Source organism: Friedmanniella luteola, assembly GCF_900105065.1.
In the GTDB taxonomy this organism is placed as follows: domain Bacteria; phylum Actinomycetota; class Actinomycetes; order Propionibacteriales; family Propionibacteriaceae; genus Microlunatus; species Microlunatus luteolus.
Genome location: NZ_LT629749.1, coordinates 3,004,587 through 3,060,771, shown reverse-complemented (window position 1 = coordinate 3,060,771; position 56,185 = coordinate 3,004,587). Strand labels below are relative to the sequence as shown.

Annotated in this window: 55 protein-coding genes, 2 tRNA genes and 1 pseudogene (1 of these 58 running past the window's edge); 41 read left to right on the top strand and 17 right to left on the bottom strand. The window is 71.5% G+C overall.

Annotated features, from left to right (window positions below):
- Positions 1-102: 102 nt before the first annotated feature.
- The 5 genes from BLT72_RS14425 to BLT72_RS14405 all read left to right on the top strand — a co-directional run bounded on the left by BLT72_RS14425 (position 103) and on the right by BLT72_RS14405 (position 6,711).
- Positions 103-1,494 carry a glycine--tRNA ligase gene (locus BLT72_RS14425; RefSeq protein ID WP_091413731.1) on the top strand — a complete coding sequence of 464 codons (1,392 nt, stop codon included), beginning with the start codon at positions 103-105 and terminating at the stop codon, positions 1,492-1,494.
- Positions 1,488-2,672, top strand: a complete 1,185-nt coding sequence (gene dusB / locus BLT72_RS14420; RefSeq protein ID WP_091413729.1) for a tRNA dihydrouridine synthase DusB — start codon at positions 1,488-1,490, stop codon at positions 2,670-2,672. The genes BLT72_RS14425 and dusB overlap by 7 nt, the downstream gene beginning before the upstream one ends.
- Before the next feature lie 43 nt (positions 2,673-2,715).
- A complete protein-coding gene (locus BLT72_RS14415; RefSeq protein WP_091417506.1) occupies positions 2,716-3,801 on the top strand; it encodes an HD domain-containing protein in 1,086 nt (361 codons plus the stop codon).
- Positions 3,802-3,880: 79 nt separating this feature from the next.
- Complete coding sequence (locus BLT72_RS14410; protein ID WP_091413727.1) at positions 3,881-6,070, top strand: alpha-galactosidase; 2,190 nt, start codon at positions 3,881-3,883, stop codon at positions 6,068-6,070.
- Positions 6,071-6,225: 155 nt separating this feature from the next.
- Entirely contained in the window at positions 6,226-6,711 is a 486-nt protein-coding gene (locus BLT72_RS14405; RefSeq protein ID WP_091413726.1) for a cupin domain-containing protein, read from the top strand.
- A gap of 66 nt (positions 6,712-6,777) precedes the next feature.
- On the opposite strand, the gene BLT72_RS14400 is transcribed toward BLT72_RS14405, so the two are convergent.
- A complete protein-coding gene (locus BLT72_RS14400; protein WP_091413724.1) occupies positions 6,778-7,536 on the bottom strand; it encodes an ABC transporter permease in 759 nt (252 codons plus the stop codon).
- An 86-nt stretch (positions 7,537-7,622) separates the two neighbouring features.
- Between BLT72_RS14400 and BLT72_RS14395 the strand changes: the two genes are divergently transcribed.
- Together BLT72_RS14395 and BLT72_RS14390 are read left to right on the top strand one after the other, a co-directional pair.
- Positions 7,623-8,933, top strand: coding sequence for a nickel-dependent lactate racemase family protein (locus BLT72_RS14395; protein ID WP_197677044.1), 1,311 nt, complete (start codon positions 7,623-7,625; stop codon positions 8,931-8,933).
- On the top strand, positions 8,930-9,385 hold the full coding sequence (locus BLT72_RS14390) for a hypothetical protein (RefSeq protein ID WP_091413721.1): 456 nt from the start codon (positions 8,930-8,932) through the stop codon (positions 9,383-9,385). The genes BLT72_RS14395 and BLT72_RS14390 overlap by 4 nt, the downstream gene beginning before the upstream one ends.
- Before the next feature lie 809 nt (positions 9,386-10,194).
- Here the strand turns inward: BLT72_RS14390 and BLT72_RS23125 are convergent.
- On the bottom strand, positions 10,195-10,674 hold the full coding sequence (locus BLT72_RS23125) for a thiol-disulfide oxidoreductase DCC family protein (protein WP_091413717.1): 480 nt from the start codon (positions 10,672-10,674) through the stop codon (positions 10,195-10,197).
- Positions 10,675-10,728: 54 nt separating this feature from the next.
- Between BLT72_RS23125 and dnaG the strand changes: the two genes are divergently transcribed.
- The 4 genes from dnaG to BLT72_RS14360 all read left to right on the top strand — a co-directional run bounded on the left by dnaG (position 10,729) and on the right by BLT72_RS14360 (position 14,200).
- The gene (gene dnaG / locus BLT72_RS14375; RefSeq protein ID WP_091413715.1) at positions 10,729-12,618 is read left to right on the top strand and encodes a DNA primase; all 1,890 of its coding nucleotides are present in this window, start codon (positions 10,729-10,731) and stop codon (positions 12,616-12,618) included.
- 60 nt (positions 12,619-12,678) lie between these two features.
- Positions 12,679-13,521 (top strand): sigma-70 family RNA polymerase sigma factor, encoded by an 843-nt coding sequence (locus tag BLT72_RS14370; protein ID WP_091413713.1) that lies wholly within the window; start codon positions 12,679-12,681, stop codon positions 13,519-13,521.
- 32 nt (positions 13,522-13,553) lie between these two features.
- Positions 13,554-14,093, top strand: a complete 540-nt coding sequence (locus tag BLT72_RS14365; RefSeq protein ID WP_091413711.1) for a hypothetical protein — start codon at positions 13,554-13,556, stop codon at positions 14,091-14,093.
- 34 nt (positions 14,094-14,127) lie between these two features.
- A tRNA-Asn gene (locus BLT72_RS14360) sits at positions 14,128-14,200 on the top strand.
- Between the two features lie 217 nt (positions 14,201-14,417).
- Here the strand turns inward: BLT72_RS14360 and BLT72_RS14355 are convergent.
- Positions 14,418-15,845 (bottom strand): alpha,alpha-trehalose-phosphate synthase (UDP-forming), encoded by a 1,428-nt coding sequence (locus BLT72_RS14355; protein WP_091413709.1) that lies wholly within the window; start codon positions 15,843-15,845, stop codon positions 14,418-14,420.
- Positions 15,846-15,977: 132 nt separating this feature from the next.
- Between BLT72_RS14355 and otsB the strand changes: the two genes are divergently transcribed.
- Entirely contained in the window at positions 15,978-16,820 is an 843-nt protein-coding gene (otsB, locus tag BLT72_RS14350) for a trehalose-phosphatase (protein ID WP_091413707.1), read from the top strand.
- Positions 16,821-16,829: 9 nt separating this feature from the next.
- On the opposite strand, the gene BLT72_RS14345 is transcribed toward otsB, so the two are convergent.
- The gene (locus BLT72_RS14345) at positions 16,830-17,051 is read right to left on the bottom strand and encodes a hypothetical protein (RefSeq protein WP_091413706.1); all 222 of its coding nucleotides are present in this window, start codon (positions 17,049-17,051) and stop codon (positions 16,830-16,832) included.
- A gap of 99 nt (positions 17,052-17,150) precedes the next feature.
- On the opposite strand from BLT72_RS14345, the gene BLT72_RS14340 reads away from it, so the two are divergent.
- Positions 17,151-18,008 (top strand): phosphotransferase, encoded by an 858-nt coding sequence (locus BLT72_RS14340; protein ID WP_157720510.1) that lies wholly within the window; start codon positions 17,151-17,153, stop codon positions 18,006-18,008.
- Between the two features lie 4 nt (positions 18,009-18,012).
- Here the strand turns inward: BLT72_RS14340 and BLT72_RS14335 are convergent, their stop codons facing one another.
- The 3 genes from BLT72_RS14335 to BLT72_RS14325 are packed head-to-tail and all read right to left on the bottom strand — an operon-like array spanning position 18,013 to position 21,172.
- A complete protein-coding gene (locus tag BLT72_RS14335) occupies positions 18,013-18,906 on the bottom strand; it encodes a carbohydrate ABC transporter permease (protein ID WP_091413703.1) in 894 nt (297 codons plus the stop codon).
- Positions 18,906-19,841, bottom strand: a complete 936-nt coding sequence (locus tag BLT72_RS14330; protein WP_197677043.1) for a carbohydrate ABC transporter permease — start codon at positions 19,839-19,841, stop codon at positions 18,906-18,908. Before BLT72_RS14330 ends, BLT72_RS14335 begins: the two co-directional genes overlap by 1 nt.
- A complete protein-coding gene (locus BLT72_RS14325) occupies positions 19,838-21,172 on the bottom strand; it encodes an ABC transporter substrate-binding protein (protein WP_091413701.1) in 1,335 nt (444 codons plus the stop codon). The genes BLT72_RS14330 and BLT72_RS14325 overlap by 4 nt, the downstream gene beginning before the upstream one ends.
- Positions 21,173-21,509: 337 nt before the next feature.
- Here BLT72_RS14325 and BLT72_RS14320 point away from each other — a divergent pair, with 337 nt between their 5' ends.
- Complete coding sequence (locus tag BLT72_RS14320) at positions 21,510-21,866, top strand: PRC-barrel domain-containing protein (protein WP_091413699.1); 357 nt, start codon at positions 21,510-21,512, stop codon at positions 21,864-21,866.
- Positions 21,867-21,868: 2 nt separating this feature from the next.
- On the opposite strand, the gene BLT72_RS14315 is transcribed toward BLT72_RS14320, so the two are convergent.
- Together BLT72_RS14315 and BLT72_RS14310 are read right to left on the bottom strand one after the other, a co-directional pair.
- The gene (locus BLT72_RS14315) at positions 21,869-22,321 is read right to left on the bottom strand and encodes a group II truncated hemoglobin (RefSeq protein ID WP_091413697.1); all 453 of its coding nucleotides are present in this window, start codon (positions 22,319-22,321) and stop codon (positions 21,869-21,871) included.
- Positions 22,322-22,359: 38 nt separating this feature from the next.
- A complete protein-coding gene (locus BLT72_RS14310) occupies positions 22,360-22,887 on the bottom strand; it encodes a GNAT family N-acetyltransferase (RefSeq protein ID WP_197677042.1) in 528 nt (175 codons plus the stop codon).
- Between the two features lie 112 nt (positions 22,888-22,999).
- On the opposite strand from BLT72_RS14310, the gene BLT72_RS14305 reads away from it, so the two are divergent.
- The 15 genes from BLT72_RS14305 to BLT72_RS14235 all read left to right on the top strand — a co-directional run bounded on the left by BLT72_RS14305 (position 23,000) and on the right by BLT72_RS14235 (position 36,275).
- Positions 23,000-23,073 (top strand) — tRNA-Ile (locus tag BLT72_RS14305).
- A gap of 93 nt (positions 23,074-23,166) precedes the next feature.
- Positions 23,167-24,135: a tyrosine-type recombinase/integrase gene (locus BLT72_RS14300; RefSeq protein ID WP_091413693.1), complete on the top strand. Its 969-nt coding sequence runs from the start codon at positions 23,167-23,169 to the stop codon at positions 24,133-24,135.
- A 22-nt stretch (positions 24,136-24,157) separates the two neighbouring features.
- Entirely contained in the window at positions 24,158-24,445 is a 288-nt protein-coding gene (locus BLT72_RS14295; protein ID WP_091413691.1) for a hypothetical protein, read from the top strand.
- A 243-nt stretch (positions 24,446-24,688) separates the two neighbouring features.
- Positions 24,689-25,216, top strand: coding sequence for a hypothetical protein (locus BLT72_RS14290; RefSeq protein WP_157720509.1), 528 nt, complete (start codon positions 24,689-24,691; stop codon positions 25,214-25,216).
- A 455-nt stretch (positions 25,217-25,671) separates the two neighbouring features.
- Positions 25,672-26,133, top strand: a complete 462-nt coding sequence (locus BLT72_RS14285) for a hypothetical protein (RefSeq protein WP_091413688.1) — start codon at positions 25,672-25,674, stop codon at positions 26,131-26,133.
- 195 nt (positions 26,134-26,328) lie between these two features.
- Positions 26,329-26,877 carry an SAF domain-containing protein gene (locus BLT72_RS14280; RefSeq protein ID WP_197677041.1) on the top strand — a complete coding sequence of 183 codons (549 nt, stop codon included), beginning with the start codon at positions 26,329-26,331 and terminating at the stop codon, positions 26,875-26,877.
- A 3-nt stretch (positions 26,878-26,880) separates the two neighbouring features.
- Positions 26,881-27,669, top strand: coding sequence for a hypothetical protein (locus BLT72_RS23335; RefSeq protein ID WP_091413686.1), 789 nt, complete (start codon positions 26,881-26,883; stop codon positions 27,667-27,669).
- Between the two features lie 266 nt (positions 27,670-27,935).
- Positions 27,936-29,336: a TadA family conjugal transfer-associated ATPase gene (locus BLT72_RS14270; protein WP_231930065.1), complete on the top strand. Its 1,401-nt coding sequence runs from the start codon at positions 27,936-27,938 to the stop codon at positions 29,334-29,336.
- Positions 29,333-30,217, top strand: coding sequence for a type II secretion system F family protein (locus tag BLT72_RS14265; RefSeq protein WP_091413681.1), 885 nt, complete (start codon positions 29,333-29,335; stop codon positions 30,215-30,217). The genes BLT72_RS14270 and BLT72_RS14265 overlap by 4 nt, the downstream gene beginning before the upstream one ends.
- Positions 30,214-31,131 (top strand): type II secretion system F family protein, encoded by a 918-nt coding sequence (locus BLT72_RS14260; protein ID WP_091413678.1) that lies wholly within the window; start codon positions 30,214-30,216, stop codon positions 31,129-31,131. The genes BLT72_RS14265 and BLT72_RS14260 overlap by 4 nt, the downstream gene beginning before the upstream one ends.
- 135 nt (positions 31,132-31,266) lie before the next feature.
- Positions 31,267-31,473: a hypothetical protein gene (locus BLT72_RS14255; protein WP_091413676.1), complete on the top strand. Its 207-nt coding sequence runs from the start codon at positions 31,267-31,269 to the stop codon at positions 31,471-31,473.
- A 58-nt stretch (positions 31,474-31,531) separates the two neighbouring features.
- Positions 31,532-31,918 (top strand): TadE/TadG family type IV pilus assembly protein, encoded by a 387-nt coding sequence (locus tag BLT72_RS23330; protein WP_280949222.1) that lies wholly within the window; start codon positions 31,532-31,534, stop codon positions 31,916-31,918.
- A complete protein-coding gene (locus BLT72_RS14245; protein ID WP_091413672.1) occupies positions 31,915-32,394 on the top strand; it encodes a TadE/TadG family type IV pilus assembly protein in 480 nt (159 codons plus the stop codon). Before BLT72_RS23330 ends, BLT72_RS14245 begins: the two co-directional genes overlap by 4 nt.
- A 120-nt stretch (positions 32,395-32,514) precedes the next feature.
- Positions 32,515-32,901, top strand: a complete 387-nt coding sequence (locus tag BLT72_RS14240; RefSeq protein ID WP_172826082.1) for a pilus assembly protein — start codon at positions 32,515-32,517, stop codon at positions 32,899-32,901.
- A gap of 167 nt (positions 32,902-33,068) precedes the next feature.
- Positions 33,069-36,275, top strand: a complete 3,207-nt coding sequence (locus tag BLT72_RS14235) for a LysM peptidoglycan-binding domain-containing protein (RefSeq protein ID WP_172826081.1) — start codon at positions 33,069-33,071, stop codon at positions 36,273-36,275.
- Between the two features lie 755 nt (positions 36,276-37,030).
- Here BLT72_RS14235 and BLT72_RS23595 read toward each other — a convergent pair.
- Positions 37,031-37,156, bottom strand: a pseudogene (locus tag BLT72_RS23595) (DUF2188 domain-containing protein); the annotation flags it as partial.
- A gap of 265 nt (positions 37,157-37,421) precedes the next feature.
- Here BLT72_RS23595 and BLT72_RS22285 point away from each other — a divergent pair.
- Genes BLT72_RS22285 through BLT72_RS14215 form a run of 3 tightly spaced genes read left to right on the top strand, consistent with a single transcriptional unit; the run spans position 37,422 to position 39,152 of the window.
- Positions 37,422-37,943, top strand: a complete 522-nt coding sequence (locus BLT72_RS22285) for a hypothetical protein (RefSeq protein WP_157720508.1) — start codon at positions 37,422-37,424, stop codon at positions 37,941-37,943.
- A complete protein-coding gene (locus BLT72_RS14220) occupies positions 37,936-38,160 on the top strand; it encodes a hypothetical protein (RefSeq protein ID WP_091413666.1) in 225 nt (74 codons plus the stop codon). The genes BLT72_RS22285 and BLT72_RS14220 overlap by 8 nt, the downstream gene beginning before the upstream one ends.
- A gap of 47 nt (positions 38,161-38,207) precedes the next feature.
- The gene (locus tag BLT72_RS14215; protein ID WP_342587374.1) at positions 38,208-39,152 is read left to right on the top strand and encodes an ATP-dependent DNA ligase; all 945 of its coding nucleotides are present in this window, start codon (positions 38,208-38,210) and stop codon (positions 39,150-39,152) included.
- Here BLT72_RS14215 and BLT72_RS14210 read toward each other — a convergent pair.
- Positions 39,100-39,999: a DNA/RNA non-specific endonuclease gene (locus BLT72_RS14210; RefSeq protein ID WP_091413662.1), complete on the bottom strand. Its 900-nt coding sequence runs from the start codon at positions 39,997-39,999 to the stop codon at positions 39,100-39,102. The genes BLT72_RS14215 and BLT72_RS14210 overlap by 53 nt on opposite strands.
- Before the next feature lie 1,248 nt (positions 40,000-41,247).
- Here BLT72_RS14210 and BLT72_RS14200 point away from each other — a divergent pair.
- Positions 41,248-41,736 carry a hypothetical protein gene (locus BLT72_RS14200; RefSeq protein ID WP_091413660.1) on the top strand — a complete coding sequence of 163 codons (489 nt, stop codon included), beginning with the start codon at positions 41,248-41,250 and terminating at the stop codon, positions 41,734-41,736.
- Between the two features lie 280 nt (positions 41,737-42,016).
- Positions 42,017-42,415 carry a hypothetical protein gene (locus BLT72_RS14195; protein ID WP_091413658.1) on the top strand — a complete coding sequence of 133 codons (399 nt, stop codon included), beginning with the start codon at positions 42,017-42,019 and terminating at the stop codon, positions 42,413-42,415.
- Between the two features lie 344 nt (positions 42,416-42,759).
- Here BLT72_RS14195 and BLT72_RS14190 read toward each other — a convergent pair whose 3' ends face one another.
- On the bottom strand, positions 42,760-43,185 hold the full coding sequence (locus BLT72_RS14190; protein ID WP_197677040.1) for a DUF2269 domain-containing protein: 426 nt from the start codon (positions 43,183-43,185) through the stop codon (positions 42,760-42,762).
- Between the two features lie 404 nt (positions 43,186-43,589).
- Here BLT72_RS14190 and BLT72_RS14185 point away from each other — a divergent pair, with 404 nt between their 5' ends.
- Positions 43,590-44,180: a TetR/AcrR family transcriptional regulator gene (locus BLT72_RS14185; protein ID WP_091413656.1), complete on the top strand. Its 591-nt coding sequence runs from the start codon at positions 43,590-43,592 to the stop codon at positions 44,178-44,180.
- On the opposite strand, the gene BLT72_RS14180 is transcribed toward BLT72_RS14185, so the two are convergent.
- From BLT72_RS14180 to BLT72_RS14165, 4 genes are all read right to left on the bottom strand, one after another.
- Positions 44,177-46,378 (bottom strand): heavy metal translocating P-type ATPase, encoded by a 2,202-nt coding sequence (locus BLT72_RS14180; protein ID WP_245392079.1) that lies wholly within the window; start codon positions 46,376-46,378, stop codon positions 44,177-44,179. The genes BLT72_RS14185 and BLT72_RS14180 overlap by 4 nt on opposite strands.
- 36 nt (positions 46,379-46,414) lie before the next feature.
- Complete coding sequence (locus BLT72_RS23430) at positions 46,415-47,251, bottom strand: F510_1955 family glycosylhydrolase (RefSeq protein ID WP_091413655.1); 837 nt, start codon at positions 47,249-47,251, stop codon at positions 46,415-46,417.
- Positions 47,248-47,901, bottom strand: a complete 654-nt coding sequence (locus tag BLT72_RS14170) for a GNAT family N-acetyltransferase (protein WP_157720506.1) — start codon at positions 47,899-47,901, stop codon at positions 47,248-47,250. The genes BLT72_RS23430 and BLT72_RS14170 overlap by 4 nt, the downstream gene beginning before the upstream one ends.
- Before the next feature lie 310 nt (positions 47,902-48,211).
- A complete protein-coding gene (locus BLT72_RS14165; protein ID WP_231930063.1) occupies positions 48,212-48,886 on the bottom strand; it encodes a DUF305 domain-containing protein in 675 nt (224 codons plus the stop codon).
- An 870-nt stretch (positions 48,887-49,756) separates the two neighbouring features.
- On the opposite strand from BLT72_RS14165, the gene BLT72_RS14155 reads away from it, so the two are divergent.
- The 6 genes from BLT72_RS14155 (at position 49,757) to BLT72_RS14130 (ending at position 55,578) form a co-directional block, all read left to right on the top strand.
- Positions 49,757-50,056: a metal-sensitive transcriptional regulator gene (locus BLT72_RS14155; protein WP_091413649.1), complete on the top strand. Its 300-nt coding sequence runs from the start codon at positions 49,757-49,759 to the stop codon at positions 50,054-50,056.
- Positions 50,057-50,111: 55 nt separating this feature from the next.
- Positions 50,112-50,324, top strand: a complete 213-nt coding sequence (locus BLT72_RS14150; RefSeq protein ID WP_091413647.1) for a heavy-metal-associated domain-containing protein — start codon at positions 50,112-50,114, stop codon at positions 50,322-50,324.
- Between the two features lie 65 nt (positions 50,325-50,389).
- The gene (locus tag BLT72_RS14145; RefSeq protein ID WP_091413646.1) at positions 50,390-51,388 is read left to right on the top strand and encodes a hypothetical protein; all 999 of its coding nucleotides are present in this window, start codon (positions 50,390-50,392) and stop codon (positions 51,386-51,388) included.
- Positions 51,389-51,456: 68 nt separating this feature from the next.
- Positions 51,457-53,739 (top strand): heavy metal translocating P-type ATPase, encoded by a 2,283-nt coding sequence (locus tag BLT72_RS14140; RefSeq protein ID WP_091413644.1) that lies wholly within the window; start codon positions 51,457-51,459, stop codon positions 53,737-53,739.
- 387 nt (positions 53,740-54,126) lie between these two features.
- A complete protein-coding gene (locus tag BLT72_RS14135; RefSeq protein ID WP_197677038.1) occupies positions 54,127-54,861 on the top strand; it encodes a CHRD domain-containing protein in 735 nt (244 codons plus the stop codon).
- A 12-nt stretch (positions 54,862-54,873) separates the two neighbouring features.
- Positions 54,874-55,578 carry a class F sortase gene (locus BLT72_RS14130; RefSeq protein ID WP_091413642.1) on the top strand — a complete coding sequence of 235 codons (705 nt, stop codon included), beginning with the start codon at positions 54,874-54,876 and terminating at the stop codon, positions 55,576-55,578.
- 104 nt (positions 55,579-55,682) lie between these two features.
- On the opposite strand, the gene BLT72_RS14125 is transcribed toward BLT72_RS14130, so the two are convergent.
- A protein-coding gene (locus BLT72_RS14125; protein WP_091413641.1) for a cation diffusion facilitator family transporter crosses the window boundary here: on the bottom strand, positions 55,683-56,185 show its 3' portion. 604 nt of this gene lie beyond the right edge of the window; 503 of the gene's 1,107 nt are visible here — the last part of the coding sequence; its start codon lies off the right edge, out of view; its stop codon occupies positions 55,683-55,685.

The following is a 56,185-nucleotide window of genomic DNA, read 5'->3' as shown; positions in this document are numbered from 1 at the left end:
CGCCCGTTCGGTAGGCTGGGCGGTCGGTCTGCGTCTCGCGCCGACCGTCCGCACCATCCCAGCCGGGGGTGGTGTCCCGCAGCACACGCTTGGAGCAGCCCCGTGGCCCCCACCAGCCGTCTCGACAACGTCATCAACCTCTGCAAGCGGCGGGGGTTCGTCTTCCCGGCCGGTGAGATCTACGGCGGCACCCGCTCCGCCTGGGACTACGGGCCCCTGGGCGTCGAGCTCAAGGAGAACATCAAGCGGCAGTGGTGGAAGACGGTGGTCAACGGCCGTGACGACGTCGTCGGCCTCGACTCCTCGGTCATCCTGCCCCGCCAGGTGTGGGTGGCGTCCGGCCACGTCGGCGTCTTCACCGACCCGCTGGTCGAGTGCCTGCACTGCCACAAGCGCTTCCGCGAGGACCACCTGCAGGAGGAGTTCGCCGCCCGCAAGGGCCTCGACGACCCGGACGCCGTCGCGATGACCGACGTGCCCTGCCCCAACTGCGGCACCCGCGGCCAGTGGACCGAGCCCCGCGACTTCAACATGATGCTGAAGACCCACCTCGGCGTCATCGAGGACGAGTCCGGCCTGCACTACCTGCGCCCCGAGACCGCGCAGGGCATCTTCGTGAACTTCGCCAACGTCGTGCAGGTGACCCGGAAGAAGCCGCCGTTCGGCATCGGGCAGGTCGGCAAGTCGTTCCGCAACGAGATCACCCCCGGCAACTTCATCTTCCGGACCCGGGAGTTCGAGCAGATGGAGATGGAGTTCTTCGTCCCGCCGGGCAGCGATGAGGAGTGGCACCAGTACTGGATCGACGAGCGCACCCGCTGGTACACCGACCTGGGCATCGACGCCGACCACCTGCGCCACTTCGAGCACCCGCAGGAGAAGCTGTCGCACTACTCGAAGCGGACCGTCGACATCGAGTACAAGTTCGGCTTCGCCGGCAGCGAGTGGGGCGAGCTCGAGGGCATCGCCAACCGGACCGACTTCGACCTGAAGACCCACAGCGAGCACTCCGGCACCGACCTGTCCTACTTCGACCAGGCCTCCGGCGAGCGCTACCTGCCCTACGTGATCGAGCCCGCAGCCGGTCTGACCCGCTCGCTGATGGCGTTCCTGGTCGAGGCCTACACCGAGGACGAGGCCCCCAACACCAAGGGCGGCGTCGACAAGCGGACGGTGCTCAAGCTGGACCCGCGGCTCTCACCGGTCAAGGTCGCCGTGCTGCCGCTGTCCCGCAACGAGGCGCTTTCGCCCAAGGCCCGCGGGCTGGCCGCGGACCTGCGCAAGCACTGGAACGTCGATTTCGACGACGCCCAGGCGATCGGGCGCCGCTACCGCCGTCAGGACGAGATCGGCACGCCGTTCTGCGTCACCGTCGACTTCGACACCCTCGAGGACGACGCCGTCACCATCCGCGAGCGCGACACGATGGCGCAGGAGCGGGTCGCCCTCAGCCAGGTCGAGTCCTACCTCGGGGCCCGGCTCCTCGGATGCTGACCGCCACCGAGTTGTCAGCACCGGTGGTCGCCCCGACGACCACCGGGGCTGACAGGTCGCTGCAGGTGGGCCCGATCACCGTCCCGACGCCCGTGGTGCTGGCGCCGATGGCCGGCGTGACCAACGCCGCCTACCGGCAGCTCTGCCGCGAGCAGGGGGCCGGCCTCTACGTCTGCGAGATGATCACGTCGCGCGGTGTGGTGGCGCGCGACCGGAAGACCCTGCAGATGCTGCAGTTCGACCCGGGCGAGACGGTCCGCTCCGTCCAGCTGTACGGCGTCGACCCGGCGATCATGGCCCAGGCCACGGAGATCCTGGTCACCGAGCACGGGGTCGGCCACGTCGACCTCAACTTCGGCTGCCCCGTGCCCAAGGTGACGCGCAAGGGTGGCGGCGCCGCCCTGCCCTGGAAGCGGGACCGGCTGCGGATGATCCTGGACGCCACCGTCGCGGCGGGCGCCCGGCACGGCGTGCCGGTGACCATCAAGACCCGCATCGGCATCGACGCGGACCACCAGACCTTCCTCGACGCGGGCCGGATCGCCGAGCAGGCGGGCGTCGCCGCGATCGCGCTGCACGGCCGGACGGCGCAGCAGGCCTACTCCGGCGAGGCCGACTGGACCGCGATCGCCGCGCTCAAGGCGCACGTGTCGATCCCCGTGCTCGGCAACGGCGACATCTGGGAGGCCTCCGACGCGCTGGCCATGGTGGAGCAGACGGGCGCCGACGGCGTGGTCATCGGCCGCGGCTGCCTCGGCCGGCCGTGGCTGTTCCGCGACCTCGCCGACGCCTTCGCCGGCCGGGCCACCCGGACCCTGCCGACGCTCGGGGAGGTGGCGGCGATGATCCGCCGGCACGCCGAGCTGCTGGTCGGCCTGAGCGACGAGCAGCACGGCCTGACGGAGCTGCGGAAGCACATGGCCTGGTACCTCAAGGGCTTCCCCGTGGGCAGCGACACGCGCCGTGCCCTCGGTCTCATCGGATCCTTCGCCGACCTCGACGCCGGCCTCGCCCGGCTGGACCCCGACGCCCCGTTCCCGGTCAGCGAGCTCGGCAGCCCCCGCGGCCGCCAGGGCAGCCCGCGCGACAAGGTCGCGCTGCCCGAGCACTGGCTGGACGACACGTCCGGCGCCGACCTCGACATGGCCGACGCCGAGCAGGGCATCTCGGGTGGCTGACGCCGCCGAGCCGTCCGCCCGCGCGCAGGCCTGGGCCGAGACGATGACCGGCCAGCGGGACGGCGACCTGGTGCGGGCGCACGCCGGCTCGCGGGCCGAGGTGGGACCGGGCCCCGTGGTGCACCGCGAGCTGCGGGAGCAGCGGGAGCGCGAGCTGCTCCGGCCCGGCGCCACCCTCGCCGTCGGTGCCGGTCACCGCGCCGTGCCCGAGTCGCCCGACCCCGAGCGGACCTGCTTCGAGCGCGACCGGGACCGGATCGTCCACTCGACCGCGTTCCGCAGGCTGGCCGGCAAGACCCAGGTCGTCGTCCACCCCAGCGACCACCAGCGCACCCGGCTCACCCACGCGCTCGAGGTCGCGCAGGTGGCGGCCTCGATCGCCCGCGGCGCCGGCGTCAACGTGGCCCTGGCCGACGCCATCGCGCTCGGCCACGACTGCGGGCACGGCCCCGGCGGGCACGCCAGCGAGGACGCCTTCGACGCCTTCCTCGAGGAGGGCTACGACCACGGCCCCTGGGGCGCCGACGTCGTGCTGGCCGGGCAGAACCTGTGCGCCGAGACCCTCGACGGCATCCGCAACCACTCGTGGTCGCGGCCGGCCCCGCGGACGGTCGAGGGCGAGATCGTCAGCTGGGCGGACCGGATCGCCTACTGCGCCCACGATTTCGAGGACGCCGTCCACGCCGGCATCGTCGACCTCGCCGACCTGCCCGCCGCGGTCCACGCGGTGGCCGGGCGGACCCGCCGGGAGCAGCTGCGGACCTTCGTCCGCGCCGTCGTGCGCGGGGTGGCCGAGCACGGCGAGGTCGGGATGCCGGCCGCCGAGGCGGAGGCGCTGGCCGCGCTGCGCGCCTTCAACTACGAGCGGATCTACGTCCGGCCGGAGTCGCTGGCCCAGTCCCGGGCCGTCGTCGCCGTCCTGCACGCCCTCGTCGAGTTCTACGTCGAGCACCCGGAGGGGCTGCCGGACACGGTGGTGCCGGTGCAGGACGCCACCGGCACCGACGCGCTGCGCACCGCGGTCACCTACGTGGCCGGGATGACCGACCGCTACGCCTTCGCGATGGCCGAGCACCACCTCGGCTGGCCGCCCGAGCGGCTGCCGCGCGGCATCGACGACCCGCGCTGAGACCGGCCGCCCCGGCTCCCCGTCCCGCCGGCCCGGATCGGTAGCGTGAGCGGACCTCCACCGAACCGGAAGGGGCACCGTGGCCCACCCGCATGCCTTCGTCGTCCTCCGCCGCGACGGCGTCGCCGCCGTCCTCGACGTCACCGCCGGGCGGCTGCCCGCGCTCGTGCACTGGGGCGCCGACCTCGGCCCGCTCACCCTGGCCGAGGTCGACGCGCTGGTCCTCGGCGGTGTCCAGCAGGTCGACGCGAACCTCGTCGACGAGCCGCTGCGGGTCTCCGTGCTGCCGGAGCACTGGACGGGTTGGACCGGGCGACCCGGCGTCAGCGGCTCGCGCGGCGGCCCGGACTGGTCACCCCGTTTCGCCGCCGTCGCCCTGTCGGTCGACGGGCGGGAGGTCCCGGCCGAGGGCGACGAGCCCGTGCTGGTCGAGACCGGCTCCGGCGTGGTCCAGGTCCGGGCCGAGGACCCCGGAGCGGGTCTCGGCGTCGTCCTCGAGCTGGAGCTGACCGCCGGCGGCCTGCTCCGCAGCCGGGCCACGCTGACCAACACCGGCGAGGGCGACTACCAGCTGGACGACCTGGTGCTGGCCTACCCGCTGCCCGGGGTCGCCCGCGAGGTGCTGGACCTGGCCGGCCGCTGGGGCAAGGAGCGGACCCCGCAGCGCGCGCCGCTGCACGTCGGCACCCACCTGCGCGAGGGCCGCAAGGGCCGCACCGGGGCGGACGCGGCCACCGTGCTGCACGTCGGCACCCCCGGGTTCGGGTTCGCCGACGGCGAGATCTGGGCCGTGCACACGGCCTGGTCCGGCAACCACACCCACTACGCCGAGCGGCTGTTCACCGGCCAGCAGGTGGTCGGCGGCGGGGAGCTGCTGCTGCCCGGAGAGGTCCGGCTGGCGACGGGGGAGAGCTACACCTCGCCCTGGGTCTACGGCTCGCACGGCACCGGCCTGGACGCGGTGGCCCGGCGCTTCCACCGCTACCTGCGGTCCCGGCCGCAGCACCCCGGCGCCGAGCGGCCCGTGACCCTGAACGTCTGGGAGGCGGTCTACTTCGACCACGACCTCGAGCGGTTGCTGGACCTGGCGGAGCGGGCGGCGGCGCTCGGCGTCGAGCGGTACGTGCTCGACGACGGCTGGTTCGGCTCCCGCCGCGACGACCGCTCCGGCCTCGGCGACTGGGTCGTCTCGCCCGACGTCTGGCCCGAGGGCCTCCACCCGCTCGTCGACCGGGTCCGCGAGCTGGGCATGGAGTTCGGGCTCTGGTTCGAGCCCGAGATGGTCAACCTCGACTCCGACGTCGCCCGCGCGCACCCGGAGTGGGTGATGGCCACCGGCGGCCGGACGCCGGTGCCGTCGCGGAACCAGCAGGTGCTCAACCTGGGGATCCCCGAGGCGTACGCGCACGTCCGCGACCAGATGATGGCGATCCTCGGCGAGTACGCGATCGGGTACCTGAAGTGGGACCACAACCGCGACCTCGTCGACGCCGGCACCTCGCCGAGCGGTCGGGCCGGCGTGCACGAGCAGACGCTCGCCTTCTACCGCCTGGTCGACGAGCTCAAGGCCACCCATCCGGGGCTGGAGATCGAGTCCTGCTCCTCGGGCGGGGCGCGGGTGGACCTCGGCGTCCTGGAGCGCACCGACCGCGTGTGGGTCTCGGACTGCATCGACCCGCTCGAGCGGCAGGAGATGCACCGCTGGACGACGCAGCTGATCCCGCCGGAGATGATGGGCGCGCACGTCGCGTCCGGCCGGAACCACACGACGGGCCGGGTGCACGACCTCGACTTCCGCGCCGCCACCGCCGTCTTCGGGCACCTGGGCATCGAGTGGGACCTGGCCCGGGCGAGCGAGCAGGAGCTGGCCGAGCTCGGCGGCTGGGTCGCGTTCTTCAAGGAGCACCGCCGGCTGCTGCTGGGCGGGGACCTCGTCCGCGTCGACCACCCCGACGACGCGCTGGTCGCGCACGGCGTCGTCAGCCCCGACCGCGGCCGGGCGATCTTCGGCTTCCACGCCGTCGGCCGCTCCGAGGTGGTCAGCCTCGGCCGGCTGCGCTTCCCGGGCCTGGACCCGGCGCGGCGGTACCGCGTCGCGCCGGTCGGGGTGGGGGAGCCCAGCGGCCTGCGCGCTCCGGCCTGGTGGGACGCCGACGGCCCGCGCGCCGGCATCGTCGTCGGCGGGGCGGCGCTGGGGTCCACCGGGTTGATGTCCGCCGGGGTGCACCCCGACCACAGCGTGCTCTACCGCCTCGACGCCGTCGACTGAGGCCTGCCGGTCCTGCTGGGAGGGGTTCGAAGGGTCCGGGGATGAGGGACGTGCGCCCTCAGCCCGTTCTGCGGTGGCCGTCGCTCCTGGCGTGTCGTCCTCCCGCCGCTCCAGACTGGTCCGCGACCGAACTCGGGGAGAGCTGGAGGGGACCGATGCGGAAGCTGATGACGGCCACGGCCGGAGCCACCCTGCTGGTGGGGGTGCTGGCGGTCTCGACCGCCGTGGCGGCACCGGGGGGTGGGAGGGTCCAGCCTCCACCCGCCCCGACCGCCGGCCCGGTGGTGAGCGGGACGCTGGACGGCGGGACCCGCGCCCGGCAGGACGGCATCGTGCTGAAGACCCGGGACGACGCGACGGTCCGGACCTTCACGCTGACCTATCCGGCCGGCGCCGTCTCGGGCTGGCACCAGCACCCCGGGGTGGTGCTGGCCACCGTCGAGAGCGGGAACGTGGTCCAGCAGGTCGGCTGCCGCAGGAACGTCTGGGCGGCCGGCCAGTCCTTCACCGAGGTGGACCCGCACCAGGTGAGCAACCCGTCGCCGACCGAGCCGGCCGTGCTCCGGATCACCCAGATCGTGCCCGTCGGGGCCACGTTGCGCGAGGACGTCGCCCCGCCGCGCTGTCGTCACCACCGCTGAGTCGACGGCGACCCGGGCCCCGACCGCGCCCTGTGCCCGCGGACCCGCCCTGAGCTCGTCGCAGGGTCAGGGGATCAGCCGCCCGGCCAGGTCGGGCGGCAGCAGCCGGGCGGCGCGGATCAGCTGGTGCGCGACGACGACGGTGATGGTCTGGGCGGCGAGCAGGCCCACCAGCACCAGCAGCTGGGCCGCGCCCGCCTGCAGCGGGGTGCCGCCGCCGAGCAGCACCCCGACGAAGGCGCCGGGCAGCGTCACCAGCCCGACGGTCCGCGTCTGGTCGAGGCCGGGCACCAGGGCCTCCGGCAGCCGACGGCCGACCACCTCGGTGATCGCCTGCGGGCGGCGCAGCCCGATCGACAGCGCCGCCTCGTAGGTGCCCAGCTCCTCGCGGAGGGCGGCGAACGAGCGCCGGCCGGCCAGCGAGTGGGCCGACATGGACCCGCCGATGACGATCCCGGCCACCGGCACCAGGGAGGCGCCGTTCCAGGGCACGGCCCCCGACGCGAACACCACCGCCAGCACGGGCAGCACCCCCGCCGCCAGGGCCAGCGCCACCCACGGCCAGCGGCGCGGCGCCTCGACCCGGCGGGCCGAGGTGGCCGTCGCGACCCCGAACATCACCAGGGCGAAGACTGCCGACCAGACGAGGTGGCTGAGCACCGCCGTGATGACCAGCGCCACCAGTCCGAGCTGGACGACGGCGCGGACGGCCGCGGTGCCGATCGCCCGACCGGTCCGCAGGCCGCCGACGGTCGCGGCCGTCACCGCCATCAGGACGAGGACGACGAGCGCCACGAGCAGCGGCGCGCCGGGCTGCGCGGGCACGCGCTCATGATCGCAGCCGCCGTCGGGCGGCCCGTACGATGACCGGGTCGCGGGCCCGCCCGCGCGAGCGTCTGAAGGAGTCCCCGGTGACCAGCAGCCTGGCCGGCAGTGTCCGCGAGGTCACCCTCGCCTACGGGCGGGGCCGGTTGGACGTGACGCTGCCGCCCGGCTGCGAGCCGACGGTCATCCGGCAGCGCCCGCTGCCCCCGCTGGCCGACCCGGCGGCCGCCGTCGTCGACGCCCTGGACCACCCGGTCGGGTCCCCGCCGCTCGCCGCGCTGGCCCGTGGCCGGCGCAGCGTCTGCATCCTCATCTGCGACATCACCCGGCCGGTGCCGAACGGGCTGTTCCTCCGGCCGCTGGTCGAGCAGGTCACCGCCGCGGGTGTGCCGCTGGAGGCCGTCACCGTCCTCGTCGCCACCGGGCTGCACCGGCCGAACCTCGGCGCCGAGCTGGCCGAGCTGGTCGGCGACCCGTGGGTGCTCGAGCACGTGCGGGTCGAGAACCACGACGCCCGCGACGACGCCGCCCACCGCTCCCTCGGCGTCACCGCCACCCGGGGCACACCCGTCTCCCTGGACCGCCGCTTCGCCGACGCCGACCTCAAGATCGTCACCGGGCTGGTCGAACCGCACTTCATGGCCGGCTGGTCGGGCGGCCGCAAGGTCATCGCGCCCGGGGTCGCGCACCACACGACGATCCGGACGTTCCACTCCGCGCGCTTCATGGAGGACCCCCGCGCGGTCCAGTGCACGCTGGAGGGCAACCCGCTGCACGAGGAGCAGCTGGAGATCGTCCGGATGCTCGGCGAGGTCCACGGGCTGAGCGCCGTCGTCGACGAGGAGCGCCGGCTGGTGCACGTGGGTTTCGGTGAGGTGGTGGCCAGCCACCAGGCCGTCGTCGACGTCGTGGCCGCGTCGGTCCGGGTGCCGGTGGGGCGCCGGTTCGGCACGGTGCTGACGTCCGCCGCCGGCCACCCGCTCGACGCCACCTACTACCAGACGGTCAAGGGCATGGTCACCCCGCTCGACGTGCTGGCGCCCGGCGGCACGCTCATCATCGCGTCGGAGTGCTCGGAGGGGCTGGGCTCGCGCGCGTTCCGGGCGGCGCAGCAGCGGCTGGCCGCGGCGGGGCCGGACGCCTTCCTGGCCTCGATCACCGGCAAGGACCTCGCCGACGTCGACGAGTGGCAGACCGAGATGCAGCTGAAGCCGATGCGGCACGGCCGGGTCGAGCTCTACAGCACGGGCCTGCCCCGCGAGGACCGCGCGCTGACCGCGGTCGTCGTCGTCGACGACCTGACCGCCGCCGTCGCCGCCAGCATGGCGCGGACGGGCGACCGGTCCGTCGCCGTCATCCCGGACGGGCCCTACGTCATCCCGGTGGTGGGCGGGTGACGCCCACGGTCCGCCCGATCAGCCGGGCCGGGCTGGCGTGGCGGGTCGCGGTGGCCCTGCTCGGCCTCGGGCTGCTGGTCAACGGCTCCCTGCGGATGAGCGACGACGTGTGGCCCTTCGGGCCGATGTCGCAGTACGCCTTCTCCCCGCCGGCCGACGACACCATCGTCATCACCCGCGTCGAGGGCCGCCTGGCGGACGGCCGTCGGCTCGAGCTGCCCCTGCGGGTGAGCACGGCCGGGATCAGCCGCGCCGAGATCGAGGCGCGCACCCCCGCGATCGTCGCCGACCCGTCGCTGCTGCGGGGCGTCGTCGAGGGCTGGAGCAGCCGCCACCCCGCCGAGCCGGCCGTGCAGCAGGTCTGGCTGGTCCAGGACGTCACGGAGCTGTCGCGGGGCCGCCCGACCGGCTCCGGCCGCCGGGAGCTGGCCACCTGGACCGTGCCCCGGTGACCGTGCCGAGCCGCGTCGCCGGCTGGTTCGCGCCCCTCGTGCCCGACGCCCGGATCGCGGTGCTCCGGACGGTGGTCTACCTCTTCGTCCTCGTCGACATCCACCTCCTCGTCGCCGACCCGATCCCGCTGAGCCGCCAGCCGGACCTCTACCGGCCGCTGCTGCTCGAGCGGCTGTTCCTCCTGCCGCCGCCGAGCCCCGCGATCACGACGACGCTCTACGCGGTGCTGGTCGTCGGCTCGCTGGTGGCCGCCGCGAACCGGCTGCCGCGGCTGGCGGGCCTCGTCCTCGCGGCCGCCTTCACCTGGTGGACGGCGATCGGGATGAGCTACGGCAAGGTCGACCACGACCACCTGGCCTTCGTCGTCGCGCTCTGGCTGCTCCCCACCGTCGGGGTGGTGCGGGACCGCTGGCGGAGCAGCGACGCCTCCCGGCAGGCGGGCTGGGTGCTCAAGTCGGTGCAGATCGCGGTGATCAGCACCTACTTCCTGTCGGCGCTGACGAAGATCCGCAGCGGTGACTGGAGCCTCGCCTCCTGGCCCAACAGCTTCATCCTCACCTGGGCGATCGTCCGCCGCCCGCACGGCCTCGGCCAGTTCCTGCTGCCGTTCCCGGGGCTGCTCCGGACCATGCAGTGGTTCGCCTTCCTGGCCGAGCTGACGTCCCTCGTGGTGCTCTGGCTCCGCGGCCGGGCCCTGCTGCTGGCGGCGCTGTTCTGGCTGGGCTTCCACGTCTTCACGGCGGCGATCCTGTACATCCACTTCGCGCCGACGCTGGTCTGCTGGCTGGCCTTCGCCCCGCTGGAGCGGCTACCCGGCTGGTGGGACCGACGTCGCCTCGTGGTCGGGTGGCGCCGTCGGCGTGCGGTCCGCCGCGGGCAGGGCGCAGGCGGGGGTGCCACCGGGCATCGTGTCCCGGTTCCGGGCGACCAGCCGGTAGACGCGCGCCGCGACTGAGCGGACGCCCGGCAGGCCCATGGCCCGGCCGGCGACGCCGTAGGGGCCGCCCCGGAAGCGCAGCCAGGCCGCGAAGGCCGCCGCCCCGCCGATCACCCGGCCGTCGGGTTCCACCCACAGCACCTCGGTCTGCGCACGCTCGGGCGTGGCGCCCAGGGCGGCGAGGTCGGTGAACTGCCAGGGGACGAGGTGGGCGTCGGGGCCGCCCGGGCGGTGCAACCGCTCGGCGACCCAGCTGGCGCTGCTGGTGCAGAAGGCGCAGTCACCGTCGAAGACCAGCCAGGGACGGTCCCGGCCGACGGGAGCGGTGGACGGTCCGGGGGCGTCGTGCACAGGCCGAGACTACGCGGGCGCCGGCACCGTTCCCGGCGCGTAAACTCGGGGACCGTGGCGGGCCGGATCAACGACGACGACATCGCCACCGTCCGTGAACGAGCCCGGATCGACGAGGTCATCGGCTCCTACGTCGCCCTGCGGAACGCGGGCGGCGGGTCCCTGAAGGGCCTGTGCCCCTTCCACGACGAGAAGACCCCCAGCTTCCAGGTGACGCCGTCCCGCGGCTTCTACTACTGCTTCGGCTGCGGCGAGGGCGGCGACGTCATCACCTTCATGCAGAAGATCGACAACCTGAGCTTCGCGGAGTCGATCGAGCGGCTGGCCGACCGGGTGGGCATCCAGCTCCGCTACACCGAGGACTCCGGCCCCCGGCCCGAGCCCGGGCTGCGCTCGCGGCTGATGGAGGCCCACCGCGCTGCCGCGGAGTTCTTCGCCGAGCAGCTCGCCACCCCGGACGCCCTCGCGGGTCGGCAGTTCCTCGCCCAGCGGGGCTTCGACCGGGCGGCGGCCGAGCTGTTCGGGGTGGGCTTCGCCCCGCGCGGTGGCCGGGTGCTGGCCCAGCACCTGCGCGGCCGCGGCTTCAGCGACAAGGAGCTGGTCACCGGCGGGCTGGTCCGCGAGGCCGGGTACGACTTCTTCCAGAGCCGGCTGCTGTGGCCGATCCGCGACTCCGGGAAGCAGGTCATCGGGTTCGGGGCCCGCAAGCTGTTCGACGACGACCGGATGCCCGCCAAGTACCTCAACACCCCCGAGACGCCGCTCTACAAGAAGTCGCACGTGCTCTACGGGCTCGACCTGGCGCGCAAGCCGATCGGGCACAAGAGCCAGGCCGTCGTGGTGGAGGGCTACACCGACGTGATGGCCGCGCACCTGTCCGGCGTCGACACCGCCGTCGCCTCCTGCGGGACGGCCTTCGGCGACGACCACGCCCGGCTGCTCCGCCGGCTGATGGGCGACCACGACGCCTTCCACGGCGAGGTGATCTTCACCTTCGACGGTGACGCCGCCGGTCAGGCGGCTGCGCTCAAGGTGTTCAGCGGGGACCAGAACTTCCTCGCGCAGACCTACGTCGCCATCGAGCCGACCGGCCTCGACCCGTGCGACCTGCGGCTCCAGCACGGTGAGGCCGCGGTGCGCGAGCTGGTGGCCCGGCGGGTGCCGCTCTACCGGTTCGTGATGACCAACGTGCTGACCCAGCACGACCTGGACCGGGCCGACGGCCGGCTGGCCGCGCTGCGGGCGGCGGCGCCGCTGGTGGCGAGCATCCGCGACGCCTCCCTCGTCACCGGCTACGCCCGCGAGCTCGCGGGCCTGCTGGGGATGGACGTCGAGGAGGTCCGCGGTGAGGTGGTCCGGGCCGCCAACCGCTCCAGCCGTCGGGCGCCGGAGCCGTCGACCGCGCCCGCGTCCGACCCGGCGTCCGAGCAGCCCGAGCGCCGCCCGGCACCGGAAGCCCGGTTGCCGGACCCGCACGACCGGTTGCTGGCCCTCGAGCGGGCCACGACCAAGCTCCTGATCCAGGTCCCCGGGCTGTTCCCACCGGACTGGGACGGGCTCACCGTCGCCGACTTCACCCACCCCGCCTACGCCGCCGTGTTCACCGCCGTCGAGAAGGCGACCGCCGAGGGCGACGCGGCCGGGGACTGGGTCCACCGGATGACGGCGGCGGCCGAGCACGAGCAGCTGCGCTCGCTCATCGTCTCGCTGGCCGTCGAGCCGCTCCCGGTGCAGGGCGAGGTGACCTCCCGCTTCCTCGTGGCCCACACCGCCGGCCTGCAGCTGCTCACCGTGATGCGCGCGATCAGCGACCTGAAGTCGAAGCTGCAGCGGACCAACCCGGTCGAGGCGCAGCAGAAGTACAACCAGATGTTCTCCGAGCTCGTGGTGCTGGAGGCCCGGCGCAAGCAGCTCCAGGTGCGCAGCATCGGCGCCCTGGAGTAGCCGTCCCGCGGCCCTGTGGACAACCGCCGTCCTCGGGTGGGGGCGGCTCAGGCTGGGTCGATGACCGCCGCCCGTGCCGTGCTCGCCGAACCGCTGCTGACCGCGGAGGAGGTCCCGGTCCTGGCGCGGGCCATCGAGGCCGGGGTGCTGGCCGCCGAGGCCCGCCGGCAGGGCGGCTTCGCCGACGCGACCGACGAGGAGCTGCGCGCGGTCGAGGAGGCCGGACGTCAGGCCTGGCACCGGTTCGTCCGGGCGAACCTCAGGCTGGTCGCCCTGGTGGCCGGGCAGGCGGCCGCGCGCAGCCGGCTGCCCGAGGGCGACCTGTTCCAGGAGGGCTGCCTCGGCCTGATGGCGGCCGTGCAGCGCTACGACCACACCCGCGGCACGACGTTCGCCACCTACGCGCTGTTCTGGGTCCGCTCGGCGGTCGGCGCGGGCAGCGCCGGCCACCTCGGGGCGCTCAACCTGCCGGTCAGCCGGGCCGAGCAGCTGCGCGCCGCCCGTGGCGTCGAGGCGGGGCTGACGCAGCGGCTGGGCCGGACGCCGACGCCGGCCGAGCTCGCCGGCGCGCTGGGCCGCAGCACCGCCTGGACCCGGGCCCTGCTGGCGCACGCCTCCCCGGCCCCGATCGAGGACGTGGCCGCCGTGCTCGCCGCCCCACCACCCCCGGAGGCCGAGGCGCCGCTGCCGGAGGTCCGCACCCTGCTGGCCGGGCTGGACCCGCTGACCCGCCAGGTCCTCGAGCTGCGCTGCGGCTTCGGGGAAGGCCGGCCGCTCAGCCTGGCCGCCACCGGTCGGCGCCTCGACCTCTCGCCCGGCCAGGTCCGCCGCGTCGAGCAGCGGGGACTCGACGCGCTCCGGTCCGTCTGCCCGCAGGCGGCGGTCTGGCACCTGTCCGGGTGAGAGGTCCGGTCGGGACGAGGGAGGATGGGGTCATGCCCACCCCGACGAAGACCGCCTGGTGGTCGCGCTCCCGCGGGCTGCCGGCCGACGCCCACGCCTCGTGGTTGGCGTCGATGCGCGAGAGCCCCGGCCGGACGCCACGGATCCTCGCCTGGGCCGGTGAGGGGGAGCGGCTGGCGATCGGCAGCCCCGCGGTGCTGTCTACCGGGGGTGTCGCCGGGTGGCAGCACGTCGGCTGGCACGAGATCGAGCGGGGCGGCTGGAACGACGAGCTGCGCCGGCTGAGCTGGGTGCGGCTCGACGGCCGCCGCGGTGAGGTCGAGCTCGCCGAGCCCGGCCGGCTGCCCGAGCTGTTCCGCGAGCGGGTGGAGGCGACCATCGTCGTCCGCCAGTTCGTCCCGCTGGCGGGGGAGCGCGGCGTGACGATCAGCGCGCGCCGGCCGCTGGACGGCGGCGGACCGCTGCTCTGGCACACCAGCCTCACCCGGGGCCTGAGCTGGCAGACGGCCGGCGTGCAGGAGGCCGTCGACGACGCGCTGGCCGCGACGCGCTCCGAGTTCGACATGCGCTGACTGCCTGGTAATGTTCTGACTCGCGTCAGCGCGATCCCCTGTAGCTCAATTGGCAGAGCAGCCGGCTGTTAACCGGCAGGTTACTGGTTCGAGTCCAGTCGGGGGAGCTCCACCTCAGCACCGGCCGAGGCCCTCCGGGGTCCCGGCCGTTCGCGTCTCCCGCGGCCCCACCCTGGCCGGTCACTTCACACCCCTGCGGTGGTCCTCACACCCCGTGCAGAGGGCGCGCCGACCACCGCAGGGGTGTGAAGTGGGGGACCCGCCGCGGCCCCCGCCGCCCGTCGACCAGGCCGACCGCCGCCGACGGCCGACCTGGCGCAGGGATCAGGCGTGCGGGCCGGTCCGGCCCAGGTCGTCGAGGAAGGCGCTGGCCCAGTGGTCGATGTCGTGCTCGGCCACCTGGCGGCGCATGACCTTCATCCGCCGCGCCTTGTTGCGGGCCGAGTCGTTCATGGCCTCGATCAGCTTGTCCTTCATCCCGTTCACGTCGTACGGGTTGACCAGGTAGGCCTGTCGCAGCTCCCGCGCCGCCCCGGCGAACTCGCTGAGGACCAGGGCGCCGTCGTCGGCCTGCCGGCAGGCGACGTACTCCTTGGCGACGAGGTTCATGCCGTCGCGCAGCGGGGTGACCACCATGACGTCGGCGGCGCGGTAGAGCGCCGCCATCTCGTCCCGGGGGTAGGACGCGTGCAGGTAGGTGATGGGCGGCCGGCCGATCCGACCGATGTCGCCGTTGATCCGGCCGACCAGCCGGTCCATCTCGTCACGGAGCTGGCGGTACTCCTCGACGCGCTCCCGGGACGGCGTCGCCACCTGGACGAAGGCGACCTTCTCGACGTCGAGGGTGCCGTCCTCGATCAGCTCGCCGAACGCCTCCAACCGGGCCAGCAGGCCCTTGGTGTAGTCCAGCCGGTCGACGCCGAGGAACAGCACGTCCGGGTCGCCCAGGTCGTGCCGGATCTCCGCCGCCCGCGTCGCCACCGGCTCCGACGCCGCCAGGTCGTTCAGCTCCTTGGCGTCGATGGCGATCGGGTAGGAGCGGGCCAGCACGGTACGGCCGTCGGAGGTCCGGATCTCGTCCCGGTGGGTCTCCTGGCGCAGCCGCGCCCGCACCAGGCGGAGGAAGTTCTGCGCTCCGCCGGACACCTGGAAGCCGACGAGGTCGGCGCCCAGCAGGCCCTCGAGGATCTGGTCGCGCCACGGCAGCTGCTGGAACAGCTCGGTGGGCGGGAAGGGGATGTGCAGGAAGAAGCCGATCCGCAGGTCGGGGCGCAGCTTGCGCAGCATGGCCGGCACCAGCTGCAGCTGGTAGTCCTGCACCCAGACGACGGCCCCCTGCTCGGCGACCGCCGCGGTCCGGTCGGCGAAGCGCTGGTTGACCAGGACGTAGGCCTCCCACCACTCGCGGTGGAAACCGGGGGTGGCGATGACGTCGTGGTACAGCGGCCACAGGGTGCCGTTGGAGAAGCCCTCGTAGTAGTCCTCGATCTCCTGCGCCGCCAGCGGCACGGGGACCAGCTGCAGCCCGTCGTTGTCGAACGGCTCGAGCTCCTCGTCGGGAGCGCCGTGCCAGCCCACCCAGGCGCCGTCGTGGCGCCGCATCACGGGCTCGAAGGCGGTGACCAGGCCACCCGGCGAGGTGCGCCAGTCGACGCTCCCGTCCGGGTGCTCGATGCGGTCGACGGGCAGGCGGTTGGCGACGACCACGAAGGACGCGGTCGCCTTGGACTTGGCGGAGTCGGGGGTGCTCATGTCCTCAGTTCCATCGGTGCGGCGTCCTCCGACCCTAGCGGGTGGGACCCGGTGGCCGTCCCCGGCCGCGGCGAGGGACCACCCGGGGGAGTGGTCCGGAGAGGGTGGGGACGGGTCTGCCAGGCTGACCGCATGGACGTCGCCGAGCCGCTCACCGAAGCCGGCGCTGCCGGGCTCCGGGCGGTCACCCACGCACCCCGGAGCACCCTGGTGGCCCTCGACTTCGACGGCACCTTGGCCCCGATCATCGACGACCCCGAGCGGGCCGTCGTCCACCCGGACGCGGTGGCCGCGCTCGCCGAGCTCGGCGGCCTCGTCGGCACGATCGCGGTGGTCACCGGGCGGCCGGCGCGCACCGCGGTCCGGCTCGGCGGGTTCACCGACCACGCGGGTCTCGGGTCGATGGTCGTGCTCGGCCAGTACGGCGTCGAACGGTGGGACGCCGCGACCGGCGCCTTCGACGTGCCGCCCGAGCCCGCCGAGGTCACCGCGGCCGGCGAGGAGCTGCCCGCGCTGCTGGAGTCGCTCGGCCTCGGTGCCGCCCGGGTCGAGCACAAGGGCCGCGCCCTCGGGGTGCACACCCGCGAGCTCGAGGACCCCCAGCAGGCCTTCCGCACCCTCCTGACGCCGGTGCAGGCGCTGGCCGACCGGCACGGGCTGACCCTTGAGCCCGGCCGCAACGTCCTGGAGATCCGGGCGCCGGGCACCGACAAGGGGGATGCGGTCCGCCGCCTGGTCGCCGAGACCGGGGCGACGCAGGTGGTCTTCGCCGGCGACGACCTGGGGGACCTGCCGGCCTTCGAGGCGGTGGCCGCGCTGCGGGAGGACGGCCTGCCCGGTCTGCTCGTCGCCTCCGCGTCCCACGAGGAGGACGCCCTGAGCGACCGGGCCGACGTCGTCGTCGACGGACCCGCCGGCATCGCGGCCTGGCTGCGCGACCTCAGCGCGCGCATCCGCGCCGCCCAGGCCGGCTAGCCCGATCCGCTAGCGCCGGTTGCCCGCGTCGCTCTCGTTGGCCTGGACGGACTCCTGCTGGGTGCGCTCGGGGTCGTCGGTGCGGTCGTCGGACTCGGCGAGGATCTGCTCGGCCTGCGCGGTGGGGTCGTCGCTGCCCGCGGCGATCTCCTCCGGCAGCAGGTGCGCCCGCTCGGCGACGCGCTCGTCGTCCTGGACGTCGTCGCGGTCGGGGCCAGGGGTCTCGGTCATGGCGCCACGCTACGGGGCGGGGACGGCCGCTCGGGTGGCGGTCGGAGCGTCCTCCGCCCGGTAGGCTCCGCGCGTGCTCGACGTCCCCCCGACCCGCCGGTGACGGCGGACGTGCGCCCCGACGAGGGCGAGATCCTGCAGGAACGGCCCGACCGGCCGGTCGTCCGCATCGGCGACGTGGTGCGGCACCCCCGCCAGCCGTGGTCGGGCTCCGTGCACGCGCTGCTGGCGCACCTCGCCGAGGTCGGCTTCGCCGAGGCGCCCCGCCCCGGGCCGGTCGCGGAGGACCACGACGACGTCGGCTACATCGAAGGTGTCTCCGGCGACGCCGCGTGCCGGCTGGTGGCGACCGAGGAGGCCGTCGCCCAGGTGGCCCAGCTGCTCCGCCGCTACCACGACGCGGTCGTCGGCTGGCGTCCGGCGGTCCCGCCCACCTGGTTCGACGGGCAGGTCGGCACCGGGGACGGCGCCGAGCACCTGGTGTGCCACGGCGACGTCGGACCCTGGAACCTGATCTGGCGCGACGACCGGCTGGTCGGGCTGATCGACTGGGAGTACGCGACCATCGGCACCCGGCGCACCGACATCGCCTACGCGCTGCACTACCTGGTGCCGTTCCGCGACCGCAGCTACTGGCAGGGCGTCCTCGGGCTGCCCGCCAAGCCGCGCCGCCGGCACCGGATGGCTGTCTTCGCCGAGGCGTACGGGATCGCCGTCGACGACCAGCTGGTCGACGAGGTGCTCGCCTCGCAGCAGGCCGGGGTCGACCTGATGCGCACCCTCGCCGAGCAGGGCCGTCCCCGCCAGCAGCAGCTGGTCGCCGACGGGGAGCTGGACCGGGAGCACCGGGCGGTGCTGTGGGGTCAGGGCCACCGGCACAAGTTCCAGGCCAAACGGGCCCGCGAGGGCCGCCGTCTGCGCAGGGACGGCGACGTGCACCCGGGCGGGCTCCGCTAGGTCCTCAGCGGATGCCGGTGGTGGCGAGACCCTGGACGAAGAACCGCTGGAAGGCCAGGAACAGCACCACCAGGGGCGCGACGGCGATCAACGTCATCGCCATCAGCGCGCCGTAGTCGGTCTGGTACTGCCCCTGCAGGAACTGCAACCCGATCGGCAGGGTGTACAGGTCCGGGTCCTTGAGCGCGATCAACGGCCAGAGGAAGTCGTTCCACTGGTACATCAGCGCCAGCAGGGTCAGCACGGCCAGCAACGGCTTGCACAGCGGCAGCACGATGCTCCAGAAGATCCGCAGGCTGCCCGCACCGTCCAGCTTGGCCGCCTCCATCAGCTCGTTCGGGATGGCGAGCATGAACTGGCGGGCCAGGAAGATGCCGAAGGTCGCGGCCGCCCCGGGGATGATCACCGCCCAGAAGGTGCCGATCAGGCCGAGCCCGTTGACGATCCGGAACTGCGGCACCAGGATCGCCTGCGTCGGGATCATCATCGTGGCCAGCATGACCAGGAACAGCACGTTCTTGAGCGGGAACACCAGCTTCGCGAACGCGTAGCCCGCCAGCACGCTGACCACGACGGTGAGCACCGTGGTGATCCCGGTGATCACCACGGAGTTGCCGAACCACAGGCCGACCGGCCAGGCGTCCAGCACACGCGTGAAGTTGGCCAGGGAGAAGGTCCGCGGGACGACGCTGACGCTGGCGTCGAAGGTCTGCTGGCCCGAGAAGGCCGTGGTGAGCATGATCCACAGGGGGAACGCCATGACCACGGCCGTGACCGCGGCCAGCACGATGCGGACGACCAGACCCACCCTGGAACGGCCGCGACGGCCGGTCGGGACCGGTCGGCGGTCGACCTCGACGCGGGTGGGCGCCAGGGCGCGGGGTGCGGTGATGGCCATCAGGCGGTCTCGTCCCGGTTGCGGTTGGTACGCCACTGCACGATCGTGAAGATCAGCGTGAGGAAGAAGATCACGACGCCGATCGCGGCGCCGTAGCCCTGGTCGCGGGCCGGTCCGAAGGCGGTCTTGTAGGCGTAGGTGCCGAGCACCTCGGTCGCCACGCCCGGGCCGCCGTTGGTGAGCACGAAGACGGTGTCGAACACCTGGAACGAGTAGATGACGTTCATGATCAGCAGGAAGAACGTCGACGGTCCGAGCAGCGGGAACGTGATGAAGCGGAAGCTCTGCCACGCCGAGGCGCCCTCCACCGAGGCGGACTCGTAGAGCTCCTGCGGGACGGCCTGCAGACCGGCCAGGTAGATGATCATGGTGAAGCCGACGCGGATCCACAGCGTGATCAGGACGAGCGACGCGAAGGCGGGGACCCCGCTCGACTGCCAGGCCGCGTTGGGCAGGCCGAGCGAGGTGGCGAGGCCGTTGAAGACGCCGATGGTCTCGTTGAACAGGAAGGTGCCGATCAGGCCGACGGCCACCCCGGAGATCACCAGCGGCAGGTAGATGATCGTCCGGACGACCTTGCGGCCCGGCAGCACGGAGTTCATCAGCACGGCCAGCGCCAGCCCGACCGCCATGCTGAGCGGCACGGTGATGATCATGAACAGCGCGGTGTTGACCAGCGAGCGGTAGAACACCGGGTCGCTGAGCATCGTCGCGTAGTTCTCGAACCCCAACCAGGTGATGCGGCCGCTCAGCGGCGCGATCTTGGCGCTGGAGTACACGAACGCCGCCACCATCGGCACGATCAGGAAGCCGACGGCCAGCAGCAGGGCCGGAGCCAGGAACGCGACGGCGGACCGGTCCCAGCGCGGCCGCCGACGCCGGGTCCGCGCTCCGGCGGGGGGCGACGTCGCCGGCAGCGCCGAGACCGCTGTCACGGCGCGGCCTTCTCGATGGCGGCCGCGAGGGCCGCCGTGGTGTCGGCCGCCGAGGCGCCGCCGAGGAAGGCCTTCTCCAGCTCGGCCTGCAGGGCCGTGTTGATCTGGGCGAACTGGGGCACGGTGACCTGGCGGACCTGCTCGGGGGTGATGGTGGTGGCCTGCTCGACGAAGGTCTTCATCAGCTCGGGTCGGACCGCGAAGTCCAGCTCGCTGGTGGTCAGCGCGTTCAGGGTCGGCAGCTCCCCGGTCGCCTCGCAGAACGTCCGCTGCTGCTCCTCGGTCACGATGAACTCGAGGAAGCGGGCGGCGGCCTCGGTGTTCTTGCCGTCCTTGGCGGCGACGATGGCGTTGCCGCCCAGGTCGCTGGCCGCGTTGACGTCACGGGGCATCGGGAGGGCGCCGTACTCGAACTTGCCCTTGACGCCCGTCTCGATCCCGGGCAGGAGGAAGTCGCCCGCGAAGGCCATGGCCACCGTCCCCGCGATGAAGACGGAGTCGGGGTAGGTCGCGGACTTCACCGAGCTGTTGCGGGGCACCCACTCGTTGGTGAAGAAGCTCTGGGTGAACTCGACGGCCTTGCGACCCTGGTCGGAGTCGATGGCCGGGGAGCGGAGGTCCTCGCCGAGGGCGTTGCCGCCGGCCTGGAACAGCCAGTTGAGCCAGCGGTAGGCGCCCGCGCTCTGCCAGTCGTAGATGAAGGGGCTCTGCTTGCCCTTGACGATGGCGGCGAGCTTGCGGTTCGCCTCGACGAACTCCTCCCAGGTCCAGGCGTCGTCGAGGCCGGTCGGGATGTTGGTGATGCCGGCGGCCTCGAAGGAGTCCTTGCGGTAGAGGATCGCGGTGGTGTCGATCTGGTGCGGCACACCGTAGGGCTTGCCGTCGTAGACGACGCCCTGCCACAGGCCGGGCACGAACGCGTCGACCTTCGCCTGGTCGAAGGTGCCGGAGACGTCGAGGAGGACGTCCTGGCTCGTGTACTGGCCGATGTCGATGTAGGAGACCCGGAACAGGTCCGGCGGGTTGCCCGCCTGGAACCGGGAGTCCAGGTTGGTCTGGACGCTGGCGTAGGGGACCGTCTCGGTCTTGACGGTGATGCCGGGGTTGGCCGTCTGGAACGCCTTGATGACGGCGTCGAACGCCTTCTTCTCGGCGTCGCCGGACCAGTTGACGAAGGTCAGCTCCGCCTGCAGGGCTGCACCCGAGCCGGAGCTGGAGCTGCTGGGGGTGTCACTGGAGGACTTCCCCGTCAGGCCGGCGCAGGAGCTGAGTCCCGCCGCGGCACCGAGGCCGAGGCCGCCCATCAGGATCTGTCGACGGTTCAACGCCATGTCTGTTCCTCACTCGAGGTGCGCGGGGTGGGCCCCCGGCGCACAGTTCTCGCCGCTCAGCCCCCGTAGATGGCGTTCGCCGCTTCCCTGGACCTTCCCGCTGCGGGCGACCCGCGGATGCAGGGATCCGCAGAGCCTCTCCGGGTCGGGTCAACGAGCGAGCGCGCCGAGGACCGTGCCTTCTGGTCGTAGTGTCGCGGACCACAGGCGGGTTCGGAAGCAACCGGGGACAACCCGTGCCGCCGACGGGCCGCCCGGGATCCGGCGCGCCACCGCAGTAGAGTGCGAGCGCCCGTCCGGCGGACGTCGACGGGCTGCAGCGAGACGAGGAGAACTGGTGTTCGACGTGGACGACATCCGCGAGTGGCGCGGGCAGAGCGTGGTCGACCAGGAGGGCTCCAAGATCGGGAGCCTGGAGGGCGTCTACTTCGACACCTCGACCGACGAGGCGGTGTTCGCCACGGTCAAGGTGGGTCTGGTCGGCGGGGGCCGGCTCGTCTTCGTGCCGCTGATCGGTGCCCGGGTGGCGCCCAAGCACATCCGGGTGATGACGGACAAGAAGCTGGCCAAGGACGCGCCCTCGATCGACACCGACGGCGAGCTCGAGTCGGCGGCCGAGCCGGGCATCTACTCCTACTACGGCCTGGCCTACGAGCGCGGCGCCGGCGGCGAGCGCCGCCTCGGTCGCCGCTGACCTCACGCCGGGCTGAGCCCGTCCCAGGTCCAGCGCGGCACGGGGAGCTGGGGCGGGATGTCCGCCTCCTGCTCGTGGTCGAGGACGTCGGCGACGGCCCACTCCAGGTAGGCGCGGAGGGCGGCGCGCAGCTCCGGGTCGGCGGGCAGGCCCGCGTCGTCGGCCGCCGCCACGAAGCAGGCGACGAAGCGACGCCCCAGGTCGCTCATGTCACCGTGGCCGGCGTGCCGCCGCAGCACGGTGGCGTGGTCGCCGAGCCCGCCGGAGAACGTCGAGGGGCCGCCCAGCACCTCGGCCCAGTAGGCGCCCAGCCGTTCGACGTGCTCCGGGTCGAGGTCACCGTGGCTGAACGGGTGGTTCAGCTCGGGGTCGGCCAGGCAGCGCGCGTGGTGGGCCCGGGCCAGGGCGAGGAAGGCCGGCTGGCCGCCGGCACGCTCGTAGATCGACGCCGCCACCCCGCCACTCTGGCACCACCGGACCCCGGCCGCCAGGGTCAGCGAGGCTCCTCGGGAGGGTCGTGGTGGGCCCCGAGGTCGCACTGCGCCCAGGTGACGTCGTGCCAGCGGCCGTGCTTCCAGCCGACCCGGCGGAAGGTGCCCACCGTGGTGAAGCCGAGAGCGCGGTGCAGCGCGGCACTGGCCTCGTTCGGCTGGGTCATGCCGGCGGCCGCCGTCCGGTAGCCCCGTCCGGTGAGCCGGTCGAGCAGCGCGGTGTAGAGCGCCCGGCCGCCGCCGGCGCCCCGCTGGTCCGGCGCCAGGTAGACGCTCACCTCGCAGGCCCACCGGTAGGCCGGCCGGGCCTTGAACGGGCCGCCGTAGGCGTAGCCGACCACCACGTCGGCGCGCTCGAGCACCAACCACGCGTGCCGGGCCTGGGCCGCCGCGATCCGGCCGGCCATCTCGGGGACGGTGGGCGGCACCAGCTCGAACGTGGTCGAGGAGTCCAGGACGTAGGGGGCGTAGACGGCCGCGCACGCCGCCGCGTCGCCGGGTGTCGCGTCCCGCACCGTCCCACCGTCCACGGCGACGAGGGTAGACCGCACGGCTCCGCCCCCGGTCGACGTGGGTGGTGCGCCGCCCGCCGGCGCGGACCCGCATGCTCCGCCGCCGGGCCGGTAGGGTGAGCCGTCGCGAGGGGCGGTAGCTCAGCCGGTCAGAGCAGGGGACTCATAATCCCTGGGTCGTGGGTTCGAGCCCCACCCGCCCCACAAGTAGCCTCTCACTAGGTCTTATAGTCGTCAAGCGCGGATCCGGACCGGAGCACGACGCTCCAACACCAAGGGATTCGCTACATTAGGTGGATGACGACCAGGTCTGCTCGTGCGGCGAAACCGGGTCCGGAGGTCGCGGCGGACCCCGATGCGCTCCCCGTTCTGCTCGGTGACTGGCAGGTGCATCTGCGGGCGCGGAACATCAGCCCGGCCACCATCGACTCCTACCTGCGGGTGGGCCGGGCCTTCTGCGCCTTCCTGGTGGCGAACGGCATGCCTGTCCGCGCTCGTCACGTGAGCCGGGACCACGTGGAGAGCTACCTGGCCGCGATGTTCGAGCGCCGGGCGCACAACCGCGAGGGCACGGTTCGTCCCGCGACCGTGGCCAAGCACTACCGATCGTTGCAGCAGCTGTTCCGGTGGCTCGTCGACGACGGTGAGATCGACCGCTCACCGATGGAGCGAATGCGGCCGCCCGCCGTCCCCGAGCAGCCCGTTCCCATCGTCCCCGACGCGCACCTGGAGGCTCTTCTCGCCACCTGCAAGGGCAACACGTTCGAGAACCGGCGGGACCTGGCGATCATCCGGCTCTTCCTCGACACCGGCATGCGGGCCGGTGAGCTCGCCGGCCTGACGGTGGACGACCTCGACCAGGAAGAATCCACGGCCTACGTCCTGGGCAAGGGCGGGCGTCACCGGGCCTGTCCCTACGGAGCGAAGACCGCCGACGCCCTGCGTCGCTACATCCGGGCCCGCCGAGCGCACCCGTACGAGAACCTGCGAGCGCTGTGGCTCGGGCGGGTCGGGCCGATGACCGACAACGCGATCCGGCAGATGATCGACCGCCGCACTGACGACGCAGGGATACCGCACATCAACCCGCACCGGTTCCGGCACACCTTCGCCCACAAGTGGCTCGCTGATGGCGGCCAGGAGAACGACCTGATGCGGCTCGCCGGCTGGCGCTCCCGGGAGATGGTGGGTCGCTACGGCGCCAGTGCCGCCGACGAGCGGGCGCGTGCTGAGCACCGCCGGCGGGCCATCGGTGATCGGCTGTAGGTGAGCGCTGCCTTACGACGGCATGACTGCAATCAGCGACGGCTCCGAGCTCACACCGGCTCAACGTGTCCTGCGAGCGAAGCTCGCCGCTCATGCCAGCTGGGCCAACACGGCTGACCGGACGGCGCGTACACGGCCGGCGGCCGACGCCTTCATGGCCCGGTTCGAGCGGGAGGTGGACCCGGACGGTCGCCTCGATCCCGTCGAGCGGCTCCAGCGGGCCGTATCGGCCAAGAAGGCGTACTTCCAACGCCTCGCCCTGGCATCGTCGCGCGCACGCGGCCAGGGACGTGACCGGCCGAAATCTTGAGGTTGCCGCCGCCTCGCGAGCCTCGAATATCGACGGGACCTGCCGCCGGTCGGGCATTCGCGTGCCCCGGAGTTATCCACAGGACTCACGACCATGCGCAGCTCTCGGTCTAGATTCGTCAGAATTCTTCTCGTAGTGTCGACCACTCGCGGGACGGTGCTGACTTAGGTAAGCATGGCGGAGCTTCGGGGGAAGCCGATGAGCAGACTCAGGCGGTGGCAGCAGCCGCTTCTCTGGGCGCTCATGCCCGGCTTGCTGGTCCTGGCCGCCTGCACGGGCGGCCCTGGTGAGACGCAACTTCCGCCAGCGACGGCGACGCCGAGTCTGCTCTCGCCCAGTCCGACACCAACGCCTACCTCGCCGTCGCCGGCCGACCCATCGGAGGCCGCCGCCCAAGCGGCCGTGGTGCGCTTCTGGAAGGTCCTTGATCGGCTCTCTGCCGACCCCAAGTCCGATCTGACCGAGATCTTCACCGTGGCGCGGGGTGAGGTCGCGGATCAGTACATCCAAAACATCACCGAGTACCGGGCCGACCGTGTGCGCCAGGTTGGGTCAGTGGCGGTCGAGAACCTCTCCGCCGACCGGCTCTCGAAGGGGAGCCGGTACCGGGTCAATGCATGCCTCGACGTCAGTGGCGCCAACATTGTCGACGAGGACGGAAAGTCCACTGTGTCGGACAAGCGGTCCCCGCGCATCCGATACGGGTACGAGGTCCTTCGTGACTCCGGCAAGTGGTACGTGGTGGACGAGCAGGCAGGCAAGACGTGCTGAGGCGATGGCTGGGCCTGCTGGTCAGCTCCGTCCTGCTGGCGCTCCCCGCCTCTGCGGCGTCTGCCGATCCGCCGGTTACCTGCGAATCGGGCGCAGCGCTGAACGCGGTCACTGGACGCTGTGTCGTCTCGGTCTCAGCTCCGGCAGCGCCACCGGCCAACCCGTCTGGACGCCGGCCTGCCTCTTACTCGTCAGAGTCGGCGTCGCCCGCATGCACCTCGCCCTTTTCTGGCGAGGAGATCCCTTGTAGGACGAGCGACGGCTGGTGGTCTCGGGGTTGGCGGTGTTACGTGAAGGCGTTGAGTCCCCAGCCGCCGCGGAGCGCCGCGGTGTGGCAGGGCCACGAGGATGGTGCGGTCTATAGCTGTCTGAGTCCTGGCCTTATCGGTACGGGCTTGTCGCAGCGTTGGTCGTTGACGCCGCCGGCGGGTCCGGCTGCTCCGCCGGATCCGCGGGTGTTGGCGCAGCGGGCGGTGGCGGCGATGCGGCTGCGTGCGGTGGATGTGGGGATCGTGCCGGAGCCGGCGCCTGGGCGGGTGGGCTTGGTTGGCTTGCCAACTTGGATGTGGGTCGATGCGCCGTCGGCGAGTTCGTGGGGGCCGGTGACCCGGTCGGTGTCGGCGGGCGGGTTTTCGGTGACGGCGACGGGCCGGGTGGACCGGGTGGTGTGGGCGATGGGGGACGGGTCGACGGTGGTGTGCCGGACGCCGGGGACGCCGTACGCGGACGGTTTCGGGAAGCGGTCGAGCCCGGACTGCGGCCACCGATTCACCCGGCAGGGCGTGTACACGGTGCGGGCGACCTCGTACTGGGTGGTGGCGTGGTCGGGGATCGGGCAGTCGGGAGAGATTCCGCTGCAGTTCACCCGGTCGGCGGTGATCACGATGGGGGAGGCGCAGGTCCTCACCACCGGTTAGGCCAAGCAGCAGCAGCACCGCAAGAGACGACGACTCGGGGGAGTGCGCATGTCGGTGACGGATGAGGCCAGGACCACGACCGGACGCGGCCGCGCCCGCTCGAGCCAAGCGCCGGCTGACGGCGGTGCGGGGCTGGTGGTCTCGCCGCCGAAGCTGCGGCGGCGTCCGCTGGTCGCTGTCGCGTCGGCTCTGGCGGTGGCAGTGGGGGCGCTGGTGTCGGCCTACGCGTACACCTCGACCAGCAACGCCGATGAGGTGTTGGCGGTGACGTCGACGGTTCACCGCGGTGAGGTGATCGACCGCACCGATGTGACGGCGGTGCGGGTCGGGGTCGACCCGGCCCTCCGCACGGTCGGAGCCGACCAGCTGGACCGGGTGGTGGGTCAGCGGGCCGCGACGGATCTGCCGGCGGGCGGGCTGGTCACCGACGAAGCCATCGCCGCAGCGGTGGTGCCGGGCCGGGACCTGTCGGTGGTGGGGGTGGGACTGCCGCCGGCGTTGTTGCCGGGGGAGCCGTTGCGGGCGGGCGACCGGGTGCGGGTGGTGGCCACACCGGGCGACCAGGGCGAGGTGACGGCGAAGGAGCCGCGGACGATCGCCGCGACGGTGGTCGGGGTGCACGGCAGCGAGGACACCGGGCAGCTGGTGGTGGATGTGCAGGTGCCCTTTGATGACGCCGCTGAGCTGGCGGCCCGGGCAGCGACCGGCAAGGTTGCGCTGGTGCTGGACTCGCGGGAGCGCTGAGTCGTGGCGGTGGTGGTGTTGGTGTCGGCGGCCGGGTCCCCGGGGGTGACCACATCGGCGTTGGGGTTGGCGCTGGGATGGCCGCGGCCGGTGGTGGTGGTGGAGGCGGACCCGACGGGCGGGTCGGCGGTGCTGGCCGGCTACTTCCGCGGCGCAACGGCCCCGGCGGGCGGCCTGTTGGATCTCGCTTCAGCGGAGCGGGAGGGCCGACTGGCCGAGGCGCTGCCCTCGGTGCTGGTACCCGTACCGGACTCGACGGTGCAGCTGTTGCCGGGCGTGCGCGCGCACGGTCAGGCGCGGAGCCTGGCCGGACTGTGGCACCCGCTGGCAGGGGTGCTGTCGGGGTTGGAGGCGTTGGGGCAGGACGTGATTGTCGACGGCGGCCGTCTCGGCTTGGAGGGGTGGCCGGAGCCGCTGCTTGCTGGAGCTGATCTGGTCTTGCTGGCTGTGCGGTCGGACCTGGTGTCGTTGGCGGCGGCCCGGTCCTGGGCCGACACCCTCAGGACTGGGCATGAGCATGCCGGCGGGGCGGGGGTGGGGTTATTGCTGGTGGGGGCGGGCCGCCCCTACAGCGGGCGGGAGATCTCAGCGGTGCTGCAGCTGCCGGTGACCGCTGGGCTGGCGTGGGACGAGGGGTCGGCGGCGGTGCTCAGTCGCGGCGCCGTCCCGGCGCGCCGATTCGACCGGTTGCCCCTGCCCCGAAGTCTGTCCACGGCGCGGGCGGCCGTCGAAGCCCAGGTGGCAGCGGGCCGGGCCGCCCTCGAATCGATGCCTGTGGAGGTGCAGCGATGACCGACACCCTTGCTCGTGAAGACACTCCGGAGCGGGGCGACGACCGCCGAGACCAGCAAGACCCAGACCAGCAGAATCAAGGCCACCAGGTGCGGCCGGCGCCGGCTGAACTTCCGTTGTTCGCCACCCCAGCCTCAGCTGCCTCGCCACCCCTGACAGCAGATTGTTCGGTCCAACGACCGGGCCGGGTCCGGTCGGCTTTCAGCTTCCGCCCTGAAGCGGCAGCCCTCACCCCGCCACCTCACCCGGCGGTCGGGGTGCGGCCCGTGACCCAGCTGCCGTCGTGGGCGGCGCCGCACGCCGCTGTCGATACGGCTTCCGGTCCGGGTGGGGTGGATTGGTCGATGGTGGCGGTGTTGCGGGCCCAGGCGTCGGAGCGGTTGTCGGCGGCGTTAGGGGAGGACCGGACGCGTCTGGACCGGTCGGCGCAACAGGAGCTGGGCCGGGCGATCATTCTGGAGCTGCTGCAGGCCGAAGCCGGGGATCGGCTGTCCGCCGGGGAGCCGGCCTGGCCGCTGGCAGTGCAGGACCGGTTGGGGGAGGCGGTGTTCCATGCCCTGTTTGGGCTGGGCCGGCTACAGCCGTTGGTGGACGACGACCGGATCGAGAACATCATCATCACCGGCCATGACCGGGTGTGGCTGGAGCGCACGGACGGCCGCACCGTGGCGGGGGAGCCGGTCGCCGACTCCGACGCTGAGCTGGTCGACTTCCTGGTCTTCTTGGCGTCGCGGTCGGAGGTGAACGCTCGTCCGTTCTCCCCGGCGGTGCCGCGGCTGCATCTGCGGTTGGACGGCGGCGCCCGGCTGGCGGCGTCGGCCTGGGTGACACCACGTCCGTCGGTGGTGATCCGCCGCCACCGGCTGCAGTCGGTGACGTTGGCTGATCTGGTCCACCGCGGAACCTTGTCTGCAGTGGCCGCCTCGTTCTTGGCGGCGGCAGTGAAGGCGCGTCTGTCCATCGTGGTGGCGGGCCCGCAGGGCGCGGGGAAGACGACGTTAGTGCGGGCGTTGTGTGCGGAGATTCCGCCGTGGGAAGCGATCGGCACCTTTGAGACCGAGTACGAGCTGCACCTGCACGAGATGTCGGACCGGCATCCGATCGTGCACGCGTGGGAGGCGCGGCCGGGGTCGGGCGAACGCGGCCCGGACGGCCGCCAGGCCGGGGAGTTCACCCTGGATGAGGCGCTGTATGACTCGTTCCGGTTCAACCTGTCCCGCCAGATCGTCGGCGAGGTGAGGGGCCGGGAAATCCTGGCGATGATCAAGGCGATGGAGTCCGGTGCCGGGTCGATCTCCACCACCCACGCCCGCCACGGCGAGGCCGCGTTGCGGAAGCTGGTCACCTGCGCCATGGAGGCCGGTGCGCATGTCACCCACGACTACGCCACCCGGGCGGTCGCGGAGAACATCGACCTGGTCGTTCAGCTGCACCTGAGTACCCAGCCCACCGGTAGCGGCGGGTTCCGACGGGACCGGTGGCTGGCCGAGATCCTGGCTGTCACTCCGGGGGAACGCGACCGGGGGTACGCCACCACCCACGTGTTCCGGCCCGCTGCCGGCCAACCCGCTGTCGCGGGGGTGCTGCCGGATGAGTACCGGAGCCTCGAGCAGTACGGCTTCGACCTGCCCACCTTCTACGCCGAGGCCGGCGGGGGAACGCTGTGACGCCGCTGCTCGCCGCGGTCGGGGGCGCGGTGACCGTGGCCGGCCTGCTTGGCCTGGTCGCCGGTCTCCGCCGCACCCCCGAACGACCACCCCCACCCCACCGGCGGCGGGCCGGACCGGTCCAGCGGTGGCGGCGGGTCAGCCCGCGCACCCGCTGGCTGCTGGTCGTGGGCCTGGCCGCTGGTGTGCTGGTCGCCTTGTTGACGGGGTGGTTGGTGGCGGTGGTGTTGGTGCCGGCGGCGGTGGCCGGGTTGCCGGTGCTGCTGTCGGCGCCGCCGGCGGGGGCGAGGATCGCCCGGTTGGAGGCGATGGAGGAGTGGACCCGCTCGTTGGCGGGGGTGCTGACGGTCGGGATCGGGTTGGAGGAGGCCCTGCTCGCGACGTTGCGGTCGACGCCGGAGCCGATCCGGGCGGAGGTGGCCCGGCTGGTGGCCCGGTTGCGGGCCCGCTGGTCGACCGAGGAGGCGCTGCGGCTGTTCGCCGACGAGCTCGACGACACCACCGGTGACCTGATCGCCGCCAACCTGATCTTGGGGGCTCGCCGTCGGGGGTTCGGGTTGGCGTCGGTGCTGGAGAGCCTCGCCGAGTCCGTCGCGGCGGACGTCCGGGCCCGGCGGGCGATCGAGGCCGACCGGGCCAAACCTCGGGCGACCGCCCGCTGGGTCACCGCTATCACCGTCGTCGTCCTTGCCGTGTTGGCGGTCACCGGCACCTACGTCCGCCCCTACGCCACCCCGCTCGGCCAGCTGCTGCTCATCACCCTCCTCGGCGCCTACGTCGGGGTGCTGGTGTGGATGCGGCGGATGGCCACCGGCCACCCGCTGCCCCGGTTCCTCGGCGCCCACGCCCACAGCTCGGCCGGCTGGGGGGTGGCGCGGTGACCGGCCTGCAGCTCGCCTTGGTCGGCGGAGCGCTGCTCGGCCTCGGTGTCGCGCTGCTCCTGGCCCGGCTGGTCCCGGCCCACCCCGACCTCCGCGACACCCTCGACCGGCTCTCACCCACCCCCACCCGAACCCCAACCGACGTAGCCGCGGCTGCTGCAGGTTCGGGGGCGGTGTTGGGGCAGGAGCGGCTGGGGGTGTGGGCGCTGGGTGCGTTCCCGCCGGCGGTGTGGGTGCGTACCCCGGTCCGGGAGCTGGCGGTGCTGCGGATCCCGGTCGCCCGCTTCTACGGGGAGAAGGTGCTGTTCGCCCTCATCGGGCTGACCATCCCGGCGTTGCTGTCCGGGCTGTTCGTGCTGCTGGGTTTCCGGGTGCCGTTCGGGGTGCCGGTGGCAGGGACGGTGTTGTTGGCGGTCGGAATGTTCTTCCTGCCTGACTACAACGTCCGCGACGACGCCTTGAAGGCGCGGGCGGAGTTCGCTCGGGCGCTCGGCGCCTACGTCGACCTGGTGGCGCTGGAACGGAACAGCGGCTCCGGCGCCCGACAGGCGATGGAGGTGGCCGCCGACATCGGCGACTCCTGGGTGTTCCGCCGGCTGGGGGAGGAGCTGGCCCGCAGCCGCTGGTCCGGCCAGGCGCCGTGGGAGGCCCTGCACACCCTCGCCGACGAGCTGGGACTGCCCGAACTCGCCGATCTCGCGGACATCATGCGCCTGTCGGGGGAGGAGGGCGCCCAGGTGTACGCGAACCTCCGCGCCCGCTCCGCCAGCATGCGCTCGGCCATGCTCAACGCCGAACTGACCAAGGCCAACGAGATCGGCGAACGCATGTCGTTCCCGATGAGCATCCTCGGCGTCATCTTCCTCGCCCTCCTCGTCACCCCCGCCCTGCTCCGCCTCCTCGGCGGAACCTGATCTGCCATCCATCGCGCAAGCCAAAGTGCGGGCCCACGACCACCCGCATCCCGTCCGACCCCTTCAGGAGATCAGAAAGTCCCACACCTCGCCGGCCCGCACCGGGACCGGTGCCCCAACCCGAAAGGCTCCGTCATGCAGCACCTGTTCGTGACCCTGCACCTGCTCGGCCTGCGGCTGCAGGACCACCTCGACGCGCCGCTCGCCCGTGCGCGCGCTGAGGGGGAACGCGGCTCCATCACCATCGAGCAGGTGGCGTGGTCGGTCGGCATCATCGCGATCGTCGCCATCGCTGTCGCCGCCATCCGCGCCTACGTCGTCGCCCAGGTCGGCAAGCTCTAGACCCGGCAGCCAACACATGCCTCGGCCACGATCATCACCTCTCCGGCAGCGCCGTCCCGTGCGGCTGCGGGGGGAGCGGGGTTCGGCGTCGCTGCAGCTGGCGGTGCTGCTGCCGGTGCTGTTCGGGGTGATGTTCCTCGGCCTGCAGGCGTCCCTGATCTACCACGCCCGCACCGTCGCGATCGCCGCCGCCGCCCAGGGCGCGCGCGCGGCCGCCCTCGAGGGCGGCACCCCCGGTGACGGGGCCTTGGCCGCCGCCGACTTCGTCGCCCAGGCCGGCGGCAACGACGTCCTCGAGAACGCGGCGGTCACCGCCGGCCGCTCCGGCGGTGCAGCGACCGTCACCGTGACGGTGACCGGGACCGCCCTGACCGTGCTGCCCGGCTGGCACCCCCAGGTCCGGCAGAGCGCCACCCTGCCCGCCGAGAGGATCACCACCGGATGAACCCGCATTCCAACCTGCAAGTTCTCCGTCGGCCCGCCCGACGGCGGCGGTGGCGGCTGCAGGTTGAGCGCGGCTCGGCGGCGATCGAGACGGTGCTGATCGTGCCGGCGTTCCTGCTGTTCGTGCTGCTCATCATCTACGCCGGCCGGGTCGCGGTCACCCGCCAAGCCGTCCAAGCCGCCGCCGCGGAAGCCGCCCGATCCGCCTCCCTCGCCCGCAACCCAGGCCAGGCGCAGTCGGCCGGCGCCGGCGGAGCCGCTAGCAGCCTCCACAACCAGCACCTCAGCTGCCGGTCCCAGCAGGTCCGCGTGGACGCCTCAGGTTTCGCCGCCCCAGTCGGCACCCCGGCCAAGGTGACCGCCACCGTCATCTGCGCCGTCGACCTCTCCAACCTGACCCTGCCCGGGCTGCCCGGCACCCGCACCATCACCGCCACCATGACCTCCCCGATCGACACCTACCGGGAACGGGGCTGACCGATGACCCAAGCACCCAACCAGGGATGGCCGCGGCGGCGGTACGCGGACCGACCGTCCAGGGGCCGGCGATGGGGGAGTAGGCGGTGCAACCGGCGGGATGACCGGGGGTCGGTCAGCTTGTTCGCCGTCACGGCGGCGGCAGGCATGGTGATTTTGGCCGGGCTCGCGGTTGATCTTGGCGGTCAGGTCTATGCCCGGCAGCACGTCGTCGACGTCGCCCGGCAGGCCGCCCGCGCAGCAGGACAGCAGTTGCAACCCGCGCCTGCGATCCGGGGCGACGCTCTCCGCACCGACCCACAGCGCGCAGCCGCCGCCGCCCGGAGCTACCTTGCCGCCGCCGACGTCTCCGGCGCCGTCAGTCTGCACGGCGGAACCGCGGTCACCGTCACTACCACCGCCAGCTATTCCACCGTCTTCCTCAGCATCATCGGCATCAACGAGCTCCAGGTCACCGGCCGGGCCGAGGCCCGCACCGTCCGCGCCGTCCAGGGCGTCGAACGATGACCCGACCCACGCCCCCACGGCGGGACCCCACACCGCCGACGCCGACATCGCCCAGGCCGGCGGAAGGCCGGGGCCCAGCGGCGCGGCTGGTTGGGCTGGCCGCCACGCTGGCCCTGCTCGCTGGGGTCGCCGGTGTACCGGCGCTGCTCGCCCTGGTCGGCACCGACGTGATCCCGGACCAAGTCCCGTCGCCGGCCCAGATCTGGACTGCCGCCACCACCCGCGACGACGGCACCCTCGCCCTCGCCAGCCTCACCCTGGCCGCCTGGGCCGCCTGGCTGCTGTTCGCCGTCCTGGTCGTTATCGAGGTGGTGGCCCAGCTGCGGGGACGGGCAGCGCCCCGGGTGCCAGGCTTCCGGCTGCCCCAGGTCGGGGCCCGAGAGCTGGTCAGCGCCGCCCTGCTGCTGTTCCTCGCCGCACCGCTAGCCTCCCAGCCAGCGCCCGTCGCCTTCGCCCAACCCACCAGCTCGAACCCCGACCCCGCCGACAACTCGCACAGCTCACCCCCACAGCACCCGCCGGCTCACCACCGCGCGGACCAAGCCCGGTCCGCAGTCAACGGCGCCGCCCCGCTGCACACCGTGCGGCGGGGCGAGTCGCTGTGGTCTATCGCCGCTGACCGCCTCGGCTCCGGCCTCCGCTACACCGAGATCGTCGCACTCAACACCGACACCCTGCACGGCCGGCCCGGCTTCCTCACCCCCGGCCAGACCCTCAAGCTCCCCGCCCACCCACCGTCAGCGACCAACGTTCGAGGAGAGCGGGTGCGAGTCCAGCGGGGGGACACCCTGTCCGACATCGCCGAAGAGCAGCTCGGCGACGCCGACCGCTACCCCGAGATCTTCCGCGCCTCGACCCCAATCCGGCAGCCCGACGGCCGCCACCTCACCGACCCCGACATCATCGACGTCGGCTGGACCCTCACCATCCCCACCACAGCCAAACAGCCGCACCCCGACCAGCCCAAGAGGGCCGATTCTGACAGGGCCGATCCCGATAGGGCCGATCAAGCAGGTATCCCGACAGACCCGCGAGCCGGCCGCGACGCCTCGCCACGAAGCAGTCAAGCCGAAGCCGCCCCCGCCAGCCCGCGTGCACCGAGTACGCGTCCCTCCTCTTCTTCAGCGACACCGCAGCCGTCGACCACACCAGCCAGCTCGCCCCCGCCGCCGACCGCCTCTGCCGGGCCGACCCACGCTGACGAGAGCCGACAGCCCGAGGAGCCGGCGACGGCCGCGTTGCCGGCGTGGGCGTTGACCGGGCTGACCGGCGCCGGCGCCCTCCTGGCTGCCTCCCTGCTGGTGGCCCTGCGCCGCCGCCGCGCCTGCCAGTTCCGGGCGCGCCGACCCGGCCGCACCATCGCCGTCCCACCCCCATTGCTGGCTCCGGTCGAGAAGACCCTTGTACTGACCGGCGACCAGACGGTCCCGACCCTCGACCTCGTCGACCAGGCGCTGCGGCGGCTCGCCGCGGCCCGGGCCGCCGCCCGCCAGCCGATGCCCGACCTGGCCGCGGTCGAGCTGACCCCCGGTGCGCTCACCCTGCACCTCGCAGAGCCGGCGCCGCCGACGTCGCCATGGCAGGCCTGCGACGACCAGCCCAGCTGGCGACTGCCCGCGAGCACCGACCTCGACACGGTCGGGCCGACCGTGCTCGACCAACCCGCCCCCTACCCCCTCCTGGTCACGATCGGCGCCAGCGACGACGGCGCGGTCTGGCTGCTCAACTGCGAGCAGGCCGGTGTCCTCGCAATCACCGGCGACCCCCTCTACAGCCACGACCTGGCCCGCTACCTGGCCGCCGAGATCGCCTGCAACCCGTGGTCTGAGCAAGCCCGCCTGGACTGCCTCGGCATCGCCCAGGAGGTGAAGGGCATGAACCCCGAACGGGTCCACGCCCACCCCGCCGACAGCATCCAGCACCTGCTTGCCAACGCCACCGCCGACGCCGCCGGACTGCTCGACCGCAGCCACGAGTCAGCCCTCGACGTCCCAACCGGCCGCGCTCACCAGGTTGACGCCGACGCCTGGCCCGCCCGGATGCTGCTCCTCGAGCTGCCCAAGCTGTCCGAGCATCCGCCCTTCACCCAGCTACTTGAGCTCGTCGCCGACCACCCCGCCCGGACCGGCACCGCAGTCGTCCTCACCGGCCAGACCGAGCTGCCAGCCTCCGCCCGTACGCTGGCCGTCACCGGGCAGGGACGGCTCACCGTCCCGCACCTCGGCCTCGACCTGATCGTCGTCGGCCTCACCACCGATGAAGCCGAAGGCTGCGCCGCACTCCTGGCCCAGGCCGACACCACCGACGACCAACCCGTCCCCGCACCCGCGGTCGACAAGGACGAGGAGGGCTGGCGGGGGTGGGCCGACGCCGCCGGCGCGATCCGCGCAGAGCACACCCTGCCCCGCACCGCCCCGCCCACCGAACCGGCGACAACCCTCCTGGACGGCGACGACCAGAAGTACCTCGAAGCCGCAACCACCACGATCAACGACCTGGCCGCCATCGCCCCCCAGGTACCGGTCCGGGTTCGTGCCATCGTCGAGGATGCCGACCCCACCCTCGACGCCGACCTCACGGCTTGGCGGGAGAAGGACTGCGACCTGCCACGGCTCACCCTTCTCGGCCCTGTCTGGGCCCGCACCCACGGGACAGCGCTGGCGAAACGGCGCCCCTACTACACCGAGCTCCTCGCCTACCTCGCCACCCGCCCGCGCGGCGCCACCCCTGACGAGGTTGCCGACGCCATCGGCATCAGCGGCCCCCGCGTTCGCACCGACATCAAGATCCTCCGCGACTGGCTCGGCACCAACCCGCGCACCGGCCGCCAACACCTACCCGACGCCCGCGACAGCGACGCCGCCCGCACCCGCGGCATCCCCACCTACCAAGTCGACGGCCTACTACTGGATGCCGACTTGTTCCGCCGCCTCCGCGTCCGCGGCGAAACCCGCGGACCTGACGGCATCAACGACCTCCGCGCCGCCCTCACCCTCGTCACCGGCCGACCCTTCGACCAGCTCCGACCCGGCGGCTGGACCTGGATGATCGATGGTGACCGCCTCGACCAACACCTCCTCTGCGCCATCGTCGACGTCGCTCACCTCCTCACCACCCACGCCCTCAAGACCGGAAACCTTCCAGTCGCCCGAGCGGCCGCCGAAACGGCGATTCTCGCCGCCCCCTACGAGGAGATCCCGCTCCTCGACCTCGCCGCCGTCGCCGCCGCCGAAGGTCACCCGGACCAGGCCAACCAGATCCTCCACGACCGCGTCTACAACCGGTCCGACGACGGTGCAGCCCCCACCGAACTACCCGCCCGCACAAGCGCGGTCCTCCACAACCATCCGCTGACCAGGAAGCGGGCCAGCTGAGCCACGTATGGGCAGCTCCGGTCCGGGTGGCTTTGAGCCTTGTTCCGGGCCACCTCACCACCGGGGTGCGGCGACCTGGTCGACAGCGGCCACTGCTACCGGACTCCCGCGAGCAGGCCTACTCGGTCGGGGCAGTCGCGGCGGTGACCGACGCCTCAGGCGTCTCGGTTGGATCGCGTCGACCATCTGGCCATCCTCGACGACCTGAGCCCGGCAGTCCCCGACGTGTTGGTGGGCCGGGGTCGACCCTGCAGGTCCGGGTGTGTTAGAAGTAGCGAGCGTGCCGGAGGCGACTCGATCCGGCTCGCCGCGACGGGACGGGCAGCTCGCTTCGGTGATGGGCGGCGGCCGCGTTCGAGGCCGTAGCTGCGGCAAGGGTGTCGGCGAAGTAATAGGACAGGCGTTCTAATAGCAGGGTGGGCCAGCGGCGGAAGGACCGGCGGTTCGCCACCCCACGGACCACCCGTCACGTCTGGGTGCAACCTGACCGGCCCGGTGTCGCGCCGGCGCAGGGGTACGTGCTGGAATGGTGCCGCCACTCCTACCACTGGACCGCCCTCGTGCTGGTGTCCAGTGTTGATGAGGAGGGCCGGCCGACGGCAATCCAGCAGTGGATGCCCGCCGAACGCCTGACTCCTGTCCGGTCAGACCCGAACAACGGCGGCCGCGTCCGTTCCCTCAGCTGACGGCGCCAAGGTGAGCGGTGTGGAGAGTGAGCTCCGCGGGCGCTCCGAGTGCGCTGGCGGTTGGAGGTCTCAGCCTGGGATGTTGCGTGGGTTGTGGCCGTAGGTGTTGCGTTCCCCGATGCGGCCGTCGAGGTTGCAGATGTTGTGCTCTACCTGCCCGGCCCGGCCGTAGTCGCGGCCTGCCGCTTGGGCCTCAGCCTTGTTCGGTTAGCCGCTGCCCAGGGCCTCGTCGGTGCCTTCGACCTCGTGGTGCCAGGCCCACCCTCCTGGAACGTCGCCGCATCAACCCCCTGCACAAGCTCCTTCTACGACAAAGGGTCCTCGGCCGCGGCCGCGGCCGCTGCCCGGCAACCGCTTGGAAAAAACCGCCAAGGACTGCGGGTGAGTTCAGGAGCAGCCCCCCGCCGACTGGTGTTGGGGCAAGGTGGCCTCTGTGACAGTTCGGGGTCGCTGGCAGCTAGTGCTGCTCGACGCCCTGGCTGACGCCGAGCTAGTGGGGGTTGCGGCAGCACTGGACCGGCATCTCGGCCGTCGCGCCACCCGGGTCGAGCTGACCGCGGCCCGAAGAACCGCTGCCGGGCTCGCCGCCGACGGTCAGCTGACGCTGCATCAGGTGCGGGTGCACCCGGGACAGCAGGCGGGTGGGGGAGTCTTCCTGGTTGCCGCGCGACCTGGCGTCGACCTGGACGAGGGGCGGTTGCAGCAGGCGGCGCTCGGCCGCACACCGCCCGCTCAGGACCCGGCAGCCGCGGAGCGGGAACGCCGGACCGTCGCTCACCACCTGGCCCGAGCTGTCGCTGGCCTGCGCGAAGTCGCAGCCGAGGCCCGCGCCGTAGACGTCGACCACCTGCCGCCCGAGCAGGCGGCCCGTCTGGCCGACCAGCTGACCGCGGAGTTCTCTGAGGTCAGGACCCTGCAGCAGCGGCTCCGCCGCCGCGGACAACACGAGGCGGCACGGCCGGAGGTGTCTCGGGATGAATGACCCGGACGCTCCGCCGAGAGTCACCGACGCCCAGCTGCTCCAGCTACGCAGCTGGGGCGCCAGCCACCGCCAGATCGCCGCCATGCTCGGCCTGCGACGCAACACCGTTAGTGTCCGGCTCAGCCGCCTCGACCGCAACCAAGCTCAGCAACCCGACTGCAACAGCCCCCAGCGCGACGACCGCGATGGCGAGGAGCAGGCGGTGGCCGGTGGCTGAGCAGTTCCCGCCCTCACGTGTCCCGGTTGAGGTAGCGCTCCCGGCCGGTGCGGGAGGTGCCGGAGCCGGCGGCGCTTCCCGGTGGGTGTGTGTATGAGATGAAGTTCGACGGCTGGCGCGGTGTCCTGCTCGTCAACGAGACCGCCGTGGAGCTGTGGTCACGGCACGGCACGAACCTGAGTGACCGGTTCCCCGACCTGATCGCTATCGGGGGTGAGCAGCTGGAAGCGGGCATCTACGACGGCGAGATTGTCGTGTGGCGAGACGGTGCGTGCGACTGGGACGCGTTGCTGCAGCGCAGCGGCTCCCCGACCCGGGTCGCCGACCAGGCCCGCCGGTTGCCGGCATCGTTCGTCGTGTTCGACCTTCTCGCCCTGCACGGCCAGGATGTCCGGCCGCTGTCCTGGACCGACCGGCCCCCCCTGCTCGAGCTGACCGCGACCGAGTGGCGACCGCCGCTGCAACTCGCCCCACACACCCTCGACCGCACCGAAGCCCTCACCTGGATGGACGGCAGCCTCGCCGCCACCGGCATCGAAGGCGTAGTGGTGAAGGGCGCCGGCAGCCCGTACCGGGCGGGAGACCGGCAGTGGCTCAAGGTCCGCACCTACGAGACGTCCGAGGTGATCGTCGGCGCGGTCACCGGCACCCTCGACCAGCCCACCTCAATCATCGTTGGCCGCTACACCGCGACCGGCGAGCTCGTGATCGTCGGCCGGACCGGCCCACCCACCACCGACCAAGCCGCCGTCCTCGCCGCAGCACTTACCCCGACCGAGGACCATCCGTGGCCGGCTCGGATCGGCGCCGGTCACTTCGGCGGCAGCCCAGTCGACCTGCTCAGGGTCGAGCTCACTGTGGTCGAGGTCGCCGGTGACGCTGCACAGCAGGCCGGACGGTGGCGGCACCAGCTCCGACTGATCCGGCTCCGCCCCGACCTCACCACAGCACAGGTCGACCGGCATCACCCACCTGCAGGATCTGGTCGCTGAGCGTTCTGAGGTGACGCCACCGGCTCTGGCCGGTGACGGTGTGTGCTGGGGCGGGGAGCCGGTCGGCGGTAGGGAGGGGTCCGAGGTCGAGCCCGGTCAACGCGGCCAGGTCGACGATCGGCACCTGATAGGTGAGGTAGGCGCCAAGCGGCGGCGGCCCGGTGTACGTGGCCGGTTGACGGTCGCTGAGATCGATTCTGTCCAGCTGCGGCGACTGGTCCAGCAGGTATCCGGTGGCCGCCAGCACCTGCTGGTCACCGTCAGTCCCAGTGTCGCTGGTGGTGGCGGTGGTGGTCCAGGCGGCGATCTTCCAGAACCGGCGGGGGATGCGGATGCCGCGGTAGGGCGGGTCGTCGGCGTCGAGGACCGGCGCGGTGAACACCGACAGCCGCTGCTCTTGCGCGCGCGCGTGGTCGAGGAGGTAGTCCTCCAGGCCGGCCCACAACAGCTCGCCCTGGTTGAACAGGGCGGCCTGGGGGGCGGCGTTGACGTAGGCGAAGGAGTCGAGGTTCGCCTGCCGGGCGGTGTCCTGATCACCCCAGACGGGGTCTCGGCGGCGGACCAGGTGGCCGCGGTCCAGGTCGTTGCCGGCGTACACCTCCGGCCCGCACTGCAGATCGGCCGGCACCCGGGGATCAAGGTGCCAGTCATCACCCCGATCCACCTCGACCAGCCGAGCACCGTCGATATTCACCCCCGTCACTACCGCCAGCCGACGGCTCAGCTCAAGGACCACCGAGAAGTGAGTGAACGGCAACAGACGCACCGACTCCACTCCATCAGACGGAGCAGGGAGCGGAACCGATGTCGGCAGGAAGTCCGAGTCGTACCCCTCAACAGCAGCCATGCCTCCAGCCAAGCACGGGCTGCCGACATCAGCCTCGGGCACGCAAAGTCAGACGGGGGCCCACCGGTCAGCGCTTCTCCAGTCCCTGCGCGAGCATCACGGTGATGCGGTGGGCCGGGGACGTAGGTGAGCTCGAGAGGCCTCCGTAGGTGGCTACGCCGCGTAGCGGGCGGCAGCCGTGCCTCGCGGCGATCCGCAGGGGCTTCGTAGATCTCGTCAACGGAGAAGGCAACGCGCTGCCCGCCAATCGTGTTGGACCGTGTGGGCTCTGCCTCGAACCCGCCGGGGTGAAGACATTGGAACCTCTCGAGCCGTCCGTTGCTGCGGGAAGTAAAGCCTGACGATGCTGGCGTGGTTGCCGTTCAGGCCGACGGCCGGCCGATCTACGAGGCCGCGCTTACGTTCCTCGGCGGCGTTCGCAGCGGCCCAGCAAGCGGCGGCCGACCTCGACGACGCTGCCTCAATCGAGGCGCCGACCGCGGAGCTCCGACGCCCTCTACGTCGCCGTCTTCGGCCGCCTTGCGCTACGACAGCCGCACCCTGGTCTACGCCGACCGACGCACTCGGGGAGGGCTAACAACCAAAGAGGACCACGCTGGCCTATGAGCTGGCGTGGCTGCTGGGCGCCCCACTCGTGGACCTCGAGTTGGGAGGGTGGCAGCGCCTCCCGTACATGGGGCTACCGCAACGAGGACCGGACGAGCTCCTCGCTGTTGGCGGCGTTCGAGAGGGGCACGCCGCCGCGGTTGCTGCGTGGGTTCAACAAGCCTGACCTTGTGCCGGGGCACCCGGACCTGGAGCTGAACCAGCCAGCCGTGACGACACCGCGGACGCATCGTCGAAGTGGGCGGGGGAGCGGGGCCGGGACTGGGTCGTGGTCGACACCCACCCGGGTGCCACCGAGTCCTCAACGGCGCCCTCTCCATCGCCCATGTGGTGGTCACCCCAGTGCTGTTGCGCTGCTCCGACCTCGACGGCACCGAGCACATGGTCCGTGAGCTCACCGACTACCCGGTGGTACTGATCCCGAACTTCGTCCCCCCAGTCGCACCAGCAGCCGAAGTCCGCCGGCTCGGCCGGATCGTCGACGGCACCCCGTCCGGTCGGCCCGCTGATCCCCGCCGCCCTGGCCGTCGGCACCCGGAAGAAGCGGATGGCCATCGCCTCCGACGACCCACCGGCGAAAGCCCTGCAGCCGGTCGCTGCTGCGCTGCGGCAGGTGGCTGCGTTCGTGCAGGAGTACACGGCATGACTGACGGACTGTCCCAGCTCGCCGCCCGCGGCCGCCGCACCCGGGAGATCCCCCCACCGCGGAACCCAGCCCGCTCCGCACCCGTCCAGCTCACCTCCGTCCCCGAGCTGACAACTCAGGAGGAACCGACCGCAGCCCCAGCGCCGGCGGTCGAGGCACCCACAGCCGAGCAGGCGGAGGCAGCTGAGACGACAGAGGCAGCCCGGCCGGCGACCAGGCGCGGCCTGAAGCCGGCACCCGAGCCGAAGGCAAGGGCGAAGGCTGAGCTAAAGGTGGTGACGGTCTACCTCGAGCAAGACGATGACGACTTCCTCGAGACCATCACTCACACCGGCCGCACCTCCCAGCCGAAGACAGCCGTCTCCCGCAGCGCCGTCGTCCGCCTCGCCCTGGAATGTCTCCACACCCAGATGAGCCCCGAACAGATCGTCGACGAGCTTCGACCCCGCGGCGACACCCCCGGCACCGGCCGCAAACACCGCTAACCCCACACCACCGAGGCCTCGTTGGGGCCCAGGGCCTGGTGGCTGGTTTCAGCGGCTAGGGTCGGGTTGGCCCCGCGCTGACCAGGATTGAACAGCGGGCCGGGCCCCTTAAGGCCGCTCCGTGCCGCTACGCGGTGGACTCCGTCCAGCCTTGACCGACCCCGCTGCTCACACTCGCCAGCTAAGGGGGGCCGGCAGGGGACTGGGCCACCCCAGGCAGGCCCCAGGCCGGACTCGGTCCCCGGGGCTGCGGTCAGGCCGGGTCTCTACGGTGGTCCAGGTGTACGCGAAGACCCTGATCCCTGGCCAGCATCCGGTGCCAGCGCTGATGGCCACCACTGACGATGCCGACGTGCTGGTTCCGCAGCTTCTCGACCGCGGATGGGCACTCTTCGGCGAACCACCGCCGACTGCGGCGGCAGGCCAGCTGGTGGTCAGGTCAGACCGGCTGCAGCTGATCATCGACGACCAGGCCCTGCTCGACGACCTCAACCCGTACGCCCCTGACGGTTGGTGGGCCGCCGTCGACGCGCTGGAGGGCCGCTGCGTAGTCGTCATCGCCCGTGATGGGGACGTCGACCTGGCCCACCACAACGCCGGCGAGCAAATTGCTGCCCTGGTGGGCTCCGGCCGAGCGGTGTTCGCCGCGCTGCCGGTGGTCACCGTCCTAGCGACTTAATAGAACACGCGTTCTAATTGGACAGTGGGGCAGCGGGGGAAGGACCGGCGCTACGCCACACCACGTTCCACACGCCATGTCTGGGTGCAGCCGGACCAGGCCGGCGTAGCGCCAGTCCAGGGCTACGTGCTCGAGTGGCGCCGTCACTCGTATCGCTGGGCAGCGCTCGTCCTCACCTCGGGAGTTGACGAAGATGGTCGACCTACCGCGACCCAGCAATGGGTGTCGGCCGAACGCTTGACCCCGGTCCGGTCAGATCCGAACAACGGCGGCCGCGCGCGTTTCCTCGGCCAATGACGGCACGACGGCGTGCCGTCAGGTGAGCCGAAGGGGTCGGGGTGGGCTCAGCTGGTTGTCGGCCGGCGGCGCCAGCCCCAGCCAGTGATGCCTTTGGGCTTGTAGATAGCCAGGATGGTGGCTGCCAGCAGGACGATCAGGGCAAGGGCTGAGTGCAGCGCGGGGGAGGCGTTCCGTACGGCGGACAGGGGAGTGGCGGGGTTGGCCGCCGCCTCAGCCACCAGACGGAACGTCTGGAGATAGAGCACCAGGACCGCGGTGGACACAGCGGTGATGAGGAGCTTGATCAGCACCCAGTAGTGCTGAACCAGCCCCCAGCCAGTCCCGAGGCTGCTGATCACACCGGTCGTCAGCGACAAGACGGCGAGGGGCACCAGGACGTAGGTGCCGGTGGGTTGCAGCACGATGTACGCCCCGCGCACCGTTGCCGGGTCGCTGCTGGTCAAGGCGAGCACAGCCAGGGCTAGGAACATGATGACTGCGCCTAGCCAGCCCACCGAGGTTGTCACATGGGAGGTCACGACCAGCTTCCGCAACCACGGCCTCATGGTCACGAGTGAGTGGTCGCTGCCTGATTGGCGACGGTCGCGGTGTAGGTCGGCATCGGTCCTGACCCGAGGTGACGCCCGGGGCCATGTCCGCCGGTCAGCAGTCCGGCGACCACCAGGACAGCGGTTAAGGCCACGGCAAGAACGATCAGAGTCTTCACCCAGCGCGGCATCCCAGGTCTGGCTGCTGTGGGACGGTCGCGGTCTGGTGGGCCGGTAGCGCGGCTCGGCTGCTGGTCCGGTCCATCGATCATCAGTCCTCCTTTTCGAGACAGTGTGTCACGCCATAGCCAATGCGTCGCGGCCGTTGCAGTGCGTACTATGAGCCGGTGCCCAAGTTGTGGTCAGAGACTGTCGAAACGCACCGCGTTGAGGTCCGTGACGCGGTGCTGGACGCAGCTGCGTCCCTTGTTGCTGATGACGGCCTGCTGTCGCTGACGATGTCGCGCGTAGCTGAGACGGCCGGGATCGGTCGAGCAACTTTGTACAAGTACTTCCCCGACATCGAGGCGGTACTGCTGGCCTGGCACGAGCGTCAGGTGAGCCACCACCTCGAACAGCTCCATCGGGCGCGCGATGGGGCAAGGGGACCGACCGAGGAGCTGACCGGGGTGCTGCGGGCCTATGCATTGGTGTGTCAGCAGGCCGGGGAGCACCACCACAGTGAGCTCGCGATGGTGCTGCACCGCCCCGAGAGTCTGGGCGCTGCTCACGGCCAGCAACAGAGCCTGCTGCGTGAAGTTCTAGCGTCAGCCAACGACGCAGGCCTCCTCCGGACCGATATCGGTCCGGAGGAGCTCCTCACCTTCTGCCAGCACGCTCTGGCTGGTGCAGCCGACCTCCACGGTCAGCCAGCGGTTAACCGCCTCGTCGAGCTGACTCTGGCCGGCCTTCGACCGCCGCAGCCCACTGGGGTCTAGCGCCCAGACAGGACCGCCTTGGTGCTGGCCTCGGGGCTGAGGTCGAGCCGACGGAGCAGCTGAGCATTGGCAGCGACCACGACGGTGCTGGCCGACATCAGCAGGGCCCCCACGGCCATCGGCAGCACGAACCCGACCGGCGCGAGGATGCCAGCGGCGAGGGGAACCGAGATGAGGTTGTAGCCGGCGGCCCAGCCGAGGTTCTGCCGCATCTTGCGGTAGCTGGCCCGAGACAGCTCGATGACCGACAGGACCGAGCGGGGGTCGTCGCTGGCCAGCACGACACCGGCGGAGGCAATGGCGACGTCGGTGCCAGCGCCGATCGCAATCCCGACGTCGGCCTGCGCGAGTGCCGGGGCGTCGTTGACGCCGTCGCCGACCATCGCGACCCGGCGGCCCTGAGCCTGGAGCTCTTTGACCTTGTCGCCCTTGTCCTCGGGGCGGACCCCGGCGAACACCTGGTCGATCCCGAGCTCGGAGGCGACGCTCTGGGCGACCTGCTCGGCGTCGCCGGTGATCATCACGACGTGGTGGCCGAGCTTGTGCAGGGCGGCAACCGCTTCGCGGGACTCCTGGCGGACCTCGTCGGCCAGCGCAAGGGCACCGGCAGTCCGGCCGTCGACCAGGACGTGCAGGATGATCGCGCCGTCGGCCTTCCACGCCTCTGATCCGGGCAGCGTCTCGAGCTGGTGCTCACGCAGCAGGGCCGGTCCGCCGACGCTGACGGTGTGCCCGTCGACGGTGGCGGTGACCCCAACCGCGGTCGAGGCCTGGAAGTTGGCCCCGGTGAGCCGAGGGAGGCTGCGATCAGCGGCTGCGGTGACGATGGCATGGGCGAGCGGGTGTTCGCTGTCGGCTTCCGCAGCTGCGGCCAGGGCCAGCAGCTCGTCCTCGCTGCGCCCGTCCACGGTCAGCACGTAGGTGAGGGCGGGTTCGCCGCGGGTGAGGGTGCCGGTCTTGTCGAACAGGATCGTGTTGACCGTGCGCATGGCCTCGAGTGCGGTCCGGTCCTTCACCAGCACGCCGCCGCGGGCGGCGCGTTCGGTGGCGATGGAGACCACCAGGGGGATGGCGAGGCCGAGGGCGTGGGGGCAGGCGATGACCAGCACGCTGATGGTGCGGATGAGGGCGTGGTCGGGCTGTCCGAGCAGCGTCCAGACCAGGGCGGTGATGGCGGCGGCGGCGAGGGCGAACCAGAACAGCCAGCCGGCAGCGCGGTCGGCGAGCAGCTGAGCTCGCGACGACGACGACTGGGCTTCGGTGACCAGGCGCTGGATCCCGGCCAGGGCGGTGTCGTCACCGACCGCGGTGATCTCGACCCGCAACGCGGAGTCGGTGGAGACCGTGCCCGCGACGACGGTGTCGCCGACGGTGCGGGCAACAGGGCGGGACTCGCCGGTGATCATCGACTCATCCACGTCGGCAGTGCCGTCGACAACCAATCCGTCGGCCGGGACGCGGCCGCCGGGGCGAACGATGACGACGTCATGGAGAGCCAGGTCGCTGGGGGAGACGATGACGACCTGGTCGCCCTCGACCCGTTCGGCCTCATCAGGCAGCAGCGCAGCGAGGGACTCCAGCGCGGAGGCGGACTGCGCGAGGGACCGCATCTCGAGCCAGTGGCCGAGCAGCATGATGACGATCAGCAGCGCCAACTCCCACCAGAAGTCCAGCTCGTGGCTGAGCAGACCGAGGCTGGAGCCGAGGGAGGACAGGAACGCCACGGTGATGGCCAGGGCCACCAGCAGCATCATCCCCGGGCTCTTGGCACGGATCTCGGAGACAGCGCCGGTCAGGAACGGCCTGCCGCCCCACACATACATCAGGGTGCCCAGGACCGGGGAGACCCAGGCAACCCAGCCGGCGTCGGGCAGGTCGTAGCCCAGGATCATCGCGAACATGTCGGAGAAGAAGACCACCGGCAGCCCGATGGCCAGCATGATCCAGAACAGCCGCCGGAACATGGCCACGTGGTCCCCATGCCCGCCATGACCTCCATGCCCGCCGCCCTGGGACTCGTGCTCGTTGTGGGACCCGTGTCCTGGCTCGGCGAGTTGGCCGCCGGGCTCGACGTGGCCTTCCTGGGCGCCACCGGGATGGGTGGCGGTGTGGCCTTGGTGTGGTGCTGGCTCGTTCATCATCGACCCTCCTCTAGTACCCCTGGGGGGTATCTTGCTCCTGTTGGCGGCAACGAGCAAGAGGCCAGCGCTATTCCCTGGTCGTGGTGACTGCGGTCAGATCAGCAGGTCCCAGGTGATGCCGCGGTCGGGGGAGGTGTAGAGGTTCTGGTCGGTGGCGAGGTGCCAGGAGTCGCCGCTGACGTCGAAGGCGTCGATCTGGTCGTCGGGCAGCTGGCTGCGGAGGGTCCAGCTGCGGCCTTGATCGGTGCTCTCGTACAGGCCGTTGTTGGTGCTAATGCCGACCAGCAGGTCTGGGGTGGGCCACTCGATTTGGTACAGCCCGGTGGGTTCGGCCAGCTGGGTGGTCGGGCCGTTCAGCTCGGTGCGCACCAGGCCGTCGGCGGTGATGCTGAGCAGCAGACCGGCTTTGGTCGGGTGCGGCGCAAGGTCGGACACCTCGGCGGGAAGGACGACGTCCCACTCCTTCTGGTCCGTGGTCCTCAGGACACTGCTGCTCTGGGAGTTGTAGCCGTAGAGCGCATCGACACCCTGCTCGAGGAGGTGGAAGTCTGCTGCCCCAGCCAGTGACACCGGGGTCCAGGTCTGGGCGGCGTCGCGGGACTCGATGAGGCCGAGATGGACGGGCTGGTCTCGGTCGGTGGGGTCGGGGTGGCCGCTGCCGAGAAAGTGGTTCGGGCCAGCCACGGTGAAGCCCATGGTGTCCTGGGCACGGCCAGCCACCAGCTGCAGGCGACGGTCCTGCAGTCGGAAGACCCCGCCGTGGGCGGCGACGTAGAGCACCCCGTCAGCAGGATCGACGCCAAGCCCGTGCACGTGACCGACAAAGTCTTCACCGCTAGCGGCCTGGTCTGACTCCGACGGCGTGCAGCTGCTCAAGGTCACGGCGAACAACAGGGCGAGGCTGCCTGCGAGCTTGCCTTTGGTGTTCATTGGGCCACCTCTCGGGGCGGGTAGGTCCAGGCCATCACCTGCAGGGGGCGGCCAGTGGCGGTGCGGTGCACAGACTCAGGAGTCCAGCCGCGGTGTGCGTAGAAGGGCGCAGCACCCTCGGCGCCGGCCTGAGTGGCCAGAGTGACCTTGGTGCAGCCGCGCAGTTGAGCCTGGTGGAGGAACGCCTGGAGAAGCGCGTCTCCAACGCCACGGCCTCGGGCGGTCGTGGTGACGGCCAAGTAAGTGACGATTCCGGTGGCGGTGGCGGTGGCGGTGGCGGTGGCGGTGCCCGCGCAAGGGGGGCTTGGTTGCAGCAGTCGGGCTGAGTGGCACAGACAACTAACTGCGGTCGGCCCGAGCAGAGCAGGACGAAGCGTGGCCGGTCGCTGCAGCAGGGCTAGTGCAGCAGCTGCGGCCAACCGTGGCCATGCCTCCTTCATCGCCAGGCGGTGGGCAGCAGTGGAAACAATCCCAGTGACGAAGCCCACCGGACGGGTGTCGAGCTCAGCGACGAAGGCAGCTGTGCCCGGACTGGCGAGGTAGGCGGAATGGTAGGTGTGCAGGAACCGATCACCGAGTCGGGCGTAGAGCCCGTCGGGTTGCGACTCCTGGTGTTCGGCCACCACCGAGGCTAGGTCGGTCGAGCGCATCGGCCGGACCTGGACAGCGCTGCTTGTCATGGTCGATGCCGCCTCGAAAGGCCAGGGCGCGCTGCTGCCCGGGCCGGGGCAACGCCAGGCACAGATGCAATGCCTAAGGACAGGTTCAAGGTCATTGGTGACTCCGTCGTCGACGAGAGACGCGAACCGGTAGATGGCTCGCAGCCTCGACTGGACGCCAGCAAGGCGAAGGGTCGCGACTCAAGGGGTGCGGCCGCGCCCCGAAGGCGTGAGAGAGGGCGACAGCACCGCCGGGACCAGCGCGTGTCTGATCCCGGCGATGCCTGCTGGGTGGGCGGGCTCAGAGCTGGGTGAGCAGGTCCTTCATGACTGTGATCTCCTGCTGCTGGCTGGTGACGATGGCCTCCGCGAGCTTGATGGCGTCGGGGTTCTCGCCGTCGGAGATCTCGGTCTGAGCCATCTCCACCGCACCTTCGTGGTGCTTCACCATGCCCTCGAGGAACATCCGCGACGCGTCAGCACCGCTGGCTGCCTCGAGCTCCTTCATGTCCTCGTCACTCATCATGCCGTCCATGCCGTTGCCTGACATGCCGCTATGGTCCATGTCGTTGTCCATCGGCTGGACCTTGAAGCCCCACCCCTCGAGCCACCCCGTCATCTGGGTGATCTCGGGAGCCTGGGCGTCCTTGATCTGTCGAGCCAGGGTGAGAACACGAGGATCAGCGTCGGCCTTGGCCAACATCAGGTCACTCATCTCCACCGCCTGCTGGTGGTGCGGGATCATCATCTGGGCGAACATCACGTCAGCGTCGTTCTGCGGCCCCGACGCCGGCGTCTTGGCCACCGACGGCGCAGGCGAGGATGGGGCGGCCGTGCTCGAGCTCGGTGCGGAGGAGCTGTGGTCCATGCCGCTCATGCCGCCAGCTTCGGTGTCGTCACCGCAGCCCGCCAGGCCAAGGGTGGCAGCCAGGGCGAGAGCGCCGAGGCCAGCCTTCATTGCGTGCTTGCTCATCATCAGAGGTCTCTTCTTCCGTGCAGGGTCTGTGTGGGACATACGAGTTTTGACCGATCCCCGAGACCTGCCTTCGCGGGTCTAGCAGGTCTGAGGGTGGTCAGAGGGTCGTCAACTACACAGGTCTGATCACGTTCGCCGCAGCGACAACTCCGTCAAGGAGAGTGAAGGAACCAGCCGACTGAGGGTTGGCCGGATCATCGCCGGCGCCAGGCGGGGAAGTAGGAAGGGTGGAAGGTGGCGCAGCCGCGGGGGACGCAAGAACCAACTGAACACGAGAAGCGTCAGAGCTAGCAGGCAGGACCCGAACGCCATCTCGTGGTCATCACAGGTCGTGCAGCCCTCGTTGCCAGCACCAACCCCACCGGTTGCGGCAGAAGCGGCCAGGTGCAAGTCAGCTAGGGCAACCTCGGTAGACCCATGGCCATGAGGGGCGGCCTCGACAGGACCGGAGGCAGCTGTCTCGGTGTGAGCGTGGCGGCTGGCCTGGCCAGTTGCGACATCGTGGCCGACCGACAGCTGGTGCATGCCAACGATGCCCAGCGTCAGTACAACCAGACTCAGACCGAGTAGGAGCTGGCGGAGCCAGCTCCTGCGCGCCTGCCGCAAGAAGCCCAAGAGGGGTCCAGTCCCCGTCCGCTGCATCCCCACCTCATCTCAACTCTGCCGTATCGCCTGCTCAACTGTACCAACTACACCCCAGGGGGGTATTGGAGCCCCAGGCGAGCCTGCCGGTTGGTGAACGCGTCCTACCCAGGATCTCCCTTGGTCCTCTTGATACCCGAGGGGGGTACGGGTAGTGTGTCGGCAGGACGAGGACGCGACGGCCGGATCACCTGAGCAGGGTGTCGGACTGAAGGAGAGAACACAGCGATGGATGAGCACAGCGGCCCGCACGGCTACATCTCCAACCAGGACGACTACCTCAAGCGGCTCCGCCGGATCGAGGGCCAGGCCCGTGGCCTTCAACGGATGGTGGAGGAGGAGAAGTACTGCATCGACATCCTCACCCAGGTCTCGGCCATGACCAGCGCGCTGCAGTCGGTCTCCCTCGGCCTGCTGAACGACCACCTGCACCACTGCGTGCTCGATGCGGTCGCCGCGGGCGGCCCGGAAGCCGAGGCGAAGCTGAAGGAAGCCTCCGACGCCATTGCACGCCTCGTCCGGTCCTGACTGTTCCTACTACTGAGTCCAGCTCAGTCACATCACTAGAGGAAGGCACACCGTCATGAGCTCCACCGCCACCTACACCGTCTCCGGCATGACCTGCGGCCACTGCGTCAGCGCCGTCACCGAGGAGGTCACCAACATCTCCGGTGTCACCGACGTCCAGGTCGACCTCGCCTCCGGGGCCGTCACCATCACCAGCGAGGCCCCGGTCGAGGAGACCGCTGTCAAGGCGGCGGTCGACGAGGCCGGCTACGAGCTGGTCAGCCGCTGAGCTGAACGGGTGTGACCGCCCGCCACCCGCGGGCGGTCACCCCACCCCGACGTAGGAGCACACCCATGAACACCCCCACCCGAGTCGCTGCCTTCGTCGGCGGCCTGGCAGCTGTCTTTGCCGCCGCGATCGGCATCGGCACCCTGACCGGACCAGTCGGCACGACCAGCGCTGACGAACCAGCGGGACATAACGCCGGCCACGCCGACACCGGCACCACCGAGCAAGCCACCGAGGACCTTCCGGGTGGGCTGATGGTGTCCCAGGGCGGCTACACCTTCGACCTGGCCCATCGTGAGCTGTCCGCCACCGCGAAGGCGCCGGTCCACTTCCAGATCCTCGGCCCGGACAACCAACCGGTCACCCGGTACACCACCGCGCACGGCAAGGACCTGCACCTGATCGTGGTCCGCCGCGACCTCGCCGACTTCCAGCACGTCCACCCGCAGCTCGACGCCGCCGGGACCTGGAGTGTCCCGCTCGACCTGTCCAACGCCGGTGCCTACCGGCTCTTCGCCGACTTCACCCCCGCCGACCGCGACGACAACCTCACTCTGGGCGCCGACCTGTCGGTGGCGGGGGACTTCCAGCCGCAGCCGCTGCCGACCACCAGCCGGACCGCGGAGGTCGACGGCTACACCGTCACCCTTGACGGAGCCCTCGAACCTGGCCGGGAAGCCGAGCTGACGCTGTCTGTCAGCAAGGACGGCCAGCCGGTCACCGACCTGCAGCCCTACCTCGAGGCCTACGGCCACCTGGTCGCACTCCGCGACCGTGACCTCGCCTACCTGCACGTCCATCCCGCCGGCACTCCCAGCGACGGCCAGACCCAGCCCGGCCCCGCCATCACCTTCTACGCGACCGTCCCCAGCGCTGGTGACTACCGGCTCTTCCTCGACTTCCGGCACCGCGACGAAGTCCGCACCGCGGCCTTCACCGTCACCGCCGGCCCGACCGACCGCCCGTCGGAACCAGCGGCCAGCGCGTCACCGGCACAGCCAGCAGAACCGTCGGCCTCCCCTGCGGAGCCTGAAGACGGCCATGGCGACGGCCACGGCGGATGACCGCCGACCAGCAGCGCGCACCAGTCCCGCGCAAGACAGCACAGACCAAGCACGACGAGGGAGGGGCGATGAGCTCCAGCAGCACGACAACCAAGCAACAGCTCGTCCTGGACGGGACCGGGCTGGTCGAGCTCGAGATCGGCGGCATGACCTGTGCCTCCTGCGCGGCCCGGATCGAGAAGCGGCTAAACAAGCTCGAAGGCGTCACCGCGACGGTCAACTACTCCACCGAGAAGGCCCGCGTCAGCTTCCCCGACACGGTGAGCCCCGACGAGTTGGTGGCCACCGTGGAGAAGGCCGGCTACACCGCCACCCTCCCGGCCCCGCCCTCCGACGACACCGACGTTGAGGCTCCGACGAAGGATGACGCGACCCGGGCGTTGCGGCAGCGGCTGGTCATCTCGGCCGTGCTGACCGTGCCGGTGATCGCGATGGCGATGGTGCCGGCGTGGCAGTTCACTTACTGGCAGTGGCTCTCTCTCACCCTGGCGGCGCCGGTCGTTGCGTGGGGAGCCTGGCCGTTCCACAAGGCTGCGTGGACGAACCTTCGGCACGGCGCCACCACCATGGACACCCTCATCTCCCTCGGCACCCTGGCAGCCCTGGGGTGGTCGTTGTATGCGCTGTTCCTCGGCACCGCCGGGACCCCCGGCATGACGCACCCGTTCGAGCTGACCATCAGCCGCAGCGACGGCGCCGGGAACATCTACCTCGAAGCCGCCACCGGCGTCACCACCTTCCTGCTCGCCGGCCGCTACTTCGAGGCCCGGTCCAAGCGCCAAGCCGGCGCCGCGCTGCGCGCTCTGCTGGAGCTCGGCGCCAAGGAGGTGTCGGTGCTGCGCGCCGGCCGCGAGCAGCGGATCCCGACCGCTCAGCTGGTCGTGGGTGACCGGTTCGTTGTCCGTCCGGGAGAGAAGATCGCCACCGACGGCACCGTCGAGGACGGGGTGTCCGCCGTCGACGCCGCGATGCTCACCGGGGAGTCCGTCCCTGTCGAGGTCGTGCCTGGTGACAGTGTTATTGGAGGCACGGTCAACGCCGGTGGCCGGATCACTGTCGCTGCGACCCGAGTCGGCGCTGACACCCAGCTGGCCCAGATGGCTCGGCTCGTCGAGGACGCCCAGAACGGCAAGGCTCAGGTGCAGCGGCTTGCCGACCGCATCTCGGGGATCTTCGTCCCCATCGTCATCGCCCTCGCCATGGCCACCCTCGGATTCTGGATTGGGACCGGCGCCGGCCTCTCGCCGGCGTTCACCGCCGCCGTTGCCGTCCTGATCATCGCCTGCCCCTGCGCCCTCGGCCTCGCCACACCCACGGCCCTGATGGTCGGCACCGGGCGCGGCGCCCAGCTCGGCATCCTCATCAAGGGCCCCGAGGTGCTCGAGTCCACCCGTCGGGTCGACACGGTCCTGCTGGACAAGACCGGCACCGTCACCACCGGCCAGATGACCCTGCTCGACGTCATCGCCGCCCCCGGCGAGGACCCCGACCAGATCGCCCGGCTCGCCGGCGCGGTCGAGGACGCCTCCGAACACCCGATTGCCCGTGCCATCGCCGCCGGTGCCACCGAGCGCACCGGAGCACTGCCCGCCGTCACCGAGTTCGCCAACGTGGCCGGCCAGGGCGTGCAGGGTCGGGTCGAGGGCCGCACGGTCAAGGTCGGGCGCCGTAGCTTCGTCAACGACGAGGAACAGCTATGGCCCGAAGACCTCGATCGAGCTGTTGCTGCTGCATCGGTCGACGGCCGGACCGCGGTGACGGTTGGCTGGAACGGACGAGCCCGCGGGGTCCTCGTCGTTGCCGACGCGGTCAAGCCCACCTCGGCTGAAGCCGTCCAGCAGTTGCGCCGGCTCGGCCTGACCCCGATCCTGCTCACCGGTGACAACGCCACCGTTGCCCGCACCGTGGCTAGCCAGGTCGGCATCGAGGAGGTCATTGCCGAGGTCCTGCCTCAGGACAAGGTCGACGTCGTCTCTCGGTTGCAGGCCGAGGGCAAGGTGGTGGCCATGGTCGGCGACGGCGTCAACGACGCCGCCGCCCTTGCCCAAGCCGACCTCGGCCTGGCCATGGGCACCGGCACTGACGTGGCCATCGAGGCCAGCGACCTCACCCTCGTCCGCGGTGACCTCCGCGCTGCGGCCGACGCCATCCGGCTCGCCCGCCGCACTCTGAGCACGATCAAGGGCAACCTGTTCTGGGCGTTTGCCTACAACGTCGCCGCCCTGCCGCTGGCTGCTGCCGGCCTGCTCAACCCGATGCTCGCCGGCGCCGCGATGGCCTTCTCCTCGGTCTTCGTCGTCTCCAACAGCCTGAGGCTCCGCCGCTTCCGACCCCTCAACGCACGCAAGTGAGCCCAGGAAGGGCGGGGTACCTAGTTGTGGACGACGTGGTCGCTCAGCGCAGTAAGCAGTAGCAAGACCACCAAGCACAACACAACCGCTGTGACTAGGGCAGTCACCACAACTCTGGCCAGTGTCGGGTCGGTGTGGTCCGAGAGCTCCATCGGCCAACTCTCCCAGGAAAACGTCAGGACACCAAGGTCATCGGCTGTCTCGCGTCCTCCACAGCCCTAGCCACCAAAGGGCCCATTCGAATAGAAAGATCGCGCCACCCAAACCTTGCCGTCATCGGTGTCGAACTCAGCACGGTGGGGCCGTGACTCGGACCATCCGGGTGCAACGCCGGAGCCTCCACTCTTTCGAGGAGGAAAGATGCGGAACGTTTAGAGAATGGCTGGGGTGGCGTGTGGGGCGGCGGCACTGGTGGCGTTCGGGGCTGGTCCCGCGCTGGCGGCGACGGGCAGCGTGCACGCGAACCTGAAGGCGATCGAGGGCAACGGGGTCGATGGCAGTGGCACAGCCATGGTGAAGGTCGACGGCACGACGCTCGCGGTCACCATGGCGGCCATGGGGCTGCTGGCCGACCAGCCGCACGCAGCCCACATCCACTACGGCGAGGAAGCACGGCACGAGTGCCCGACCCTCGGCGATGACACCAACGACGACGGCCACCTCAACACCAGCGAGGGCGTGCCGGCCTACGGGGAGATCGTGGTCTCCCTCACCGAGACCGGCGACACCAGCCCGGACAGCGGCCTCGCGGTCGACCGGTTCGACACCGCGAAGGGCGGCGAGATCAGCTACGAGCGCGGCAGCATCAAGGTGTCGAAGGACGTCGCTGACGACATCCTGTCCGGTGAGTCGGCGGTGGTCATCCACGGCGTCGACTACGACGGCGACGGCAAGTACAGCGGGGACACCAAGAGCGACCTGAACCCCGACCTGCCGACCGAGGCCACCGACCCGGTCCTGTGCGGGGTGCTGAGCAGCGCCCCGAACGGCGGCATGGCCACCGGGGGTGGCGCGACCGCCGCCGGACCGAACACCACGATGCTCGCCCTCGGTGGTGGCGCTCTCCTGGCCGCTGCCGGCAGCGGGTTCGTCGCGGTCCGCCGGTTCCGCACCCAGGCCTGAGGGTCGGACGTCATGGCTGACGGGGGTCGTCGCAGCGGTCTCGTTGCTGCGGCGGCCACCGTCGTCCTCATCCTCGTCGGGGTCGTCGTCCTGACGCTAGGGCTGCAGGGACGCGACGGCCCGCCCCAACCCGCCACCGCACAACCCGCGCCCAGGGCCAGCACCACCTCCGTGCCGACGCCGTCGGTGGCCGCGAGCAGCGCGCCTCCGAAGCCGACCACGTCTGCCTCGCCCGCGGAGCCGAGGACCACGATCGGCGCCTTCCTGCCCGCTTCGGCACCGACCGTCCTCGACATCCCGGCGGTCGGCATCCGCTCCACCAGCTTCGTCGACCTCGAAGTCGCGAAGGACGGCACCCTCGACGTGCCGGGCAGCGCCGACGAGGTCGGCCTGTACGCCGACGGCCCCACCCCCGGCCAGCTCGGACCCGCCGTCCTCGGCGCGCACGTCGACAGCAAGACCGGCCCGGGGGTCTTCTACCAGCTCGGCGCGGTCGAGAAGGGCGACAAGATCCACGTCACCCGGAAGGACAAGACCCGGGTCACCTTCACCGTCGACAAGGTCGCCGTCCACCCCAAGGACGACTTCCCCACCGATGAGGTCTACTACGGCGACTTCGACCGCCCCGAGATCCGCCTCGTCACCTGCGGCGGCCCGTACGACCCCGTCGACTCCTACCTCAGCAACGTCATCGTCTTCGGCCACCGCACCGGTTAAGCCGTGGAGGACGCTTGCCGGCAGCCTTGCGCACGCGGAGTGGACCGGCGGTGACCAGCGGGTGCGTTCGCGGCAGCGTCGACCTGCTGGGTGCGGCCGCCGCGCTACTGATGGGCGTTGTGCAGGTGTGAAGCTGGGACGAGCCGGACGCTGTGCACACTGGGCAGCCGTTGGTGGAGTGCGTCGGTCAGGTCGTGCTCGAGCTCGTGGAAGCGCCCGACCGGCATCGCTGGGTCGGTGGTCACGGTCGCTTCGATGTCGAGCCGGTGCCCGATCCAGCGGATCCTCATGGCGTTGACGCCGGCGATCTCGGGGATTGCAGCTACCGTGTCTTCGGCTGTGCGGACCAGGGCGGGGTCGACGCCGTCGAGGAGGCGGCGGCCGATGTCACGGGCCGTGCCCCACAGCAAGACGAAGATGGCGACGCTGATGGCCAGCGCGACGAGCGGGTCCGCGAGCGGGAAGCCCAACCAGATGCCGATCACCCCGAGCACCACCGCCAGCGATGTGAACCCGTCAGTGCGGGCGTGCACGCCATCGACCACCAGGGCGGCCGACCCGATCTGTCGACCGACCCGGATCCGGTAGACCGCGACCAGCTCGTTCC

What these genes read in the sequence shown, in the direction of transcription:
- dusB (WP_091413729.1), top strand. Translation starts at nt 1,488, where the DNA reads ATGCTGACCGCCACCGAGTTGTCAGCACCGGTGGTCGCCCCGACGACC.
- BLT72_RS14415 (WP_091417506.1), top strand. Translation starts at nt 2,716, where the DNA reads ATGACCGGCCAGCGGGACGGCGACCTGGTGCGGGCGCACGCCGGCTCG.
- BLT72_RS14405 (WP_091413726.1), top strand. Translation starts at nt 6,226, where the DNA reads ATGCGGAAGCTGATGACGGCCACGGCCGGAGCCACCCTGCTGGTGGGG.
- BLT72_RS14370 (WP_091413713.1), top strand. Translation starts at nt 12,679, where the DNA reads ATGACCGCCGCCCGTGCCGTGCTCGCCGAACCGCTGCTGACCGCGGAG.
- BLT72_RS14365 (WP_091413711.1), top strand. Translation starts at nt 13,554, where the DNA reads ATGCCCACCCCGACGAAGACCGCCTGGTGGTCGCGCTCCCGCGGGCTG.
- BLT72_RS14355 (WP_091413709.1), bottom strand. Translation starts at nt 15,845, where the DNA reads ATGAGCACCCCCGACTCCGCCAAGTCCAAGGCGACCGCGTCCTTCGTG.
- otsB (WP_091413707.1), top strand. Translation starts at nt 15,978, where the DNA reads ATGGACGTCGCCGAGCCGCTCACCGAAGCCGGCGCTGCCGGGCTCCGG.
- BLT72_RS14345 (WP_091413706.1), bottom strand. Translation starts at nt 17,051, where the DNA reads ATGACCGAGACCCCTGGCCCCGACCGCGACGACGTCCAGGACGACGAG.
- BLT72_RS14335 (WP_091413703.1), bottom strand. Translation starts at nt 18,906, where the DNA reads ATGGCCATCACCGCACCCCGCGCCCTGGCGCCCACCCGCGTCGAGGTC.
- BLT72_RS14325 (WP_091413701.1), bottom strand. Translation starts at nt 21,172, where the DNA reads ATGGCGTTGAACCGTCGACAGATCCTGATGGGCGGCCTCGGCCTCGGT.
- BLT72_RS14300 (WP_091413693.1), top strand. Translation starts at nt 23,167, where the DNA reads ATGACGACCAGGTCTGCTCGTGCGGCGAAACCGGGTCCGGAGGTCGCG.
- BLT72_RS14295 (WP_091413691.1), top strand. Translation starts at nt 24,158, where the DNA reads ATGACTGCAATCAGCGACGGCTCCGAGCTCACACCGGCTCAACGTGTC.
- BLT72_RS14290 (WP_157720509.1), top strand. Translation starts at nt 24,689, where the DNA reads ATGCCCGGCTTGCTGGTCCTGGCCGCCTGCACGGGCGGCCCTGGTGAG.
- BLT72_RS14255 (WP_091413676.1), top strand. Translation starts at nt 31,267, where the DNA reads ATGCAGCACCTGTTCGTGACCCTGCACCTGCTCGGCCTGCGGCTGCAG.
- BLT72_RS14245 (WP_091413672.1), top strand. Translation starts at nt 31,915, where the DNA reads ATGAACCCGCATTCCAACCTGCAAGTTCTCCGTCGGCCCGCCCGACGG.
- BLT72_RS14220 (WP_091413666.1), top strand. Translation starts at nt 37,936, where the DNA reads ATGAATGACCCGGACGCTCCGCCGAGAGTCACCGACGCCCAGCTGCTC.
- BLT72_RS14210 (WP_091413662.1), bottom strand. Translation starts at nt 39,999, where the DNA reads ATGGCTGCTGTTGAGGGGTACGACTCGGACTTCCTGCCGACATCGGTT.
- BLT72_RS14200 (WP_091413660.1), top strand. Translation starts at nt 41,248, where the DNA reads ATGACTGACGGACTGTCCCAGCTCGCCGCCCGCGGCCGCCGCACCCGG.
- BLT72_RS14190 (WP_197677040.1), bottom strand. Translation starts at nt 43,185, where the DNA reads ATGTTCCTAGCCCTGGCTGTGCTCGCCTTGACCAGCAGCGACCCGGCA.
- BLT72_RS23430 (WP_091413655.1), bottom strand. Translation starts at nt 47,251, where the DNA reads ATGAACACCAAAGGCAAGCTCGCAGGCAGCCTCGCCCTGTTGTTCGCC.
- BLT72_RS14170 (WP_157720506.1), bottom strand. Translation starts at nt 47,901, where the DNA reads ATGCGCTCGACCGACCTAGCCTCGGTGGTGGCCGAACACCAGGAGTCG.
- BLT72_RS14165 (WP_231930063.1), bottom strand. Translation starts at nt 48,886, where the DNA reads ATGATGAGCAAGCACGCAATGAAGGCTGGCCTCGGCGCTCTCGCCCTG.
- BLT72_RS14155 (WP_091413649.1), top strand. Translation starts at nt 49,757, where the DNA reads ATGGATGAGCACAGCGGCCCGCACGGCTACATCTCCAACCAGGACGAC.
- BLT72_RS14150 (WP_091413647.1), top strand. Translation starts at nt 50,112, where the DNA reads ATGAGCTCCACCGCCACCTACACCGTCTCCGGCATGACCTGCGGCCAC.
- BLT72_RS14145 (WP_091413646.1), top strand. Translation starts at nt 50,390, where the DNA reads ATGAACACCCCCACCCGAGTCGCTGCCTTCGTCGGCGGCCTGGCAGCT.
- BLT72_RS14140 (WP_091413644.1), top strand. Translation starts at nt 51,457, where the DNA reads ATGAGCTCCAGCAGCACGACAACCAAGCAACAGCTCGTCCTGGACGGG.
- BLT72_RS14130 (WP_091413642.1), top strand. Translation starts at nt 54,874, where the DNA reads ATGGCTGACGGGGGTCGTCGCAGCGGTCTCGTTGCTGCGGCGGCCACC.